The sequence below is a fragment of the Herbiconiux aconitum genome (assembly GCF_024979235.1).
GTDB lineage: Bacteria > Actinomycetota > Actinomycetes > Actinomycetales > Microbacteriaceae > Herbiconiux > Herbiconiux aconitum.
In genome coordinates this window covers 1,201,264-1,257,487 of record NZ_JANLCM010000001.1, presented here as the reverse complement: position 1 = coordinate 1,257,487, position 56,224 = coordinate 1,201,264, and the positions used below count along the sequence as shown (strand labels likewise).

Annotated in this window: 52 protein-coding genes and 2 tRNA genes (2 of these 54 running past the window's edge); 30 read left to right on the top strand and 24 right to left on the bottom strand. The window is 67.6% G+C overall.

Going from position 1 to position 56,224, the window contains the following annotated elements; all coding sequences use genetic code 11:
• From N1027_RS05750 to N1027_RS05730, 5 genes are all read left to right on the top strand, one after another.
• On the top strand, positions 1 to 947 hold the 3' portion of the coding sequence (locus N1027_RS05750) for a LacI family DNA-binding transcriptional regulator (RefSeq protein ID WP_259506060.1). The gene continues 88 nt to the left of window position 1, outside the view; 947 of the gene's 1,035 nt are visible here — the last part of the coding sequence; the start codon falls outside the window, past its left edge; the stop codon is at positions 945 to 947.
• On the top strand, positions 944 to 1,666 hold the full coding sequence (locus N1027_RS05745) for an SDR family oxidoreductase (RefSeq protein ID WP_259506059.1): 723 nt from the start codon (positions 944 to 946) through the stop codon (positions 1,664 to 1,666). The genes N1027_RS05750 and N1027_RS05745 overlap by 4 nt, the downstream gene beginning before the upstream one ends.
• A gap of 41 nt (positions 1,667 to 1,707) precedes the next feature.
• Entirely contained in the window at positions 1,708 to 2,445 is a 738-nt protein-coding gene (locus N1027_RS05740; protein WP_259506056.1) for an SDR family NAD(P)-dependent oxidoreductase, read from the top strand.
• Between the two features lie 42 nt (positions 2,446 to 2,487).
• Positions 2,488 to 3,468: an NAD-dependent epimerase/dehydratase family protein gene (locus N1027_RS05735; RefSeq protein WP_259506055.1), complete on the top strand. Its 981-nt coding sequence runs from the start codon at positions 2,488 to 2,490 to the stop codon at positions 3,466 to 3,468.
• A gap of 141 nt (positions 3,469 to 3,609) precedes the next feature.
• The gene (locus N1027_RS05730; protein WP_259506054.1) at positions 3,610 to 4,605 is read left to right on the top strand and encodes a LacI family DNA-binding transcriptional regulator; all 996 of its coding nucleotides are present in this window, start codon (positions 3,610 to 3,612) and stop codon (positions 4,603 to 4,605) included.
• A 16-nt stretch (positions 4,606 to 4,621) separates the two neighbouring features.
• On the opposite strand, the gene N1027_RS05725 is transcribed toward N1027_RS05730, so the two are convergent.
• The 3 genes from N1027_RS05725 to N1027_RS05715 all read right to left on the bottom strand — a co-directional run bounded on the left by N1027_RS05725 (position 4,622) and on the right by N1027_RS05715 (position 10,745).
• Complete coding sequence (locus tag N1027_RS05725) at positions 4,622 to 6,736, bottom strand: beta-galactosidase (protein ID WP_259506053.1); 2,115 nt, start codon at positions 6,734 to 6,736, stop codon at positions 4,622 to 4,624.
• Positions 6,737 to 6,829: 93 nt separating this feature from the next.
• Positions 6,830 to 9,412: a right-handed parallel beta-helix repeat-containing protein gene (locus N1027_RS05720; protein WP_259506052.1), complete on the bottom strand. Its 2,583-nt coding sequence runs from the start codon at positions 9,410 to 9,412 to the stop codon at positions 6,830 to 6,832.
• 172 nt (positions 9,413 to 9,584) lie between these two features.
• Entirely contained in the window at positions 9,585 to 10,745 is a 1,161-nt protein-coding gene (locus tag N1027_RS05715; protein ID WP_259506051.1) for a mandelate racemase/muconate lactonizing enzyme family protein, read from the bottom strand.
• Between the two features lie 122 nt (positions 10,746 to 10,867).
• On the opposite strand from N1027_RS05715, the gene N1027_RS05710 reads away from it, so the two are divergent.
• Together N1027_RS05710 and N1027_RS05705 are read left to right on the top strand one after the other, a co-directional pair.
• Positions 10,868 to 11,836: an aldo/keto reductase gene (locus tag N1027_RS05710; protein WP_259506050.1), complete on the top strand. Its 969-nt coding sequence runs from the start codon at positions 10,868 to 10,870 to the stop codon at positions 11,834 to 11,836.
• Positions 11,833 to 12,702 carry an amidohydrolase family protein gene (locus N1027_RS05705; protein WP_259506049.1) on the top strand — a complete coding sequence of 290 codons (870 nt, stop codon included), beginning with the start codon at positions 11,833 to 11,835 and terminating at the stop codon, positions 12,700 to 12,702. The genes N1027_RS05710 and N1027_RS05705 overlap by 4 nt, the downstream gene beginning before the upstream one ends.
• Before the next feature lie 6 nt (positions 12,703 to 12,708).
• On the opposite strand, the gene N1027_RS05700 is transcribed toward N1027_RS05705, so the two are convergent.
• From N1027_RS05700 to N1027_RS05690, 3 genes are read right to left on the bottom strand one after another with little or no spacing between them, the layout of a single operon-like run.
• The gene (locus tag N1027_RS05700) at positions 12,709 to 13,623 is read right to left on the bottom strand and encodes a carbohydrate ABC transporter permease (RefSeq protein ID WP_259506047.1); all 915 of its coding nucleotides are present in this window, start codon (positions 13,621 to 13,623) and stop codon (positions 12,709 to 12,711) included.
• Complete coding sequence (locus N1027_RS05695) at positions 13,610 to 14,539, bottom strand: carbohydrate ABC transporter permease (RefSeq protein WP_259506045.1); 930 nt, start codon at positions 14,537 to 14,539, stop codon at positions 13,610 to 13,612. Before N1027_RS05695 ends, N1027_RS05700 begins: the two co-directional genes overlap by 14 nt.
• Positions 14,540 to 14,583: 44 nt before the next feature.
• The gene (locus N1027_RS05690; RefSeq protein WP_259506044.1) at positions 14,584 to 15,957 is read right to left on the bottom strand and encodes an ABC transporter substrate-binding protein; all 1,374 of its coding nucleotides are present in this window, start codon (positions 15,955 to 15,957) and stop codon (positions 14,584 to 14,586) included.
• A gap of 158 nt (positions 15,958 to 16,115) precedes the next feature.
• On the opposite strand from N1027_RS05690, the gene N1027_RS05685 reads away from it, so the two are divergent.
• Genes N1027_RS05685 through N1027_RS05670 form a run of 4 tightly spaced genes read left to right on the top strand, consistent with a single transcriptional unit; the run spans position 16,116 to position 19,514 of the window.
• Entirely contained in the window at positions 16,116 to 17,147 is a 1,032-nt protein-coding gene (locus tag N1027_RS05685; protein ID WP_259506042.1) for a zinc-dependent alcohol dehydrogenase, read from the top strand.
• The gene (locus N1027_RS05680) at positions 17,144 to 17,899 is read left to right on the top strand and encodes an SDR family oxidoreductase (RefSeq protein ID WP_259506041.1); all 756 of its coding nucleotides are present in this window, start codon (positions 17,144 to 17,146) and stop codon (positions 17,897 to 17,899) included. Before N1027_RS05685 ends, N1027_RS05680 begins: the two co-directional genes overlap by 4 nt.
• Positions 17,896 to 18,555 carry a bifunctional 4-hydroxy-2-oxoglutarate aldolase/2-dehydro-3-deoxy-phosphogluconate aldolase gene (locus N1027_RS05675; RefSeq protein WP_259506039.1) on the top strand — a complete coding sequence of 220 codons (660 nt, stop codon included), beginning with the start codon at positions 17,896 to 17,898 and terminating at the stop codon, positions 18,553 to 18,555. Before N1027_RS05680 ends, N1027_RS05675 begins: the two co-directional genes overlap by 4 nt.
• A 29-nt stretch (positions 18,556 to 18,584) precedes the next feature.
• A complete protein-coding gene (locus N1027_RS05670) occupies positions 18,585 to 19,514 on the top strand; it encodes a sugar kinase (RefSeq protein ID WP_259506037.1) in 930 nt (309 codons plus the stop codon).
• A gap of 57 nt (positions 19,515 to 19,571) precedes the next feature.
• Here N1027_RS05670 and N1027_RS05665 read toward each other — a convergent pair whose 3' ends face one another.
• Positions 19,572 to 20,288, bottom strand: coding sequence for an alpha/beta fold hydrolase (locus N1027_RS05665; RefSeq protein ID WP_259506035.1), 717 nt, complete (start codon positions 20,286 to 20,288; stop codon positions 19,572 to 19,574).
• Between the two features lie 136 nt (positions 20,289 to 20,424).
• Here N1027_RS05665 and N1027_RS05660 point away from each other — a divergent pair, with 136 nt between their 5' ends.
• A complete protein-coding gene (locus N1027_RS05660) occupies positions 20,425 to 22,380 on the top strand; it encodes a beta-galactosidase (protein WP_259506033.1) in 1,956 nt (651 codons plus the stop codon).
• A 45-nt stretch (positions 22,381 to 22,425) separates the two neighbouring features.
• On the opposite strand, the gene N1027_RS05655 is transcribed toward N1027_RS05660, so the two are convergent.
• On the bottom strand, positions 22,426 to 24,048 hold the full coding sequence (locus tag N1027_RS05655) for a family 43 glycosylhydrolase (RefSeq protein ID WP_259506031.1): 1,623 nt from the start codon (positions 24,046 to 24,048) through the stop codon (positions 22,426 to 22,428).
• A gap of 159 nt (positions 24,049 to 24,207) precedes the next feature.
• Here N1027_RS05655 and N1027_RS05650 point away from each other — a divergent pair, with 159 nt between their 5' ends.
• The 4 genes from N1027_RS05650 to N1027_RS05635 all read left to right on the top strand — a co-directional run bounded on the left by N1027_RS05650 (position 24,208) and on the right by N1027_RS05635 (position 28,416).
• Positions 24,208 to 25,122, top strand: a complete 915-nt coding sequence (locus N1027_RS05650; RefSeq protein WP_259506026.1) for a carbohydrate ABC transporter permease — start codon at positions 24,208 to 24,210, stop codon at positions 25,120 to 25,122.
• Between the two features lie 2 nt (positions 25,123 to 25,124).
• Entirely contained in the window at positions 25,125 to 26,078 is a 954-nt protein-coding gene (locus N1027_RS05645; RefSeq protein WP_372499714.1) for a carbohydrate ABC transporter permease, read from the top strand.
• Positions 26,079 to 26,111: 33 nt separating this feature from the next.
• Positions 26,112 to 27,479 (top strand): ABC transporter substrate-binding protein, encoded by a 1,368-nt coding sequence (locus N1027_RS05640; RefSeq protein WP_259506020.1) that lies wholly within the window; start codon positions 26,112 to 26,114, stop codon positions 27,477 to 27,479.
• 100 nt (positions 27,480 to 27,579) lie between these two features.
• Complete coding sequence (locus tag N1027_RS05635; RefSeq protein ID WP_259506019.1) at positions 27,580 to 28,416, top strand: MurR/RpiR family transcriptional regulator; 837 nt, start codon at positions 27,580 to 27,582, stop codon at positions 28,414 to 28,416.
• Between the two features lie 19 nt (positions 28,417 to 28,435).
• On the opposite strand, the gene N1027_RS05630 is transcribed toward N1027_RS05635, so the two are convergent.
• The 5 genes from N1027_RS05630 to N1027_RS05610 form a co-directional block, all read right to left on the bottom strand.
• Positions 28,436 to 30,673: an FAD-dependent oxidoreductase gene (locus N1027_RS05630; RefSeq protein WP_259506018.1), complete on the bottom strand. Its 2,238-nt coding sequence runs from the start codon at positions 30,671 to 30,673 to the stop codon at positions 28,436 to 28,438.
• A 392-nt stretch (positions 30,674 to 31,065) separates the two neighbouring features.
• Positions 31,066 to 31,156, bottom strand: a tRNA-Ser gene (locus N1027_RS05625).
• Positions 31,142 to 31,810, bottom strand: a complete 669-nt coding sequence (locus tag N1027_RS05620; RefSeq protein ID WP_259506017.1) for an alpha/beta family hydrolase — start codon at positions 31,808 to 31,810, stop codon at positions 31,142 to 31,144. Before N1027_RS05620 ends, N1027_RS05625 begins: the two co-directional genes overlap by 15 nt.
• 80 nt (positions 31,811 to 31,890) lie before the next feature.
• Positions 31,891 to 33,132 carry an LCP family protein gene (locus tag N1027_RS05615; RefSeq protein WP_259506016.1) on the bottom strand — a complete coding sequence of 414 codons (1,242 nt, stop codon included), beginning with the start codon at positions 33,130 to 33,132 and terminating at the stop codon, positions 31,891 to 31,893.
• A 61-nt stretch (positions 33,133 to 33,193) separates the two neighbouring features.
• The gene (locus N1027_RS05610; RefSeq protein ID WP_259506015.1) at positions 33,194 to 34,459 is read right to left on the bottom strand and encodes an LCP family glycopolymer transferase; all 1,266 of its coding nucleotides are present in this window, start codon (positions 34,457 to 34,459) and stop codon (positions 33,194 to 33,196) included.
• Between the two features lie 144 nt (positions 34,460 to 34,603).
• Between N1027_RS05610 and N1027_RS05605 the strand changes: the two genes are divergently transcribed.
• Together N1027_RS05605 and N1027_RS05600 are read left to right on the top strand one after the other, a co-directional pair.
• Positions 34,604 to 34,957 (top strand): ArsR/SmtB family transcription factor, encoded by a 354-nt coding sequence (locus N1027_RS05605; protein ID WP_259506014.1) that lies wholly within the window; start codon positions 34,604 to 34,606, stop codon positions 34,955 to 34,957.
• Positions 34,954 to 35,424 (top strand): SRPBCC family protein, encoded by a 471-nt coding sequence (locus N1027_RS05600; protein ID WP_259506013.1) that lies wholly within the window; start codon positions 34,954 to 34,956, stop codon positions 35,422 to 35,424. The genes N1027_RS05605 and N1027_RS05600 overlap by 4 nt, the downstream gene beginning before the upstream one ends.
• A gap of 85 nt (positions 35,425 to 35,509) precedes the next feature.
• Here N1027_RS05600 and N1027_RS05595 read toward each other — a convergent pair whose 3' ends face one another.
• Positions 35,510 to 36,523, bottom strand: coding sequence for an aldo/keto reductase (locus N1027_RS05595; protein ID WP_372499684.1), 1,014 nt, complete (start codon positions 36,521 to 36,523; stop codon positions 35,510 to 35,512).
• A 157-nt stretch (positions 36,524 to 36,680) separates the two neighbouring features.
• On the opposite strand from N1027_RS05595, the gene N1027_RS05590 reads away from it, so the two are divergent.
• Positions 36,681 to 37,568 carry an AraC family transcriptional regulator gene (locus tag N1027_RS05590; RefSeq protein WP_259506010.1) on the top strand — a complete coding sequence of 296 codons (888 nt, stop codon included), beginning with the start codon at positions 36,681 to 36,683 and terminating at the stop codon, positions 37,566 to 37,568.
• A 79-nt stretch (positions 37,569 to 37,647) separates the two neighbouring features.
• Here the strand turns inward: N1027_RS05590 and N1027_RS05585 are convergent, their stop codons facing one another.
• Together N1027_RS05585 and N1027_RS05580 are read right to left on the bottom strand one after the other, a co-directional pair.
• A complete protein-coding gene (locus tag N1027_RS05585; RefSeq protein ID WP_259506009.1) occupies positions 37,648 to 38,874 on the bottom strand; it encodes a ScyD/ScyE family protein in 1,227 nt (408 codons plus the stop codon).
• A 242-nt stretch (positions 38,875 to 39,116) separates the two neighbouring features.
• On the bottom strand, positions 39,117 to 40,364 hold the full coding sequence (locus tag N1027_RS05580) for an MFS transporter (RefSeq protein WP_259506007.1): 1,248 nt from the start codon (positions 40,362 to 40,364) through the stop codon (positions 39,117 to 39,119).
• Positions 40,365 to 40,446: 82 nt separating this feature from the next.
• On the opposite strand from N1027_RS05580, the gene N1027_RS05575 reads away from it, so the two are divergent.
• A complete protein-coding gene (locus N1027_RS05575) occupies positions 40,447 to 41,349 on the top strand; it encodes a LysR family transcriptional regulator (RefSeq protein WP_259506006.1) in 903 nt (300 codons plus the stop codon).
• A 38-nt stretch (positions 41,350 to 41,387) separates the two neighbouring features.
• Here the strand turns inward: N1027_RS05575 and N1027_RS05570 are convergent, their stop codons facing one another.
• The 5 genes from N1027_RS05570 to serS all read right to left on the bottom strand — a co-directional run bounded on the left by N1027_RS05570 (position 41,388) and on the right by serS (position 44,378).
• On the bottom strand, positions 41,388 to 41,648 hold the full coding sequence (locus tag N1027_RS05570; RefSeq protein WP_259506005.1) for a Txe/YoeB family addiction module toxin: 261 nt from the start codon (positions 41,646 to 41,648) through the stop codon (positions 41,388 to 41,390).
• Positions 41,645 to 41,887: a type II toxin-antitoxin system Phd/YefM family antitoxin gene (locus N1027_RS05565; protein WP_284438896.1), complete on the bottom strand. Its 243-nt coding sequence runs from the start codon at positions 41,885 to 41,887 to the stop codon at positions 41,645 to 41,647. Before N1027_RS05565 ends, N1027_RS05570 begins: the two co-directional genes overlap by 4 nt.
• A gap of 68 nt (positions 41,888 to 41,955) precedes the next feature.
• A tRNA-Ser gene (locus N1027_RS05560) sits at positions 41,956 to 42,042 on the bottom strand.
• 165 nt (positions 42,043 to 42,207) lie between these two features.
• A complete protein-coding gene (locus tag N1027_RS05555; protein ID WP_259506003.1) occupies positions 42,208 to 43,113 on the bottom strand; it encodes an HAD family hydrolase in 906 nt (301 codons plus the stop codon).
• Complete coding sequence (gene serS / locus N1027_RS05550) at positions 43,110 to 44,378, bottom strand: serine--tRNA ligase (RefSeq protein ID WP_259506002.1); 1,269 nt, start codon at positions 44,376 to 44,378, stop codon at positions 43,110 to 43,112. Before serS ends, N1027_RS05555 begins: the two co-directional genes overlap by 4 nt.
• Positions 44,379 to 44,453: 75 nt before the next feature.
• Between serS and N1027_RS05545 the strand changes: the two genes are divergently transcribed.
• Positions 44,454 to 45,656, top strand: a complete 1,203-nt coding sequence (locus N1027_RS05545) for a diacylglycerol/lipid kinase family protein (protein WP_259506001.1) — start codon at positions 44,454 to 44,456, stop codon at positions 45,654 to 45,656.
• A 34-nt stretch (positions 45,657 to 45,690) separates the two neighbouring features.
• Here the strand turns inward: N1027_RS05545 and N1027_RS05540 are convergent, their stop codons facing one another.
• Entirely contained in the window at positions 45,691 to 46,362 is a 672-nt protein-coding gene (locus N1027_RS05540; RefSeq protein ID WP_259505999.1) for an arsenate reductase/protein-tyrosine-phosphatase family protein, read from the bottom strand.
• Between the two features lie 93 nt (positions 46,363 to 46,455).
• Between N1027_RS05540 and N1027_RS05535 the strand changes: the two genes are divergently transcribed.
• The 4 genes from N1027_RS05535 to N1027_RS05520 all read left to right on the top strand — a co-directional run bounded on the left by N1027_RS05535 (position 46,456) and on the right by N1027_RS05520 (position 48,732).
• Positions 46,456 to 46,716: a DUF6458 family protein gene (locus N1027_RS05535; protein ID WP_259505996.1), complete on the top strand. Its 261-nt coding sequence runs from the start codon at positions 46,456 to 46,458 to the stop codon at positions 46,714 to 46,716.
• Between the two features lie 56 nt (positions 46,717 to 46,772).
• The gene (locus N1027_RS05530) at positions 46,773 to 48,041 is read left to right on the top strand and encodes a serine/threonine-protein kinase (protein WP_259505994.1); all 1,269 of its coding nucleotides are present in this window, start codon (positions 46,773 to 46,775) and stop codon (positions 48,039 to 48,041) included.
• A complete protein-coding gene (locus N1027_RS05525) occupies positions 48,038 to 48,502 on the top strand; it encodes an FIMAH domain-containing protein (RefSeq protein WP_259505992.1) in 465 nt (154 codons plus the stop codon). Before N1027_RS05530 ends, N1027_RS05525 begins: the two co-directional genes overlap by 4 nt.
• Positions 48,503 to 48,567: 65 nt before the next feature.
• Positions 48,568 to 48,732, top strand: coding sequence for a hypothetical protein (locus N1027_RS05520; RefSeq protein ID WP_259505991.1), 165 nt, complete (start codon positions 48,568 to 48,570; stop codon positions 48,730 to 48,732).
• A gap of 70 nt (positions 48,733 to 48,802) precedes the next feature.
• Here N1027_RS05520 and N1027_RS05515 read toward each other — a convergent pair whose 3' ends face one another.
• A complete protein-coding gene (locus tag N1027_RS05515) occupies positions 48,803 to 49,540 on the bottom strand; it encodes a LysR substrate-binding domain-containing protein (protein WP_259505990.1) in 738 nt (245 codons plus the stop codon).
• Positions 49,541 to 49,616: 76 nt separating this feature from the next.
• Between N1027_RS05515 and N1027_RS05510 the strand changes: the two genes are divergently transcribed.
• Both N1027_RS05510 and N1027_RS05505 read left to right on the top strand, forming a co-directional pair.
• The gene (locus tag N1027_RS05510) at positions 49,617 to 50,024 is read left to right on the top strand and encodes a DUF5997 family protein (protein ID WP_259505989.1); all 408 of its coding nucleotides are present in this window, start codon (positions 49,617 to 49,619) and stop codon (positions 50,022 to 50,024) included.
• A gap of 91 nt (positions 50,025 to 50,115) precedes the next feature.
• Positions 50,116 to 51,546 (top strand): maltokinase N-terminal cap-like domain-containing protein, encoded by a 1,431-nt coding sequence (locus tag N1027_RS05505; RefSeq protein ID WP_259505988.1) that lies wholly within the window; start codon positions 50,116 to 50,118, stop codon positions 51,544 to 51,546.
• Positions 51,547 to 51,589: 43 nt separating this feature from the next.
• On the opposite strand, the gene pheA is transcribed toward N1027_RS05505, so the two are convergent.
• A complete protein-coding gene (pheA, locus tag N1027_RS05500) occupies positions 51,590 to 52,522 on the bottom strand; it encodes a prephenate dehydratase (protein WP_259505984.1) in 933 nt (310 codons plus the stop codon).
• A gap of 167 nt (positions 52,523 to 52,689) precedes the next feature.
• On the opposite strand from pheA, the gene pgm reads away from it, so the two are divergent.
• The 3 genes in view from pgm to N1027_RS05485 are tightly spaced (at most 51 nt apart) and all read left to right on the top strand, a layout consistent with a single transcriptional unit that may run on beyond the window.
• A complete protein-coding gene (gene pgm / locus N1027_RS05495) occupies positions 52,690 to 54,318 on the top strand; it encodes a phosphoglucomutase (alpha-D-glucose-1,6-bisphosphate-dependent) (protein WP_259505983.1) in 1,629 nt (542 codons plus the stop codon).
• A 51-nt stretch (positions 54,319 to 54,369) separates the two neighbouring features.
• Entirely contained in the window at positions 54,370 to 54,966 is a 597-nt protein-coding gene (locus tag N1027_RS05490; protein ID WP_259505982.1) for a hypothetical protein, read from the top strand.
• A protein-coding gene (locus N1027_RS05485; RefSeq protein WP_259505981.1) for a LuxR C-terminal-related transcriptional regulator crosses the window boundary here: on the top strand, positions 54,963 to 56,224 show its 5' end (the start). Its footprint extends 1,321 nt past the window's final position; only the first 1,262 of its 2,583 coding nucleotides appear in the window; the start codon lies at positions 54,963 to 54,965; its stop codon lies off the right edge, out of view. Before N1027_RS05490 ends, N1027_RS05485 begins: the two co-directional genes overlap by 4 nt.

Genomic DNA, 56,224 nt, shown 5'->3' with positions numbered 1-56,224 from the left:
ACCTCATGCAGCCGGAGACGCGCCGGCGCGTGCTCGAGGCCATGGAGTCGCTTTCCTACCGGCCGAGCCGGGTGGCCCAGCAATTGCGCGGCGCCCCGAACCCCACGCTGGGGCTCATCGTTCCCTCCGTGGCCAACCCGTTCTGGGGAGCGTGGGCTGCGCACCTGGAGGCCGCGTTCCATGCGCACGGCCGGCAGATCTACCTCTGCAACACCGAGCGCGATCCCGTGCGCGAGCGTGCCTACGTCGAGCAGCTCTGGGCCGACGGCATCGAGCACATCGTCCTGTCCACTTCGCTCCCGTCGCTCGAGCACCTGCGCCCCGCGATGGACGCCGGCGTGCAGATCATCGCGTTCGACCGCGAGCAACAGGATGCCGACCCGACGGAATTGCTGAACGTCAGCATCGACAACGAAGCCGGCGCATGGATGGCCACGCAGCACCTCGTCGAGCGAGGTCACCGGCGCATCGCGTTCGTCTCCGGGGCGATGCGCACGATCAGCCGGCAGCGGCGCTTCGCCGGCTACTGCCGGGCGCTCGCCGAGAACGGCATCCCGCTCGACGACGCACTCGTCCCCCGCTCGTCCGACTTCGGCGATGCGGACAGCGACCCTCTTGCACGCCGGGCGGTGCACGCCCTGTTGGCGCTCGACGACCAGCCCACCGCCCTGGTCGCCGTCAACGACATGTTCGCCCTGAGTGCATCCGCCGCCATCCGGGATGCGGGCCGCGACATCGCCGAGATCGCGGTGGTCGGCTTCGACGACATCCCGGTCGGGAGCCTCATCTCGCCGGCCCTCACCACGGTCCGGCAGCCGTTGCGCGAGATGGCCGAGGCGGTCGTCCTGCTCACGGAGAACGGGCCCGGCGTCGGCGAGTCGAGGCGCTCGCTCGTGTTCCCGCCGACCCTCGTGGTGCGGGCTTCGACCGAACGGAGAATCGTATGACCGCATCCGGAGCCCGAGTGCTCATCGCGGGCGCCGCCGGCGGGGTCGGCCGCGCCGTCGCCCTGGCTGCGGCGTCAGACGGTGCGACCGTCCTGCTGCTCGGACGCGATCGGGACAGCCTCGATGCCGTGCGAGCCGAGGTGGCCGAGATCGGAGGGATCGCGCACGTCGCCGTCGCCGATGCGACCTCGGCGGCGCAGATCGACGACGCCGTCGCAGCGCTGCGGCGCGACGCGGGCGGCATCGACGTGGTCGTGAACGCCGTCGGCGTCAATCTCAAAGCGCGTCGCCTGGAGGAGCTCGACGAAGCCGGCTGGCGATCGGTGCTGGACAGCAACCTCACCGCGGCCTTCTTCCTCACACGGGCGGCGCTTGCCGGCTTCCGCGACGGCGGCGGCGGACTGCTCATCCACATCTCCTCCGTCGCCGCTCTCGTCCCCGATCTGTCGGGGGCCGCCTACCAGGCCAGCAAAGCGGGTCTGGCCGCGCTCGCGCGCGCGACCGCGCTCGAGGCCGGCGGTGACGGCGTGCGGGTCACGACGATCTCGCCGGGCCTCATCGACACCGGCTTCGTGCGCCACCGCCCGACGGCGCCCACGCCCGAAGAGTTGGCGGGAGCGCTACGGCCCGAGGACGTCGCCGACATGTGTCTCGCCGTCATCCGGATGCCCGCTCGCGCGACCGTGAGCGAGGTCGTCATGCGGCCGACCGGGCGCTGAACGACAACACCTCCCCAGTTCCGACCGAGACGGAGATCTCCATGACCGCACCCTCCCCTGCACGAACCGTCCTGATCACCGGAGGCGCGACCGGCATAGGGCTCGGCATCGCCGAGGCGTTCATCCGCACGGGCGACCGCGTGGCGATCACGACGAATGCCTCGCCGGTGCCCGGGCACGTGGCCGACCAGGTCATCGCCGAGCGGATGGATGTCACCGACAGCGCTGCCGTGACGGCGACCGTGGCCCGGATCGGCGAGGCCCTCGGGGGCAGGATCGACGTGCTGGTCAACAACGCCGGTGGCCTCGTCGCCCGCCGTGCGACGGACGCCGCGGACGACGCGCATTGGCAGCACGTCATCGAACTCAACCTCTCGAGCGTCTTCTACGTCGTGCGCGCGGCCCTGCCCCTGATGGCCGAAGGCGGCCGCATCGTGAACATCTCCTCGCTGGCGGCGCACAACGGCGGCGGCCAGGGAGCGGGCGCGTACGCTGCGGCCAAGGCCGGCGTCGAGGGCCTCACCCGCGCTCTGGCAAAAGAGCTCGGACCACGCGGGATCGCCGTTTCCGCCGTAGCCCCGGGGCTCATCCTCGAGACACCGTTCCACGAGTGCTTCACCCCCGAGGCCGACCAGCGCGCGACCATCGCGGCCACCCCGCTCCGTCGTGCCGGCACACCCGCCGACGTCGCCGCCGCCGCCGTGTACCTCGCCTCGGAGGCCGGCGGGTTCGCATCGGGAACAGTGGTCGCGGTCAACGGTGCTGCCGCGTTCCATTGAGGGAGATCACGTACCGCCGACAACCAAGTGGAGAGAACAGACATGCGCATCGTCATCATCGGAGCAACCGGGCACGTCGGTGGCTATCTCGTGCCGCGCCTCGTGGCGGACGGGCACGACGTGGTCGCGATCACACGCGGAACGTCGGCCCCTTATCGTGACGACCCGGCCTGGCAGAGCGTCGCACGGGTGATCGCCGACCGCGAGGCGGAGGATGCCGCGGGCACATTCGGCTCCCGCGTCGCCGGGCTCGGAGCAGACGCCGTGGTCGACCTGATCTGTTTCACCCCGGAGTCCGCCCGGCAGCTCGCCGACGCCCTCCGCGGACGGGCGCATCAGCTGGTGCACGTCGGCACGATCTGGACACACGGCACCCTCACGGAAGTGCCGGCTCCCGAGGACGCCGTCAAACGGCCCTGGGGCGATTACGGCATTCAGAAGGAGGCGATCGAACGTCTGCTCCTGGCCGAGTCGCGGCGCGAGGACGGCCTCCCGGTGGCGATCGTGCACCCGGGTCACATCTCCGGACCCGGCTGGCCCATCGTCACCCCGCAGGGCACCACCGACCTCGACGTCTGGCGGACGCTGGCGGGTGGGCGCGAGCTCCTGCTGCCGGGATTCGGGCTCGAGACGGTGCATCACGTGCACGCTGACGACGTCGCGCAGCTCATCCGACTCTGCCTCGAACGGCCGCTCGAGGCGAACGGGGAGGCGTTCCACGCCGTCTCCGAGCGCGCGCTCACGCTGCGCGGATTCGCGGAGGCGGCGGCGCGGTGGTTCGGGCGGGAAGCGAGGCTGCGCTTCGTGCCGTTCGCGGAATTCGGCGCCTCTCTTCCCGAGGAGCACCGCGACGCCGCCTATCAGCATGTCGCCCGCAGCCATTCGATGAGCATCGAGAAGGGTCGCCGGCTGCTGGGCTACGCGCCGGCACACTCGTCGCTCGCGGCCGTGGCGGAGTCGGTGGAGTGGCTCCGACAGGCCGGCCGTCTGGGCGACGACATTCCGCCCGTCCAATTCGGTTGAGATGCAGCGGGATCGATATCGGGACTGTCTCGGCCGAAACGATTCGCACCGCGCTGACGCTGGATTATGCTGAGCGCACGCGACACGCAGATATCGACAACCGTGGGGGCTTTGGGCGGTAACACCAGGAAAGACGGGGCTGTGACAACATACAAGGACATCCAGCGGGCCACAGGACTCTCGCTCGCCACGATCTCCAAGTACTTCAACGGGCGAAACGTTCTGGAGGCCAACCGCGAAGCCATCGAGTCCGCGGCGCGCGAGCTCGACTTCCGGCCCAATCAGCACGCTCGGATGTTGCGTACGCGACGGTCACGGACGGTGGGGGTGCTGCTGCCGGCACTCGACAACGACTTCCACCTCACGATCGTCGCCGGTGTCGAGGAAGCCCTCCGCCCGCGCGGGATCAGCGTCATCGTGGCAGCCAGCCCCGATCCGAGCGACGATCCCGTCAACCTGCTGATGGACCGCATGGTCGACGGAATCATCGCGATCACCTCACCGCACGACGTGCGCGCACTTCGTGCGGCGGCTGCGCGCGTGCCGGTTGTGATGGTCGACTGGCACATCGACGACCTCCACGCCGACGGTGTCTTTCTCGACAATGTGGCCGCAGGAGCACTCGGCGCCCGACACCTCCTCGATCATGGTCACCGTCGTATCGGATTCGTCGGTGGTGAACCGACGATCTCCTCGATGCGCCTGCGCACCGAGGGGTTCGAGCGCGCGCTGGCTTCTGACGGAGTGCAGGTAGACCCGGCGCTGGAGCGATTCGAGCCGCTGACGATCGGTGCAGGCTATCGTGCCGCTCAGGAACTCCTCGCCCTGTGGCCACGGCCCACGGGGCTGTTCACCGCGAACTACGAACTCACCCTCGGCGCCGTGACCGCCGTGAACGATTCCGGGCTGCGCATCGGCCGGGACATCTCCGTGGTCGGGTTCGACAGCCGGGAGCTCGCCCAGGCGCTCGTGCCGAAACTGACCGTCATCGTGCAGCCGACCCGCAAGATCGCCAAGCACGCGGCCCGCCTGATCGCCCACCACATCGAGTCGCCGGGCGAGCGCCCCGCACCGAAAATCGAATACCTCGACGCGCACCTCATCCCGGGCGCCTCCGTGACGCGCCTCGAGGAGTGAGCGCTTGCTGCGCCCTCTACTCCAGGAAGACGCGCACGTCCCACGGTCCCAACTCGACCAGCGCATCGGCCGCCAGCGGCTCGGAGGAGAGGAGATCCGTGACATCGGTCGGCAACCGCACCGAGCCGGCATCCCACGACCAGTTGTGCAGCACTCGCAGCCGACGACCTGCGGCCGTCGTCGCTGAGGTCGCCGTGACCGAACCGGTCGTCAGAGAGCTCCAGGCGTCCCGGTGAGCCGGCACCGCCCAGGTCACCAACGCCGCCGACAGTTCGGCGTTGGGCACGGTGCCGACGACGGTCACGCGCCCCAGCCCCGCCCCAGCGGTGGTGATCGCCGGGTACTGGCCCAACGCGGGGTGCTGATATCGGGCGAGGATCTGAACCGAGCTGTCCGAGACCTGCAAGTAGTCGGCCCATGCTGCGCCGGCGGCGCCGTCGGGCAGCTCCAGTGCGCCGTCGGAGCCCGTCACGGGAACCGGTGTCGCCAGGTTGCTGAACTCCTGGTAGCTGACACCGGCGGTGGCGGCAAGCCGCGCCGGCTTGACCTCCACACGCGCTCGGGCCTCGGTGTCCGCATATCCGGTGCGCGGTCCGAGCACCAGGTGTCCGCCCGCCTCAGCGTAGTCGCGCAACCAGTCGAGCAGTGCGTCGCTGGCCACGTAGAGCGCCGGCACCAGAAGCACGGGCAGCTCGGCGGCGACCTCGGCCGGCTCGCGGAGCCGCGTGCCGTCACCCTGTTCGACCAGCTGGACGTCGTGGACGATTCGCACCGGCGCGCCGGCCTCGAACGCTCCCCGGTAGAAGGCGTGCACGATCCGCTCGTAGCTGCCGGGGTCCGCGGAGCCGTCGTCGCGGGCGAGCGTCGGCTGACCTCGGAGGCCCCACATCGACTCGTTGGACCACAGCAGCCCCACGGTGGCGTCCGGCACGAGTCCACTCAGGTGGTCCTCGGCAGACTTGATCTCTGCGCCCAGCGCGGCCAGCTGCTCGTAGACCCGCCCGGGCCGCTGGTCGTGAGGGAGAATTCCGATCCAGAACGTCTCGGCACCGAAGTGCAATGTGTGCCAGTGCCAGTACTCGATCATTCGTGCGCCCCGGGCGATCATCGCCCAGGCCGCCTGTCGCCACTGTCCGTCGAACGCGGGCGCGTTCATGGCCGAACCACCGATGGCCCCGGCATTCGTCTCGGTGACCAGGAACCGCGCCTGCTTCGAGGAGTACATCCGGTCTGCGCTGTGGAAGATCGCCCAGGTGCCGCTCGTCGTCCAGCCCGGCGTCGGATCTTCTGTCGAAGGAAGGGCTAGACCGTCCTGCATCGCGTAATAGGGATTGCCTGCGGTGACATCCAGCGCTGCCGTCAGTTCCGGGTCCTGCACCCCTGGCCGGTCGTAAGCGATGCAGGTGGTCACGAACTTCTCGGCGCCGGCGATCTCCCGCACGATTCCGGCCTGCCAACCGATGAACTCGGTGACCATCCGGGCCTGGAACTTCCGCCAGGCGAGGTCGTACTGGGGTTGGGCGTTGTTGTCGGGTCGCCAGAGATCCGCCCAGGTCGTGAGCCGATGCGACCAGTAGACGAGTCCCCACTCCCGGTTCAGGGTCTCCACGTCGCCGTAGGTGCGACGCAGGTCGTCGACGAAAGCCTGGAACACGCCCTCGTTGTACAGCAACTCGAGGCCGGGCTCGTTGTCCACCTGGAACCCGACCACTGCGGGATGGTCGTGGTAACGCCCGACAACGGCACGGATCACACGCTCGGCATGGAAGCGGTAGGCGGCGTGTGTGAGGTCCATCTCTTGACGGGCCCCCCATCCGATGCGCTCTCCCGTGCGTCGCTCTCCGGCGATCTCGGGATACTTGCGCGTCAACCACGGGGGTACGGCGTAAGTCGGCGTACCCAGCACGACGGCGATCCCTCGTGCGCGCGCGCCGTCCAGCACCGGCTGCAGCCAGTCGAGGTCGAACACCCCGTCCTCGGGCTCCCAGGTGGCCCACGTGGATTCGCCCACCCGGATCACGGTGAACCCGGCTTCCTGCATGAGGTCGAGGTCCTGGTCGAGCCGAGGAGAGGGCTGGTACTCGTGGTAGTACGCGGCGCCGAAGAGCACGCGGTCGTCAATCTCTGTCAAAGCAGCGAGGTCCTAATCTGGTGGGGTAGGTGAGGCGGGCGGCAAGGTGCCCCCGCGCCAGGGACGCGGGGGCACCTCGGTCGTGCTGAAACGTCAGTTCACGGTGAACGTGAGCGTCGTGGTGTTGCCGGCCACATCGTAGACGACGAGGGTGTTCAGCCCCGCGACGGCGCCGAACGCACCCGGCTTGACGTAGTTGAGATCAGACCACGCGTTGTTCGTGAGGTCCTTCTCCACGCCGTTGAGGGTGAGCTTGTCGATCTTGCCCGCGTCGTTGAGCTTGAAGCTCACGAGCGAGTAGGTGCCGTCGGAGCCCACGGTCTCGTTCGCGCCGTTCTTGACCGTGACGGTCGGCGCCGTGGTGTCGATCGTGAACGCGAAGGTGCTCGTCTGCGAGATGAGCCCACTCGTGTCCTGCGCGTTGTACTTGATCGTGTAGTCGCCCTCGGGCAGCGTGACCGTCGCCGAGTGCGTCCCCGTCTTGGCCCCGCCGACCGCGGTCTGCGTGGACTTGACGAGAGTCGATCCCTGGTAGATGTTCGCCACGATCTTATCCAGCCCGAAGTCGTCGGTCGCGTCGACCTGCACCGTGAGCTCCTTGAACGGACCGGCCGCAGTCGGTGCCACGAGGGTCACCTGCGGCTTGGTCACATCCGTCGGGCACCGCGGGTCGATACCGCCGAGGTTGACGTTGAGCTCCGTGCGGTACTTCGGGGCGACGCCTGCAGCACAGATGACGTCCCACGCACCGCTCGGCCAGTTGTCGCCGCTGACCTTCACATTGTCGATCAGGCGGTTGTTGCGTGCCGCGGCGTTCGGCATCTGCTCTCCGCCGGTGTGCCAGTTCTCCTGGAGCGTGTTGTCGTTCGTACCGTTGCCGGCACTGTATGCATTGGTGAACACCCACGGGTTCGCGTCGCCCAGAACGTTGTGCCGAGAGAGCGTGTAGCGGCTGCCCTCGTCCAGATAGATGCCGACGCCCGAGACGTTGTACATGTAGTTGTTCTCGATGATCGTGCCCGGGCTCGCCGAGAGGTTGTAGATGTTTCCGGAGTCGGCGAAGTCGGCCTTGATGTCGTGCACGAGGTTGCCCGCGATCAGGTTCTCCTTGAGCGTCGTCGGCGTCTGGTAGAGCGGGTTGTACTGGTAGTACCCACGGTTCTTGTACTCCTGAGAACCCCCGGGGTCGTTGATACCCCAGCCGTAGCCGGTGTCGATCGCGTAGGCGAGATCCCTCACCTCGTTGTGCACGATCTGCGCCCGGGTCACGTAGGTGCTCAGGATGCCCGAGGTGTCCTGGTACTCCACGGCGACGTGGCTGATGGTGTTGTTCTCGATGAGGATGTCCTGGTTCGTCATGCGGGGATCGCTGGGATGATGTGCGTCGGCCCGGATCCCGCCTACGAAGAGGGCGTGGCCACCGACCTGGGTGAACACGTTGCCGGTCACGTCGATGTTGCTGGCGCCGAGTCCGACCCCGGTGAGCATCGCGTTGTCGTCATTGCCGATGCCGAGGGCCGACGACCCGAGGTTGCGGAAGGTGTTCCCGGAGAACGTGATGTGGTCGGCGGCCGACACCTGCACGGCGGAAGGGATCTGGAACCAGGTGTTGCGAGTGCGCTCATACGGATTGCAGCCGCGGCTGCAGTTGGCGAAGGCGTCGGCGGGGCGGTAGTCGTACACGCCCTTGATGTAGCCGCCGTTCTGCTGGCTGACGTACCCTTCGGCCGAGGACGGGCCGAGCCAGGAGGTGCCGTCGAAGGTGAGACCGCTGAACTCCAGGTTGGAGACGGGAGCGTCATAGGTGCCGCCCACGCTGATGAGGGTCTCCACCCGCGGGAGCTCGATGTCGAGGTCCTCGGGGTTCACGCCGTCCGCAGGCTTGTAGTAGAGCTTCCCCGCTTCGGGGTCGACGTACCACTCCTCAGCCTCGTCGAGGAAGCCGAGCGAGTTGGCCATGAACCACTTCGAGTCGGCGAGCAGCGAGTTCTGCACCGTGTCCCAGCCCCACGTGTTGTTGTCCCAGGCGGGCTGAGTCATCGTGATCGTGTCGCCCGCGATGCTCTGCACCGGGGAGTAGCGGTCGGTGAAGTCGCCGAGCGACTCGAACTCGATCCGGTCCTGATCTGGCAGATCCGCCAAGTAGGCGAGCTCGGGATTGTTGATCGTCATCCCCGTCGGGGTGAGCGTCAGGTCGGTCAGCGCCAGGCTGGTGGCGGCGCGCGGCGCGGCGATGCCATCGACGTAGAGCTGCCGGGTCTCGAAACCGGCCGGTGTGTCCGCGACGTAGATGTTCGCGTCCTCGTCATACTGCTGCCAGCCCGAGAGCTGGGTCGAGCCCGTGATCTCGGGGTGCGCGCCCTTTGCGGCCGTCCAGCGCACGGTGTGCCCGTCCCGGCCGCCGTCCTCCGCACGGAACTCGAGCGGGCGGTCGATGCGGTAGGTGCCGTCGGCGAGCACGACGGTGACATCGCCCTTCGCCTTGGCGGCCTCATCCTGCACGACGCCCTGCACGTACTCCAGCGAGCACGGGTGCTGCTCCTGGCACTCCCCTTGGTCACGACCGTCTGGTGACGCGTAGACGACGCTGTCCTTCTCCGGTGGAGCCGCCTGGGCGACCGATGCCCCCAGACCACTCAGGATCAGGGTTGCCGCGCCGGCAATTCCGGCAGCCACCGGCAACCAGCCCTTTCTTCGGACAGAGACTTCTCGCGTATGTGACATCAATGTCATGGCTATTCGCTTCCGTGATGTTAAGCAGGGCAGCTTTGCCCCCCGCGTCTACGAAATCATACGTGTGACGTATGCGCAATAGTCCTGGGCAGAAATTAGCGCCGGCACATCCGGCTCACGCGCGTTCCGCGCGGTCGTCTTCCGCGATGAGTCGCAGCCCCGCCCGATGCGGACGCACGTGAGGCCCCGCGGGCACGAGCCAGCTCGCATCCCGCTGGCTCGCCAGAATCGCCTCTTCGTCGACACTCACCCCGTGACCCGGCGCATCGCCCAGCACGATGCCCCCGTCCACGATCTCCTGGTCGATCGTGACGCCGAACGGCGCTCCCAGATCTTGCACCTCGGTCACCATGTGGTTCGGCACTGCGGTTGCGGCATGTGCGACGGCCTGATTGGAGGTCAGCCCGACGGGACTGATCGGAAGGTCATGAGCATGAGCGAGGTGCGAAACCCGAAGGAAGTGCGTGACCCCCCAGACGCAGCCGACCTGCACGATGTCGACGCCGCCGGCATCGAGCAACGGGCGGAACTGCTCGAGTCCGGTCAAGTTCTCGCCTGTGGCGACCGCGGCCCGCACCGAATTGGACAATCGTGCGTGACCCGGAGCATCCCACCTTCGCAGCGGCTCCTCGACCCAGGTCAGATCGGTGTCTTTCTCGAGCGCGGTCACATATCGCACCGCCTGCTTGAGGTTCCAGGACTCGTTCGCGTCGAGCATGAGAGCGGGGTGACGCGTGTTCGAGCGGAGTTCATCTCCGATGATCTGCAGCCGGCGCCGGTCTGCTTCGAGATCGCGGCCACCTTTGAGTTTGGCGCTCGTGAACCCCAAATCGGCCATGCGCTTGTAGAAGGCGGCGAGCTTTTCGTCGTCGAGGGCGATGTCGAGCCCCGAGGCGTACCCGCTGACGAATCTGTCTCGGCCGCCCAGAACCCGCCAGAGCGGCTCGCCGGCGATCTTCGCCTTCAGGTCCCACAGCGCCATGTCCAGCGCGCCGATCCCCCCGAAGGTCGCGCCCGCGTGCCCGGCCTTGAAGACGCGTGCCAGCATCCGGTCGTACAAAGCTGTGACCGCACGCGGATCTTCGCCTTCGAGTGCCGGGAACAGCCGGTCGATGTCCTGGTCCGAGCCGGTACCGATGCCGGTGATGCCCTCGTCCGTCTCCAGAATCACGATCGGCACTTCGGTCAGCCCGTTGTCGATGTACCCGTTCACGTCACCGATCGGGCGCCCCCAGTCTCGGTAGGTGCGGATGCATCGGTAACCAGTGATCTTCATTTCGCCCTTGACTTTCCCTTGCCCTAATCTAGAAAGAGCATACATCACATGTTCAATCTGCCCAGATGACTGGGGCGCTCGGTTGAACAAAAGCAACGGGCGACGCCGCCGGAGGAGCATTCATGAAGTCCCGACAGATCGACCGCGGCCTTTCCCTGACAGAGATCGGGTTCGGTGCCGCGCAACTCGGCAACGCGAATCGCGCTATCTCGGACGAAGATGCTCGCATCGCCGTCGACGCCGCGTGGGATGCCGGCATCCGGTACTTCGACACCGCGCCGCACTACGGCCTCGGCCTGTCCGAAAGGCGCCTCGGTGCCGCGCTTAGCTCGCGTGACCGCGAGGCCTACGTGCTCTCCACCAAGGTCGGACGCCTGCTCGAACCCCATCCGGCGGGAGCGGGCAGCCTGGACGACGACGGCTTCGTCGTCGAAGCGTCGACAAAGCGCTTGTGGGACTTCTCGCGCGACGGCGTGCTCCGCTCCATCGAGGAGAGCCTCGACCGCCTGGGGCTCGACCGCATCGACATCGGGTACCTGCACGACCCGGACGATCACTGGCAGGCCGCCTCGACGACGGGGATTTCAGCGCTCATCGAACTTCGCGATCAGGGCGTCATCCGTGCGGTCGGAGCGGGCATGAACCAAGCGGCGATGCTGGCGGAATTCATCCGCCGCTGCGACGTCGACGTCATGATGGTCGCCGGCAGATACACACTTCTCGACCAGTCGGCGGCCGACGAGCTGCTACCACTGGCGGAGGAACGCAACGTCGCGCTCGTCGCAGCGGCCGTCTACAACTCCGGTCTGCTCAGCACGGACCGACCTGTCCACGGTGGGCGCTTCGATTACCGCGAGGTCGACGAACAGACGCTCGCCCGCGCCATGCAGATCGCCGATCTGTGCGATCTGCACGGCGTCACGCTGCCCGCCGCCGCGATCGCCTTCCCCCTGCTCCGACCGCAGATCGCGTCGGTCGTCGTCGGCATGCGCAGCGCTGCCCAGGTCTCCTCCACGCTCGATCGCTACCAGGCGCACATTCCGCCGGCGCTGTGGGAGCAGCTGCGTGACCAGGGGGTTCTGCACGCATGAACCGCATCGTCGACGCCCATCACCACATCTGGGATCTCGCGGCAGCCGACTATCCGTGGCTCGGCCCGGAAGCAGGCCCGCTCTTTCGCTCATTCCACCTCGACGAGACCGCTCCGGCGAGGCAGAGCCGGGGAATCGACGCCGTCATTCTCGTCCAGGCGGCCGACAACGACGAGGACACGGCGCATCTGCTTTCGGTGGCCCGCGCGCAGCCCGATGTCGCGGGGGTGGTCGCGTGGACGCCTCTGGACGATCCCGAAGGCACGCGCAGACGCCTGAGCACGTGGGCAGACCAGGATGCTCGAGTGGTCGGCATCCGGAGTCTGCTCCACGAGCGGCAGGACACCCGATGGATTCTGAGTCCGGTAGTCGAAGAGGGGCTCCGAGGGATCGCCGACGCGGGACTGCCGCTGGATTACGTGACCTCCGACCACGACGCGCTCGCCCACCTGCCGGAACTGACGGCGCGGCATCCCGATCTCGTCGTCGTCGTCGATCACCTGGGCAAGCCGCCCATCGGCGGTAGCCAGGACTCGTTCGACGATTGGCGACGCTTGCTGCTCGCCGCGGCGCACTCCCCTCGTGTGCACGCCAAGCTCTCGGGCCTCTACCCCGCCGACGGTCCTCTGGATCGGTGGCGGACAGACGATATCCGCCCCTTCGTCGACACGGCGATCGAGATCTTCGGCCCGTCCCGTCTTCTGATGGGAAGCGACTGGCCGATTGCAGAACTCGCGGGAGGGTATGAGCGCACCTGGGATGCGCTGACTTCGACAGTCGCGTCTCTGAGCGAGGCCGAGAGGCGCGACGTGATGGGTGGCACTGCCGACCGCGTCTATGCACTCCAGGGGGTCAGCCCCGCCTGACGCCCCTCAGCCCTTGGTTCCGCCGGCGGTCATTCCGGAGACCAGGAATCGCTGCGAGAACAGGAAGATGATCAGCACCGGTGCGACGGAGATGATCGTCGCCAGCGCGAGCGTCGGCACCTCGATGTTCACCGTACTGGCCGACGTGGGATTGAACAGCGGAACGTTCGAGAGCAGCTCGGCGAGCCCCACCTGAATCGGCGACTTCCTGCCGGGAACCATCACGAAGGGCAAGAAGTAGTTGTTCCAGTTGCCGACGAAGTTGAAGAAGCCGACCAAGGCGATGACGGGGGTCGCCAGGGGCATCGCGACCCGCCAGAAGACCCGGAACTCACCGGCTCCGTCGATGCGGGCGGCATCCAGAAGGTCTCGGGAGACGCTGGTGGAGAAGTAGATATAGGTGAGGTAGACCCCGAACGGGAAGAACGAGAACGGCAGGATTACCGACAGCGGGTTGCCGATCAGGCGCACGGCGCTCAGCTCGAGGAAGATCGGCAGCACCAGGGCAGTGTTGGGGATGAGCATCACGACCAGCGTCGTGACCAGAAGCACACGACGAAGGCGGAAGTCGGTCAGTGCCAGGGCGTAGCCCACCGGGATGCTGACGACGAGCGTGAGCACGAGCGCCGCTCCGGAGTAGAAGGCGGCGTTTCCCAGCCATGTCCAGACGATGCCGTTCTGGAACGCCGACAGGCTCTGCCAGTTGTCGACGAGCGCGCCGAGACCACCGAAACTGAACGGGTTGTCGGTCAGCAGCTGCAACGGTGTCTTCGTCGGCGCCAGCAGAAGCCAGATCAGTGGCAGCACGAAGAACACCACGAAGGCCAGCGCGACGACGATCGCGAGCGCGCGGCCGAGCCAGCCGCGCGGCGATCTCGCCGTTCGGCGATCGCGGGTCAGTACTGCGTTATTCGCGCTCAAAGAGGCCTCCACGGAAGACGAAGAATGCGGCCAGTCCGAGAGCGACCACAAGAAGGATGAGTGAGATCGCCGCGGAGCCGTTGAAGTCGTTCTGTTTGAACGCGTACAGGTAGGCGAGTTGGTTCAGGGAATAGTCGCCGGGCACGACGCCCTTGCTGGCTTGAGAGAGGATGCGCGGCTCGACGAAGAGCTGGGTTCCCGCCGCAAGCGTCATGATTCCCATGTACGAGATCCATTTGCGCATCAGTGGCAGTTGGATGTGCCAGGCCGTCTTGACCGTTCCGGCGCCATCGACGCGCGCCGCCTCCATGACTTCCTGACTGATGTTGTTGAGCGCTCCGTACATGATGACGATCCACCCACCGGCGCCTGTCCAGAAGGCGATGATCGTGAAGATGACCGGGAGGTTCTCGATCGACACGGTCTCGACGAAGCTGTCCAGGCCGAGCGCGCGCAGGATCCCGGAGACCGGGCTGACGGATGGGTCGAGGATGAACAGCCAGAGCATCACGCTCGACGCGCCGGCCAGTGCGCCCGGGATGTAGTACACGAACCGCGTCGAAACCGACAGCCACCGAGCGCCGAACGCGTGAACGATCAGGGCGAGCAGCACGACGAAGATCGTCTGGAACGTCAACCAGATGACCAGGTACACCGCGACGTGCTGCACGGCGGGCCAGAACCGGTAGTCGTTGAACACCCTCACGAAGTTGTCGAGGCCCGCGAAGGCTCCTTCGTGGGTGAACGCCAGGAAGATGGCGTACAGGGTGGGGAGCAGACCGAACAGGATCAGCAGGATGCCGTATCCGGCGCTGAAGGTATAACCCATTCGCGCCTGGGCGCGGTTCGGGTTCTTGCGTCTGGTGCGCGGCTCCTGCCGCCGGCCATTCAGCTGGCCGACGGCGGGAGCCTCCACGGTAGAGAGTGCGATGAGCTTCTTCTTTCAGTGATGAACGATCGTTACTTGGCGATGGTGTAGCCCTGGACCTGCGCCTCGTTCTCCATCTCCTGCTGCCACTCGGGCGCGACCGACTCGATCGTTTTACCGGAAGCGAGCGCGGGCAGCACGATCTTCGAATACGCGGTCTCGGCGCTGAAGTCCGGGTAGCCCCAGCCGCTCCACACCTGGCTCGCGGCATCCACGATCGTCTTCTCGAAGTCTCCGACGAAGTATCCGCCAGTGGCCTGTTTCGCGGTCCACTTCTCAGCGGCAGAGGCGTAGGCGGGGTAGCCGCCTGCCAGATCCACCTGGTATTCGTCCGCACTCGTGACGAACTCCATCAGGGTCTTGACCGCGTCGAGGTTCTTCGTGTGGCTCGATGCGAACCAGGTGCCGCCACCCACGTTTCCGGTTCCGATGTCCTCACCGTCCCAGTGCAGAGGCGTGCTGGCGCCGATCTGGCCTGCGGGAACGTTGAGGCTGTCGGGGTTCTGGAAGAGGGCGCCGATGAACCACACCGGTCCCGGCATGCCCAGCGCCTTGCCCTGGTACTTCTGCACGAAGTCGGAGCTGAACACGCTGTCCTTGGTCAGTGTGCCGTTCGCAACCATGTGGTCGAGCAGTTCAGTCATCTTCTGCGAGTTCGGAGCCGTGACGTCGCTGCTGAACGTGTTGCCGTCGAGTTGGAAGACGGGAGCCTGTGCCCCCCAGTAGTTGACGAGCATGCCGAGGAAGGAATCGCCCACCGAGCCGAGGATGTAGCCCGGGTGCTCGGCAGCGAGCTTGTCGCTCAGCTGCTCATATTCTTCCCAGGTCGTCGGGACCTGGTAGCCGAACTGGTCGAACAGCGACTGGTCATACCAGAACACTGACTGGGCCAGGTCGTTGCGCAGACCGTACACGGTTCCGTCGACGGTGAGCGGGTCGAGCGATCCGGGCGTGAAGCCGTCGAGGAAGTCTTGATCGAACCACCCCTTGTTGACGGGGGCCGCGAAGGCCTGCTGGCCGTTGGTCTCCTTGGAAGCCCACGACGCGTCGTTGTTCTGGGTGGAGAAGACCACATCGGGCCAACCCTCACCTGCCTGATCGAAGAGCGAGATCTTGGTCTGGAAGCTCCCCGAGCCGCTGGCGTTCCCGTCGTACGTCTCGACATTGACGTCGATGTCCGGATACTTCGCCTGGAAGGCCTGAATCGCCGGTTCGCGGGATGCATCCACCCACACGGTTATGGGGCTGTCCTTGACCTGCTCGGCGGGGGTGAATCCGAGTTCGGAGTCATCTCCTCCTCCGCTGCCGCCGCCGCTGCACGCGGAAAGAGCGATGAGCGCAGCGGCTGACACCGCAACGGCGATGGTTCGGGCGAATCGGGTGAAGCGGCGTTGCTGTGTAGCCATTTCGAGTCCTTGTCTGGTCGACGACGTTGACGACGAGCCGCGGTGCGCGGCCCCTGCGTTATTAGATCATACATGTGACCTATGTACAATGACCTCTGTTGTAGGCCGTCGGAAAGAGCGGCGCTAACACCATACGACGTCATACCAACGGAGGATTTATGCGTGCTCTGCAGTACCTCTCCGCACAGCAGCTCGCTGTCGCGGACGTACCCGAACGTCCGCCCGGCTCGGGCGAAGTACAGATCTCAGTGGCCTTCGCCGGTCTGTGCGGCACTGATCTGCACATCTATCACGGCCACATGGATGCGCGAGTGGCGACCCCTCTGACTTTCGGCCACGAGATGAGCGGCGTGATCACTGCCGTGGGCGAGGGCGTCGAGAACTGGATCGAGGGAGACCGTGTCACGGTCATGCCGCTCTCCTGGGACGGCACGTGCCCGGCCTGTCTCGCGGGCAACGAGCACATCTGCCAGAACCTCGACTTCATCGGGATCGACTCCCCGGGAGCGCTCCAGGAACGCTGGAATGTTCCTCAGGAGACTCTGGTGCGCCTGCCGGCCTCGCTCGCCCTCGATGAGGCAGCGCTCGTCGAACCGGTGGCCGTCGCCGTGCACGACGTCCGGCGGTCTGAGCTCGCCCCGGGCGACCGGGTGGTGGTGCTCGGCGGCGGGCCGATCGGCGTGCTCATCGCCACGGTGGCCCGCCACGAGGGTGCCGAGGTCGTCGTCGTCGAACTCGACGAGCGCCGCCGCGCGCAGATCGCCGACCTCGGCTTTCGCACGCTCGATCCCGCAGCGCAGGACCTCACTCAGGCGGTGAACGAGTGGACCGCAGATGCCGGCGCCGATGTGGTGTTCGAGGTCTCCGGCGCCGCCGCCGCGGTGGCCAGCGCCACGTCGCTGCCGAAGGTGCGCGGCACGCTGGTAGTCGTCGCCATCCACCCGCAGCCGCGCGCCGTCGACCTACAGCGGGTGTTCTGGCGGGAACTGCGCATCCTGGGGGCGCGCGTCTACACGCGCGCCGACTTCGAGAGGGCAGTCGAATTGGTCGCCGACGGAGTCATTCCCACCAGCGCGCTGATCAGCCGCATCGTCGACCTGGCACAGACCGACGAAGCCTTCGCTGCGCTCGAGTCGGGGAAAGCGATGAAGGTGCTGGTGGATGTCGCCGGCACGGGTGCCGTCCGATGACGGCGCTGTTCGACCTGACGGGAACGACCGCCGTCGTCACCGGCGCCAGCCGGGGCATCGGGCGCGCGATGGCGGAGGCGCTCGCGTCAGCGGGCGCGCATATCGTCGGGGTGAGCGCTACCCTTGCCCCGGGCAGTGAGGTCGAACGCGCGATCACCGCGGCGGGCGGCTCGTTCGAGTCGGTCTCGTGCGACTTCGCTGACCCGGATGCCGTTCGCTCGCTCGCGGACGACCTCTCCCCCCGGCGCGTGGACATCCTCGTCAACAACGCGGGAACCATCGAGCGCGCGCCCGCTGCGGACCACCCGATCGCGTCCTGGGACCGCGTGCTGCAGGTGAACCTCACGAGCCAGTTCCTGCTCACCCAGCAGGTCGGCCGAGGAATGCTCGAACGCGGGCGCGGCAAGATCATCTTCACCGCTTCGCTGCTGAGCTTCCAGGGGGGCATCAACGTGCCCGGCTACACGGCGGCGAAGTCGGGCATCGCGGGTCTGACCAAGGCGCTCGCGAACGAGTGGGCGTCCGGCGGCGTGAACGTCAACGCGATCGCGCCCGGCTACATCGCGACCGACAACACCGCGGCCTTGCGCTCCGACCCGGACCGCTCGCGGAGCATCCTGGAGCGAATTCCCGCAGGTCGCTGGGGCGAACCAGGGGATCTTGCCGGAGCGACGGTGTTCCTGGCATCCCGCGCATCGGACTACGTCTCGGGCATCGTGCTCCCGGTCGACGGAGGGTGGCTCGGCAGATGAGCGTCGGATTCGCGCGGCATCCGGTGATTCCCGTCGTCGTGATCGAAGACGCGACGGCGGCAGTCGAGCTCGCGCACGCGCTCATGAGCGGAGGAATCCTCTGCGCGGAGATCACCCTGCGCACTCCCGCCGGCGTGGCCTCCATCGCCGCGATCGCCTCCACGCTGGGCGACGTGTTCACGGTCGGTGCCGGCACCGTCGTGCACCCGGGCCAGGTGAACGAAGTCGCCGCGGCGGGGGCGCGCTTCGCGGTCAGTCCCGGCTTCGACGACGAGCTCGTCGAGCTGATGCTCAGCAGCGGGCTGGAGCCACTGCCCGGCACCGCTACCGCGACCGAGGTGCAGCGCGCCGTGCGGGCGGGGATCGACACCGTCAAGTTCTTTCCGGCCGACCGGTTGGGCGGTATCGAGACGATCCGCGCGCTGGCGGCACCGTTCCCGGGCATGCACTTCATTCCGAGCGGCGGTGTGTCCCCCCAGAATCTCGCGGAGTATCTTCGCCATCCTCGCGTTCCCGCGGTGTGCGGGAGCTGGATGGTACCCGGCGACCTGATTCGCGCCGGGCGATTCGATCTGATCGCGCAAAGGGCGCGCGAAGCGACGGAGTTGGCGGCGGCCGCCATGGGCCCCGGTCTCGACCAGCAGGCGGTCCTGTGATGGCGGATTCGGGCGCGACGCCGACGCTGGTGACCCTCGGCGAGACCATGGGACTGTTCCGCGCCTCGCACAGCGGCCTCGGCGAACTCGTCGACCAGTACCACTTCGCGATGGGCGGCGCAGAGAGCAACGTCGCGATCGGCGTCGCGCGGCTCGGCGTCGGGGCAGCCTGGATCGGACGCGTCGGCGACGACGCAGCCGGCCGCAAGATCCTGAGGGAGTTGCGCGCCGAAGGTGTGCATACCCACGGGATCGTCGATCCGCTTGCCCACACCGGCCTGATGGTCAAAGAGGCACGCATTCCTGGGCACAGTGCGGTGACGTATGCGCGAGCAGGCAGTGCGGGGAGCCGCCTCGATGCCGACGACATCGACGCGAGCCTGCTTTCCGGCGCAGGTGTGCTGCACGTCACCGGCATCACTCCCGCGTTGTCCGACTCGGCAGAGAGAGCGGTGTTCCACGCGATCGGTCTAGCTGCCGATGCGGGCGTCCCGGTGTCGTTCGATGTCAACCACCGCAGTGCGCTGTGGCGGGGGCGGGACCCGAGGATCGTCTACCGGCGATTAGCTGAGCGATCCCAGATCGTCTTCGCTGGCGAGAGCGAAGCCGAACTCCTGGTCGGCCCCGGCAGCCCTGACGCTCTCGCCGAACGGATCTGCGAACTCGGACCCTCGACCGCGGTGATAAAGCTCGGCGCTGCCGGAAGCGTCACGCTCTCGGAGGGGCAGCGCGTGGCGTTTCCCGCCACACGGATCGACCCTGTCGACACCGTCGGGGCGGGCGATGCGTTCGTCGCCGGCTATCTGGCCGAGCTACTTCTCGGGGGCGACCTACTGGCCCGCCTCGGAACCGCCACCCGCGCAGGCGCGTTCGCATGCTTGGGGTTTGGCGACTGGGAGAGCTTCGTGCGGGCCGGCGAGCTGGACCTCCTGGACCAGGTCGACCCGGTCTCGCGCTGAGGGCGGCCGGACTCCGGAGCACGAGGTCCCGCACGGAAAGACCGAAATTCGGTCGGTCTAGGAGGAATCCGTCATCGTGCCGCGATCGCGGGCGGCTACGAGCATCCGTGCCAGAAGTCCGGGGTGGGCGAAGGGCGACATGTGCGACCAGTCGTCTCGAGTTATGCTGACGCCGTCGATCAAGCGATCGCGAAACGCCCTCATCGATCCTGGTGTCGCCACCCCGTCGAGGCCGCCTCCGATCAGCGTCACCGGCATGTGGAGCGACGAGACGCGCGATGCTGCGTCGTACACGGCAATCGCATCGAGTGCGCGCGACCAGTCCGGGTAGGACGCAGCGCTCACTTCCTCCAGCACGAGGCCGATCAACGCTTCCCCTCTTTCGCGGTCGCTGCGAGTGAACCACCGATCGACCGTGGCCTGTGCGCTCGGGGGTTGACCTACCCGGATGGCCTCGGCGACTGCCTTGAAGGCTGGAAACGGTGTGTCCCGGCTGCAGACGATGGTAAGAGAACGAACTCGTTCGGATGCGAGGAGGGCGAGCTCCACCGCGATTTGGCCGCCGAAGGAGTGCCCGACGACATCAATGTTGCCCCCTACCCGCTGAGCGATCGCTTCCGCGAGTTGCGCCTGAGGATCGGCACCGACAGGAATCGCCGTGCAGTCCGGCGCAATCGCCGGTTGAGGCCCGAGCGCGGGCACGATGGGCTCCCACACGGCATCGGTCAGCGGGACACCGTGAATCAGCACCCATGTGCGGTCCGTGCGGCTCATGCCTGGGCCGCGACACGCAGGAGTTTCGCCATCATCGTCGCATCGTAATACGCTACTTCTGCAAATTCATTTCCGTTCGACAGTCCGCACTTGTTTGAACAGCAAATCATTTACAAATGGCGAAGGACGAGATCACGTGACGTTTTGGTTCGGAGCCGACTACAACCCGGAGCAATGGCCGGAGGAGGTCTGGGCAGACGACATCCGACTCATGCGCGAGGCCGGAGTCACAGTGATGACGGTGGGGGTCTTCTCATGGGGCCTGCTGGAGAGATCGAACGGCAGTTTCGACTTCACGTGGCTCGACCGCATTCTGGATCTTCTCCATGACGGCGGTATCGGCGTCGACCTGGCGACGAGCACGGCGAGCCCGCCACAATGGCTAACCACCGAGCATCCGGAAGTCCTGCTGGTGGATGAATGGGGACACACCCTCTCCCCCGGCAGCCGGCAGCACTACAACCCGTCGTCGGCGACGTATCGTCGGTACGCTTGTCGACTCGTGGCGAAGCTCGCCGAGAGGTACGGATCGCATCCGGCCCTCGTGGCCTGGCACGTCGGTAACGAATACGGCAACGACAACCCACGCGACTACTCCGACGAGACCGCAGCTGCGTTCCGTGACTGGCTCGCCCGCAAATACGGGTCGATCGATGCGGTAAATAAGCGCTGGGGAACGGCGTTCTGGTCGCAGAACTACACGGGCTTCGACGAGATCCTGCCGCCGCGGGCAGCCCCGACCTTCCGCAACCCCTCTCAGTCGCTGGACTTCGACCGCTTCAGTTCCGACACCCTCCTGGACTGCTACCGGGCCGAAGCAGCGATCGTTCGCGCGGCCTCCCCCCATCTCCCGGTCACGACGAATTTCATGGGCCTGTTCAAGCCCGCCGACTACTGGGCCTGGGCGAAGGAGGTCGACTTCGTCAGCGACGACGCCTACCCCGACCCTGCGGTGATGGACTCGTGGAAGGATGCCGCGCTCCAACGCGACCTCATGCGGTCCCTCGGTGGAGGAAAACCGTGGATGCTGATGGAGCAGGCCACCAGCGCCGTCAACTGGCGTGCCCTCAACGCTCCTAAGCTCCCCGGGCAGATGCGCGCGCTGAGCTACCAGGCGGTCGCGCGCGGAGCCGACGGGATCCTGTATTTCCAGTGGCGTCAGGCCCGCCGCGGCGGAGAGAAGTTCCACTCCGGAATGGTTCCGCACGGAGGCACAGACTCCCGCATCTGGCGCGACGTCGTGCAGCTGGGCCGAGAGCTCCATCGGCTGCGCGACTTGGCGGGCACGCACACTGCTCCCGCCGGCGTCGCGATCATGGTCGACTGGGACTCGTGGTGGTCGATCGAACAGGATGCGACACCGGCGCGGATCGATTACAAGGCTGTTGTCTCGAGCTGGCACAGTGCGCTCCTCGACCTCGGGATCACCGTCGATTTCGCGGGGCGACACAGCGACCTGTCCGAATACGGCCTCGTCGTCGTGCCCGCCCTCTTCGTCACGGGCGGTGCGATGGAGGAAGCACTGACGGCGTATGCGGAGGCCGGCGGAACGCTGCTCGTCACCGCTCTCACCGGCACGACCGATGAGGATGCCGCCCTCACTCCTGGTGGGTATCTGGGCACCCTCGCCGCCACTCTCGGAGTTCGGATCGAGGAGTTCGCGCCGCATCCCTCCGAGGAGGCCGTGCGCCTGGTGGGCGAGATCGAAGCGGAGACGGTGCAGTGGGCGGAGGTGGTGCACGCCCACGACGCCCTCGTCGTCTCGCGGTTCGCCGGCGGTCTCGCTGACGGCGGTGCGGCCCTCACCCGCCGCAACGCTCGCGCCGGCATCGCGTGGTATCTGGCTGCCGACCTCACGCCCGACGGTACCCGAGCGCTCCTTCGGAGAGTGCTGGGCGAGACGGGCATCACCCCTGAGGTGGCGGGCCTGCCGGCCGACATCGAAGCAGTTCGCCGGGGCCGCTGGACGATCGTGGTCAGCCACCGACGCGAGCCCGTGACCGTGCCCGTCGCCGGCTTCGACGTGCTCTCGGGTGTCACCGTGCGAACGCCGGTCTTGGTGCCTTTCGGGGTGCTGGTGCTCGAACGCTGAGGGATGGCGCCCGACGCCGAATGCGGACGCCGGGCACCGCGACGCTCAGTTGCGCCAGAGCGTGACGTTGTCGAGCTGCAGCTGCGACCAGGTGACGCTGTCGACGGCCGCGCTGAGGGTCACAGTCCCTCCGCTGACCGTGAACGTCAGCGTCCTCTGGGCGAACGTCGGCTGCGGCGCCGTGAGGTCGATCGGAGCCGCCGTGGCGCCCGCACCGGTCACCGTAACCGAGGCGTGGTTCGCGGCGCCCTGGGTCTTGTAGTCGAACCCGAGGGTGTAGCTGCCTGCAGGAAGCGACACCGCCTGCGTGGCCGACCCGCTCGTGTTCGTGCCGCCGAGCACGAGTTGCTGCCTGGTGATCGGGTTCGAGGTGGCCTGAACGCCGGCGGTGCCCGACAGCGTCCAATACGGGTTCGCGCCCGACGCGTCATCGTAGCGACGCTGGTCGAAGCGGCCGTTGGCGATGTAGTTCCAGGCGAGGATTCCGGATGCCGCGTCGACGTCGACATCCGTCGCGCCATGCAACGTGGGCACGCCCGCCGAGTCGAACGTCACGGGATACCAGGCGTTGCGCCCGGTCCCGCTCGGCGCCTCATCGGTTCCGGTGTACCACTGCGAATAGCGGTCGCCGTTGTAGAGATACGACCTCACGACACCCTGCGCGTCGGTCACTGGGATGATCTGCTCGAACTGCGTGCCAAAGGAATCCGTGGGCGCGCTCGGATTGGCGGGCACGGGATAGTACGGCTCCTTGTTCACAGAGCTCCACGACGTGCCGAGGGTGGCGATGCTGGTTCCGCTGAGGTAGCTGGTCGGGGTGCCCGCCCACCAGTGCTGACCCGAGGCGAAGAGGTAATAGGTGGAGCCGACCTTCACCATGCCCGGCGCTTCGTGTCCGCCGATGGTCCGCGTGACGATCGGCTTGCCGACGTTCTGCCAGGTCGCATCGAGGGGCGCGACATTGATGTCGACGTTCCTCGTGGTGAGGCTGTCTCCGACGTAGACGAGGTAGGCGTTGCCGCCATCGACGAACACCGACCTGTCTCCGCTGGTGTAGGTGTTGGCGGTGGTCGTCCCGTCGGCGTTCCGGTGACTGACGAACTGCTTGCCCTGGTAGGTGTAGCTGCCGTCGATCGTGTCGCTCGTGAAGACGCCTTGGCCGTTGCCGAGGCTCACGACCGTCCCATCCGGCTTCCTGTACGTCTTGCCACCACCGACCTCGACCCAGATGACGTACTCGCCACCGGGCTTGTGGATGAGCTGCGGCCGACCGAGCCATTTCGAGCCGGTCACGGCGAGATCCGTCATGTCCGCCCCCGTGACGTGGGGAATGCTCGTCGGGTCATCGGACTGCGTGACGAGCGCTTTGACGAACGACCAGTTCTCCAGATCGGGCGAGCTGTAGAGGTTGATCGACTTGGGTGTGGGAACCGTGCCCACCTTGGGGTCCATCGAGGTGCCGACCCAGTACCAGACGCCGTTCTCCGTGAAGACGTTGCCGCCCTGCGCCTTGATCTCGTTTCCGGCCGCGTCCTTCCACACGGTGTCGTTGGCGATGTGGTCGGAGGGCGCTGCGGCGAGCGCGGGTGCTGCCGTCACAGCGAGGCCCAGAGCGACGACGACCGACGCCAGCACCGCGACCCCTCGTCGAATGGCACGTGAATGCATTACTGAACTCCTTCGTTCGTAAAAGCTGACTGTAAAAAGATTATCAAGTTAAGTCACAGTTTCGCCACGCACCTGCAAATAACTTGACACATTCAGCCATGCATGGAATTGTCTTCTCAGCAGCCGAGCTGCAGACCCGAGGATTCGACGAGGAAACGGATGACGACGATGTCGAGCACAGCAATCCGCACACGGACTCTCCGTGTGCGACGCCCGCGACGGAGGTGGATCGGGTGGGCCTTCTTCGCCCCGTTCCTGCTCGCGTTCGTATTCGTGACGGTCGCACCGCTGGCCTACACGCTCTACCTGAGCCTGTTCCAGGAGCGGATGCTGGGCGGCACCGCGTTCGTGGGCCTCGGCAACTACATCGAGCAGCTCACCAACCCCGTCTTCTGGGATGCGCTCGGTCGCGTGAGCATCTACCTCGTCATCTTCGTTCCGGTCATGCTCCTCCTGTCTCTCGCCGCGGCCCTGGCGATCGACAGCGCCCGACTCCACTTCCCGCGGCTGTTCCGGTTGGCGATCTTCCTCCCGTACGCCGTTCCCGGCGTCGTGGCAGCCCTTCTCTGGGGCTACATGTACGGCACCCAGTTCGGCCTCGTCGGCAACATCGGCGACCTGCTGGGCGTGACACTGCCCGACCCGCTCTCCAGCAACCTCGTGCTGCTGTCGATCGGCAACATCATGGTGTGGCTCACCATGGGCTACACCATGCTCGTCTTCTACTCCGCGCTGCGCGTGGTGCCGGCCGAGCTCTACGAGGCCGCCGAGCTCGACGGCGCCGGGGCCTTCCGCGTCATCCGCGCGATCAAGCTGCCCGCAATCCGCCCGGCCCTCGCCGTGACCCTCGTGTTCTCGGTCATCGGCGCCTTCCAGCTCTTCAACGAGCCCAACATCCTCCGCACGCTCGCACCGAACGTGATCACGAGCCACTTCACTCCGAACATGTATGCGTACAACCTGTCGTTCGCGGGCCAGCAGTACAACGCGTCGGCAGCGGTCGCCATCGCAATGGGGGTCATCACGATGGTGGTCGCCTACGTGATCCAGCGCGTCGCCAGCAGGAAGGCATGACCATGGCCACCGCCACGACAGAGAAGACCACCAGCGCCCGAGCGGTCGCCATGAAGAAGCAGGACGCCGCGAGCGCTCCGTTGCCGAAGAGTTCACGGCGACGCAACCCCATGGAGCGGCGGCCGTCGCGACTGCTCACAGCAGGGATGGTGCTGCTGCTGCTCTACAGCGTGCTTCCCCTGTTCTGGCTCGTGGTCAACTCCACCAAGACCCAGGGCGCCTTGTTCTCGAGCTTCGGGCTGTGGTTCTCCGGACCGTTCGCGCTCTTCGACAACATCCAGCAAGTGTTCACCTACGGCGACGGTGTCTTCGCCCGCTGGCTCGCCAACACCTTCCTCTACGTCGTCGTGGGAGCGGGCGGCGCGACGTTCCTCGCGACCCTCGCCGGCTACGGCCTCGCGAAATTCGACTTCCCCGGCAAGAAAGGCGCGTTCGCCGTCGTCATCGCGGCAATCGCTGTGCCCGGCTCGGCGCTGGCCGTTCCCACCTTCCTGCTGTTCAGCCAGCTGGGACTGACCAACACACCCTGGTCGGTCATGATCCCCTCCCTCGTGACACCGTTCGGACTGTTCCTCATGTGGAGTTACGCGCGGGAGTCGATCCCCGATGAACTCGTCGAGGCAGCCCGCATGGACGGCGCGGGAGAATTCCGCACCTTCTTCACGATCTCCTTGCGCCTGCTCGCCCCGGGCATCGTCTCGGTGCTGCTGCTCGAGATCGTGGGCACCTGGAACAACTACTTCCTGCCCCTGATCATGCTGAGCGACCCGCAGTGGTATCCGCTGACGGTCGGTCTGAACCAGTGGAGCGAGCAGGCCAACACCGCCGGTGGCGAAGCCGTGTTCAACCTCGTCATCACCGGCTCGCTCATCACCATCGTGCCGATCATCGTCGCGTTCCTCTTCCTCCAGCGGTTCTGGCAATCGGGCCTGGCCGCCGGAAGCGTCAAGCAGTAATCCCTCCTCCACCACCAGAAAGGGACCACCCGAATGAAGAAACACAGCCGCTGGCGGCTCGGCGCGAAGAGAGTGGCCGTCACCGCCGTGACGGGCCTCGCCGTCAGCGCCCTCCTTGCCGGATGCGCCACCTCGTCGCCGGCCTCGCCGACCTCAGCTCCGGCATTCAGCCAGTCCGATATCGACAAGGCGCTCGACCAGGAAACGACGATCACGATCTGGACCTGGGCGACGACGCTCACCGGCATCGTCGAGGCGTTCGAGAAGGAGCATCCGAAGATCACGGTGAACGTCGTGAACGTCGGCACCGGCGCCGCGCACTACACGAAGCTCGAGAACGCCCTGAAGGCTGGATCGGGTGCTCCTGATCTCGCGACCGTCGAGTACAGCGTGCTCCCGCAGTTCGCTCTCGGCGGCGATCTCGTCGACCTGAACACATTCGGCTACGGGGATCTCGAAGACGAGTTCACCCCGTCGGTCTGGAATTCGACCAACGTCAACGGCGGGCTCTACGAGCTGCCGCACAACGCCGGCCCGATGGCCTTGTTCTACAACAAGACCGTCTTCGACCAGTTCGGTATCGACGTGCCCACCACGTGGGCGGAGTACGCCGACGCGGCGAAGAAGATCCATGCCGCCGACCCGACGGTCTACCTCGCGGCCGACAACGGCGACGCCGGATTCACCACCAGCATGCTCTGGGCGGCGGGCTCCAAGCCCTTCCAGACCACCGGCACCGAAGACGTGACCATCGACATGTCCGACGAGGGCGCCCAGAAGTTCACCGACTTCTACAGCCCCCTCATCGAGGACGGCCTACTCGCACCGCTCGCGGGCTTCAGCAACGAGTGGTACCAGGGACTCGCCAACGGCAAGATCGCCACCCTCGCCACGGGCGCCTGGATGGCCGGCAGCCTCAAGTCCGGCGTGCCCACGGGCGCCGGCCAGTGGCGGGTCGCCCCGCTCCCTGTGTACGAGAAGGGCGACACGGCGAGCGCCATGAACGGCGGTGGCGGCTACGCCATGCTCAACCAGGGCTCCGAGCAGAACCAGCTCGTCTCGGCTGCCTTCCTGAAGTACATGGAAGCCGGCCCGGGCGTGCAGCTCTCGATCGATGCCGGCCAGTTCCCGGCCACGACCGCCGACCTCCAGTCCGACGCCTTCCTGAACAAGACCAACGACTACTTCGGTGGCCAGGAGATCAACAAGGTCTTCGCCCAATCGGCGGCGGATGTGGTTCCCGGCTGGCAGTACCTGCCCTACCAGTCCTACGCCAACTCGGTGTTCGGCGACACCGCCGGGCAGGCGTACATCGGCAAGACCACACTCGCCGACGGTCTGACGGCCTGGGGAGACCAGCTCGTCACCTTCGGGAACCAGCAGGGGTTCACGGTCAAGTAATCCGACGGGAAGGTGTGGTCGGCGGTCGCGTGAGCGGGCGTCGGCCACCCTTCCCGTTAAGGTCGAAGATGCGGGAGTTCGCGGACGAAGGGCCCACCTCATGAACACAGCAGCAGACCCCAGCCCCCTCCAGCTGGTGCGCGACGCACTGCCCAACCTGACGGGCGGGCGGCGTCGGGTCGCCGAACTGATCCTCGCCGATCCACTCGAAGCGGGCCGCAACTCCATCACCTGGCTCGCCGAGCAGTCCGGCACCCAGGCCGCGACGGTCACGCGCCTCTCGACGGCGCTCGGCTACAGCGGCTTCCCGGCACTCCGCGCCGCCGTCGCCAACGAGAGCGGCCGCGAATCGCAGGCCGGCTGGGAAAGTGACATCGGCCCCGACCTCACCCCCCACGACTCACCGGAACAGGTGATGAACGTGCTCGCCGGTCACGAATTCCGCGCCCTCCGGAACGCGATGGCCAACGTCGACCTGAGCCTGCTCGCCAAGGCCGCCGACACCATCGCGACCGCGAAACGCGTCGAGATCTTCGGCGAGTGGGGTGACCGGCCGCCGGCCGAAGAGCTGGCGATGCGCCTCCTGCGCATCGGCGTGCCGGTCTGGAGCCGGGAGGGCTCCTACAGCACCCGGCTCGCGGCCTCCCTGCTCCACAAAGGAGATGTCGCGCTCGCTGTGGTGCGCTCCGGGGAGAGCGAGGTCGCGGCGGCCTTCCTCACGGAGGCTGCAGCTCACCACGCGACCACCGTCATCATCACGGGCGTGCCCAACGGCCCGCTCTCCGCGGTGGCGGACATCGTGCTGTTCACCGGCACCGGTGGCGGGCGCACCTGGACGGAGTACTTCGCCGGTCGCGCCAGCGACGACTTCCTCGCGGGCGTGCTCTGGATGCTGGTCGCTCAGCGACTGAACGCATCCTTCGAGATGCCCATCTGATTCGTCCGGAGGGCCGGAGTCACTCGAAGACGCGGACGGCGACGATCGTGGCGTAGTCGGAACCGTTGGTCGCCTCGACGACCACCCGGAGCGCATCCGTCTCGACCGTCCGGCCCAGGTGGTGCACGCGCAGGCGACGGCGGTTGCCCGACTCCTGAACCACTGGTTCCCAGCGCCCATCGGCGCACACCTCGATCCGGTAGTCACGCACCAGCTCGGGGATCACGGCGAACGGCGTGCGGTGGTGGTGCAGGTTGATCAGGTCTTCGTCGACGTCGTCGTTGAACACCAGCTCGACCCGGCCGATCCCGACGCGGGCGGACCAGTCGAGCTCGACGTGCTCCGACGCGCCGGCGACCATTGCGCGGGACGACCAGAGCTGGGGGCCGCCGTACGGGCGAGCCAGACCCCCGCGAACGTTGGCGGCGGAGTAAGCGCCCGTCGTTCCCTCCACCTCGATCACGGGGGTGTGGCGTCGCAGTTCGGCAGCCGACCAGGCGTTCGACTGCGGACGGTGCAGGTCTTGCGCCGGTGTGCGGCTGAGCAAAGCCAGCACGCCGTAGGGGCCGGGCCGAGGCTCGATGACGACAGCCAGCCCCTCGGCTCGGCGCACGAGAACGACGGCATCCTCGGGCATGGCGGGGCGGTACCCGAATTCGGCCTCGATCCACGACCGCCCGGCCGGCACCGTTCGCTCCACGCGCTCGACGAGCTCGACCGGGATGTGGTTCTCCCCACCGCCGGTGCGCCACAGCTCCATCGTCGCCACCACGGGCTGATCGGCTTCGACCAGCACGCGCACCCGGCCGAGCTCCGGGTCGACCGGCAGCTGAATGCCCAGGTCGTGACCGGAGAGCGGATACGCGAACGCGCGATCGGACGCCGCGACGGCGATCCGGTCGAGGGTGCCCGAGGCGGAGACCTCGGCTCGGAGGGCTAAGTCGTCGGCGGAGGTCCAGGGCACGCCGAGAAGACTCGCATCACCCCGGAGCAGGGTCTGCTGCAGCTCGTCGATGCGGCTCTCGCCGACCGCGCGCGGAGTGATGCCGTGGCGGGCGGCCAGAGCGGCGCCCGCTCCGGCGGCTTCGCCGGTGACGGCGCAGGTCGCCATCACTCGCGTGGTTCCGAACGCGACATGACTCGCGGAGATGTCGCGCCCGGCCATCAACATGTTGGTCACGTTCTTCGAATAGAGCGACCGGAACGGGATGTGGTAGACCCCGGCGGTGAAGAGATGTTTCGATCCGTCGTCGGAGGAGTACATGCCCCCGGGCGGGTGCAGGTCGATCGACCAACCGCCGAAGCCGATCGAGTCGGCGAAACGGGTCTGCTGCATGATGTCGTTCTGGGTGAGCACGTAGTCCCCGACGAAGCGGCGGTACTCGCGCTTTCCCGGGATCGACCCGACCCACTCAAGAGTGAGGGTGTCGGCGTCGAATTCGCCGGAGTTCTTGATGTGGTCCCAGATGCCGTACACGACCGACCACAGCTCGTCGCGGATCGCTTCGTTGTCAGCGACCGCATCCAGTTCTCCGCCCCACTCGATCCACCAGTAGTCACAGCCGTTCGCGGCAGTGTCGATGCGCCGGTGCGCGGTGATGGATGTTGCGGAGACGTCTTTGGTCATCGAGGGGGCGATGAAAGGCACGGGCTCGCCGGTGTCCTTCGTGTAGAAGAGGATCGTGCTGCCGAGCATGTTGCCGTCGGGCACCTCAGGTGCCCACTCCTCGCCGTGCACCGATGCTGCTTCGCGCCCGGACGCGTACCAGGCGCCGGCGAGCTCACCGACCAAGCCGTCGCCGCTGGCATCGATGAACACCGGGCTGACGAAGGTGAGTCGGCGCTCTGATCCCTGTTGCCAACCGGCGACCGACTCGATCATCCGGGCCTCATCGGGTCCGTTCGCGTCGACCTCCGTGATGTCGGTGTTCAGGAACAGTGACACGTTGCTCTCGGCCCGAACCGCATCGAGCACCACTTGGTCCCAGTAGAACGGGTTGCCTTCGGGGTTACGAAACTGGTTCTCGACGAAGAGTTCACCCATCACCCCTGTTTCGCGGGCGTACTTCTGAGCGCCGTGCGCGGTCGCCCCGCACACCCACACCCGCACCTCGCTGCTGGAGTTGCCGCCGAGCACCGGCCGGTTGTTGACGAGCGCGACCGATGCGCCCGTTCGAGCAGCTCTGACCGCCGCGGCGACGCCCGCCAGACCTCCCCCGATCACCGTGACATCTGATCGGATGGTCTGCTCCTGCATCGCTGCGACTCCTTCGGCGCGGTCGTTCGCCGCTGCAAAAGAATAACATGCAGGGCTCGGTTATCGACGCGTATAGGCAAATAGTTTGCAAGACTGACCGCATTCGAGCCGCGAAGGAAATGGGCCTGAACGCCGCACGCCATTGTGCGGCCCGGGCCCCTTCACCTGCGCAGAATGGGACAACGGCGGACCTCCGGAAGGTTGACTCGAGAATGCGGGACGATCGAAGTCTGCGCGACGTGTCTTCCGACCCCTTCGACGACGACCTCGATGAAGTGGCGATCCGCCTTGATCACGTCCAGTCAGGAACGAATGTGGTCTGAGTATGTCCGGGAACGAAAAAGACCCCCGTCGATCCTTGGAATTCAGAGATCTTCGAGGGCCTCGCTGTGCGGAGACGGTGGGATTTGAACCCACGGAACCCAATAAAGGGTTCTCCACCTTAGCAGGGTGGTGCACTAGGCCGAACTATGCGACGTCTCCTTGGCTTTCGCCTCCGCCATCATAGCTGACGACGAACGCGGCCACCGCATCCACCGCCGTCGCCAGGTGCTGCTCGTGCGTGTGACCCGAGATCTTCACGCGGGGCTTGAATTCGTGTTCGCCGTCTTCGAGCCAGTGGATGCGGATGGCGGGCGACAGCGCATACGACGAGACCTCCGCGCGCGTGCCGAACGGATCGCGTGTTCCCTGGCAGATCAGGGTCGGCACGCGCAGCGCGGAGAGGTGCTCGGTGCGCAGTCGCTCGGGGCGGCCCGGCGGATGGAACGGGTAACCGAGGCACACCAGCGCCGACACCGACCCCGCCGCATGCAGCTCGTCGGCCACCATGCTCGCCACGCGTCCACCGAACGACTTGCCGCCGATGGCCACGGGCGCCCCGGCGAGCGACACCACCGCCTCGACCGCCGAACGGTACTCATCGAGCACGAGGTCGGCCCGCGGCGCCGGCTTGCGCGTTCCGGTTCGCCGCGCAGCCATATACGCGAACTCGAATCGGGCGGTGCGGATGCCGCGTTCAGCCAGTAGCTCGCAGAAGCGGTTCATCCACGCCGAGTCCATCGCCGCGCCCGCCCCGGGCGCGAGCACGAGCACCGGGCCGCCTTCGGGACCGGTCCACAGCAGTTCGGTGCTCACCCCTCCACGGTACCCAACCCACCGGCCTCGACCACAACGGCCCACCCGGGTTCAGGGAAGGGGAGGGCGGGCGGGCGACCTCAGTCGTTTCCGACGGAGCAGGTGTAGTCGGCCGCGGTCTGACCCTTCACGTTCGACGGGAGCACCGTCGATCCGTCGGCGTTCACCGAACCGGGCTCGGGCGTGGTCGGCTCGACCGGAGCATCCGGGTCTACCGGCGCATCCGGGTCCACCGGAACGGACGGGTCCACCGGAACCGCGGGATCGACCGGCGCCGTGGTGGCACCCGGCTGCACCGGCGCGTTCGGGTCGAGCACCGACGCGATGCCGCCCGGCGCCTCCACGGCCACCGGCTGATCGGCCTGGATGGCGGCGAAGAGAACCGCTGCCGAATCGGTGTCGGGCGCCACCTTGCCCACGGGCACCCAGTCGGCCGAGAAGCTCGGGTAGGCGACGAAGGTGACCTTCGAGAGATCCATGTCCTTCAGCGAAAGCGCGATCGACACCATGGTGTCGGGCGAGGCCAGCCGATCCGACAGCGTCATGTTGCTCGCCGCCGCCTTCGCGAGGCCGTAGAGCTTGCCGAAGTCGTTGAGGGTCGAATCGGACTTGATGGTGCGCACGAGCGACGACAAGAACACCTGCTGCGACGAGATGCGGCCGAGGTCGCTGCCGTCGCCGACGCCGTGCCGGGTGCGCAGGAAGCCGAGCGCATCCGCTCCGCTCAGGTTCGACGTGCCCGGCTCGAGGTAGACGCCGGTGAAGGGGTCGTCGATCAGCTCCGAGACACACACCGGAACACCGCCCACCGCGTTCGACATCTCGATCACGCCGTTGAACTGGATCTCCGCCGCGAACGGGATGCTCAGCCCCGACAGACTCTCGACCGTCAGCACCGTGCACGCGAGGCCGCCCTGCGAGAGCGACTCGTTGATCGGCGCGGTGTAGCCGCCACCCTCGGGACAATCGGGGATGTCGACCACGAGGTCACGCGGAAAGCTCACCACGGTCGCGTTCGTGTGATCCTGCGAGATGTGCAGCAGCATCGTGACGTCGTTGAGCTCGCCGCCCTCGTCTTCGCCGTAGGCGTCGCCCTGTCCGGTGCGGCTGTCGCTGCCGACCAGCAGCAGGTTCACTCCGCCGTCGATCGCCGAGATCTCGGGCGGGGGCGCAGCTCCGGGGGTGCTCGCGGTGTCATCGGAGACGAGCGACACGGTCGTGATCGAACTGGTCACATCCCAGGCGGCGTACGCCGCGAGCGAGACACCGCTGACGCCGAGAACGGCGACCGACGCCACCAGGAACGTGCCGACCGCCCACAACGGATGCGACGACTTCTGCCGGCCGTGTCGAGCGACCGGCGTCGTGGCACGCGTCTTTCGGCTAATAGTCGTTCCCCTTCGAGCAGGTGTATTCCGCTGCAGTTTGCCCTGTGATCGATTGTGGCAGGGCGGTGGGGGTCTTCGCGACATCCGGCGCCGGTGTCGCCGTGCCGTCGGCGGCCGCGCCGTCATCCGGTGCTGTCGTGGGGGCGCTGGAGGGCAGAGCCGTCGTGGGCGCATTCGGGTCGACGACCGCGCCCACCCCGGTGTTCGCCGGATCGGCGGTGGTGACCGGCTGATCCGCCGCGATCGCCGAGAACAGCACTGCCGCGTCATCGTAGAGAGGCTCCACCTTGCCGGCATAGACACCATCGCCGCCGGTGCTTCCGGGATACGCCACGAAGGTCACCCGGCTGAGATCGATGTCTTTCAGCGCCAACGCGATCGAGACCAGCGTGTCGGGCGAGGCCAGGCTCTGCGAGAGCACCATGTTGCTGGAGGCTGCGCGGGCGATGCCATAGAGCTTGCTGAAGTCGCCGAGCGTCTCGCTCGACTTCATCGTGCGCACGAGAGAGGAGAGGAACACCTGCTGCGACGAGATGCGGCCGAGGTCGCTGCCGTCGCCGACGCCGTGCCGGGTGCGCAGGAAGCCGAGCGCATCCGCTCCCTGCAGCATGTGGGTTCCGGAGTCGAGCACCACGCCGGTGTATTCGTCGTCGATGGGGTCGACCACGCACACGGGCACGCCGCCCACCGCATTCGACATCTCGATCACGCCGTTGAACTGGATCTCCGCGGCGAACGGGATGCTCAGCCCGGTCAAGGCCTCGACCGTCAGCACCGTGCAGGGCAGGCCGCCGTAAGAGAGGGTGACGTTGATGGGCTGCGCGCTCATCGCATCGAAGCTGCCCCCCGCGGGGTCTGGGCACGAGGGCACCGGAACCACCATGTCGCGGGGAAAGCTCACGACGGTGGCGCTCGAATGGTCTTGGGCGATGTGCATGAGCATCGTCACGTCGTTGAGGTTGCCCTCGGTCTCCCCGTAGGCGTCGCCTTGGCCTTCGCGGCTGTCGCTTCCGACGAGCAAGAGGTTGACCCCTCCGTCGATGGCCGAGATCTGCGGCGGCGGCCCGGCGGTGTCACCGGCGAGCGCCACGGTCTGCACCTCGCTCGAGACGCTCCAGGTGGCGTAACCGGCGAACACTCCGCCGCTCACGAGCACGACGGCGAGCGCCACGGCGAGATATTGCGCGACCAGTGCGACGGGATGCGGGGTCTTCAAACGTCCGTGCCGGGCGATCGGATGGCGCGCGTGCGGATGCTTCATGGTGATGAGGCTGTCGGGGTAAGCGGACTGGCGGACCTTTCATGTTCCCGCATGAAACTGAGAGTCTCATCGGCACAGGTGTTGACGCCGTCGGAAAGGCGATCTACTATTCAACTAGATTGTTGATAAACGAGTAGGTTGATAATGATAGAACAGGACGGCGCCGACGACGAGCTCGATCGTGCGTTCATGGCCCTGGCCGACCCGGTGCGGCGACGGATGATCGCCCGCCTGAGCCGCGGGCCGGCCACGGTCAACGAACTCGCCGAGCCCTTCGCCATCACGGTGCAGGCGGTGTCGAAGCACATCCAGGTGCTCGAAGCCGCCGGACTCGTGACGCGGAGCCGCGACGCCCAACGCCGACCGGTGCACCTCGCACCCGCCGCCCTCGAACAGCTGACCAGCTGGATCGACGGCTACCGACTCGCCCACGAACACCGGTTCCGCAGTCTCGACGCCGTGCTGCAGACAGAGAAAGAGAAGGAGAAGAAATCATGACGAACCCCGTCACCATCACCGCCCCCGAGGGCGTTCCGTTCATCGAGATCGTTCGCGAGTTCGATGCGCCGGTCGCCGCCGTCTACAACGCCTATGCCGATCCGGCTCTGGTGAAGCAGTGGCTCGGGCCGAACGGCTACGACATGCAGCTCGAGGAGTACGAGCTGCGCGACGGCGGCCGCTACCGCTACGTGCACGTCGACCCGCAAGGCAACGAGTACGCCTTCAACGGGGTGTTCCACAAGGCGCGCACCGACGAACTGATCATCCAGACCTTCGAGTGGGAAGGGATGCCCGACTTCGTCTCGCTCGAGACCGCCCGCTTCGAAGACCTCGGCGACGGGCGCAGCCGCGTCACCGGCTGGAGCGTCTTTCCGAGTGTCGAGGCCCGCGACGGCATGGTCGAGAACGGCATGGAGACCGGTGTGGTGGAGGGCTACGAGCGCCTCGACGCGCTGCTCGCCTGAGCCGCCCGGCGCGATTTCGGGAGGAGCTGCGTGCATCGGAGCCCGTATGCGAGCTTCGTGTGCCGCTGCTCCTCCCGAAAACATGTCAGCGACGCCGCAGGCTCGCGTCGATGAGGGCCGGCGGCGCAGCGTTGTAGTTGTCGTCGGGGCTGACGTCGGTGCCGGGCGGCACGATCGCGTCGATGCGGTCGAGCGTCGCGGCGTCCAATCGCACCCCCACGCCCGTGAGCAAGCCGTCGAGCTGCTCCTGGGTGCGCGGTCCGATGATCACCGAGGTGATCGCCGGATGCGCGAGCACGAATCCGAGCGCCAACTGCGGCATTGTGAGCCCCGCGTCGGCGGCGACCGAACGCAGCTCGGCGAGCGCCGCCGTCTTCGCGGCTCCCCCCGGGGTGGTCGGGTCGTACATCGCGGGGCGGCTGCCGGCGCGGTGCCGCGACGCGACATCCGCGTGGCCGGAGAGCCAGCCGCCGTTCAGAGGGCTGTAGGTGAGCACGCCCATGTCGTGACGCTGGGCCGCAGGCAACACGGCCGCCTCGAGAGAGCGGGTGAAGATGGAGTACATCGGCTGCTCGCTCAAGAAGCGGTGCGTGCCGCGGCGTGCGGCCGCCCACTGGGCCTCGACGATCCGGTCGGCCGGGAAGGTCGACGAGCCGAAGGCGCGGATCTTTCCCGCGGTCACCAGATCGGAGAGCGCCGAGAGGGTCTCCTCGAGCGCCGTGTCGTAGTCGGGCCGGTGTAGCTGGTAGAGGTCGATGTAGTCGGTGCCGAGGCGGCGCAGGCTGTTCTCGACCGATTGCACGATCCACCGACGCGACGCCCCGCCGTGTCCGGGCACGGCATCGATGGGCAGCCCGAACTTGGTGGCGAGCACCACGTCGTCGCGCCGACCGCGGAGGGCCTTGCCCACGATCTCCTCCGACTCGCCCAGCGAGTAGACGTCGGCTGTGTCGATGAAGTCGATGCCCGCATCCAGGGCGCGGTGGATGATGCGGATCGAGTCGTCGTGGTCGGGATTGCCCATTTTCCCGAACATCATGGTGCCCAAAGCGAACTCGCTGACCGGGAAGCCGGTGTCGCCGAGGATTCTGTGTTGCATGTCTGTCATTCCTTTACCCGGCGCGTCTGCACCGCTCATCCAGGAAAACACCGAGCACCCCGTAGAGCGTAGACCGATCCTGTCGACCTCTTGCACGATCCTGCCGTAAGCAACCGGATCGTGTGATACACCGCCATCCACGTGCTTGACTGTGACCATGGCCGGAACAGCTGAACTGCGCGAACAGATCCTGCGGCACTCGCACGGCGGGGTGCGGCACGACGTGCTGCCCGGCGTGAGCATCGGCGTCTCCACCGTTCCCACCGAGCCGGCGTCGGTGATGTCGTACGCCTCGATGTCACTCATCGCCCAGGGCGCGAAGCGCACCGTGCTGAACGGCACGGCCTACGACTACCGCGCCGGCCAGTTCCTGGTGGCTTCACTCGATCTGCCGGTCACCGGTCGCGTGCTCGAAGCGAGTGCGGAGCAGCCCTTCGCAGTGGTCACGATCGCCCTCGAGCCGGCCCTCCTCGCAGCACTGTTGCTCGAGACCCCCGCTCCGGCCGCTCCGATCGTCACAGCCATGGCAGTGAGTGATGCCGAGCCCGCGCTGATCGACGCGGTGGTGCGGATGCTCGGCCTGCTCGACCGGCCGGCCGACATCCCAGTGCTCGCGGAGGCCTACCGCCGCGAGATCCTCTGGCGACTGCTCACGAGCGACCAGGGTGGCCTGGTGCGCCAGATCGGCGTGGCCGACGGCAGTCTCGCCCGGGTGTCACGGTCGGTGGGGTGGATACGCGAGCACTACGCCGAACCCCTCCGGGTCGAGAAGCTGGCGGGGATCGCGCGGATGAGCACGTCAGCCTTCCACCGGCACTTCCGGTCGGCGACATCCATGACCCCGATCCAATTCCAGAAGCAGATCCGCCTGCAGGAGGCGCGCACCCTGCTGCTCACCGACGGCGACGACATCGCGGGGGTCGGCTTCCGGGTCGGCTACGACAGCCCTTCCCAGTTCAGCCGCGAATACCGCCGCGCCTTCGGTGAACCGCCCGCGCGCGACGCCGTGCGACTGCGGGCGATCGCCCGGCCGCCCGTGATCTGAACGGAGTCGACAGACAGTGGCGGCGCCCCACGACCGGGGGAGGTCGGAGGGCGCCGCGCTTCATTCGGGGAGGCGGAGGTTAGTTCTCCTCTTCGTGCTCCCCGTCGTCGCCCCAGCAGCCGCCGTGATCGGCGTCGGTCAGCTGGTACAGGCTCAGCTTGCCGATCGGCTGGGGGTTTCCGGATTCGTCGGGCACGAAGGCATCCGTCGTCGCGTAGACCATTCCGTCACGCAACTCGATCGCCGCCGGCGACGACACCGGGAAGGTGGCGAACACCTCGTCGGAACGCGACGACAGGGCCGAGATCTGGCCGGTGCCCTCCGGTCCGCCGAACAGCTCGGCCACCAGCACCACGCCGGAATCCTTGTCGACCGCGATGCCGGTGGCGCCGCCGAAGCCGGTGGCGACGAGTTCCACCTCACCGTCGTGCGGGTTCACCTTGTAGACGCTGCCGCGGAGGCCGAGGCTCGGGTCTTCCGGTCCGCCCGGCAAGGTCGAGACGTAGAGCCAGCCGTCATTGCCGCGCTCGACATCCGTCGGCACCGGCTCGAAGGAGTAGCCGTGGCCCACGACGCAGTCCGGGAACGCGAACTGGGCGGCGAGCTCGGGAGTCACCGCGACGGGCTCACCCGGAGGCAGCACGGCGGCGGTCGAGATCTCCCCGTCGTAGTCGACGCGCAGGATGTCGTTGCCGCCGGCATCCGCGACGTAGATCGCGTTACGCAGGGCGAGCGAGGCGTACGGATGCGCGTCGACGATTCCCGTATACGTGGGCGGGCCGGCGGGGCCGGTCGGATCGATCAGGGCCGCGCAGGCCGGATCGAGGTCGGTGAAGCCGTACGTGTTCACCTGGTCGGGGTTGAACTCGGCCTCGTAGGCGCCGAGGTCGGCGAGGAGTTCGGGGGTTCCGCCCTCTTCGAGCGACATCAGGTTGGCCACGCCGGTGGGCTGGTCGTTCTGGCTGAAGTAGACGGTGCCGTGCCGCGACGACACCGCGCCGATCTCCTGCCCAGGAACGGATGCGGTGGCGAGCGACGAAACGACGCCGTCTTCGCTCACCCCGGTCAGCTCCCCGATGAAGTTCTGCGAGAGGTAGGCGTCGCCGCGCCTGTCGACGTCAAGACTCAAGGGCGAGACCAACCCCTCCGCGAGCGTCGCGACGGGATCGAGGCTCAGAGTCGGCGCCTCAGGCACGTCATGGTGCCAGCCGCCGCCATGGTGCCCGCCGGCATAGGCGGGGGCGGCAACTGCGACAGCTGCGATGGTAGCGGCGCACGCAGCGCCCAGAATGGTCCGTTTCTTCATTGATTCGGCTCCTTGTCACCGGGTCGATCGGGAATGACAAGGCGGGCAGATGCTGACGGATGCACGCGAGAAGGCAGGGCGGAGTTGTGTCGGCGCCCTCGCGCCCGTGTCCAATTGCTCGCCCCGTGCCGACGATGCACGCCGACTCGCCGACCCTACAACGGGGGGTTAACCGCCGTCGAGGCCTCGATCTCCAAATGCGGGAAACCACAGGAAACGAGCACGTGGGGCGATTGTCTGCATCACGATTCTGCACGTGTCGACGTCGCCCGCACCATCAACGGCCCGGCCCACACGATCAGAGCGAGCATGGCCACCACCGCGCCGAGCAGCACCGGCACGAGCGGGAGGATGAGCAGCGCGACTCCGATGAGCAGAGGCACCGCAGTCATGCCCGCGAACGAGAGCAGGAAGATGCCGGCGGTGATCTCACTGCGATTGCCTTCGCCGGCCAGTGCGCCAGCAGTGGCGAGCGCGCCCCGGAAGACCAGGCCCACGCCCGCTCCGGCCACGATTCCGCCGCCCACGAAAAGCACGACCGAGCCCGCCAGATCGGCCACCCCGAGGGCGAGAAGTCCCACGATGATCGACGTCACACCCAACACGAGCTGCGAACGGGTCGTCATCGTCGAGAACACCACCTGTGACAGCGCCGCGGCACCGAACACCGAGAACGCCACGAGCCCGGCGACGAAGCGGTCGCTCTGATGAAGGATCTGCACGAGGAAGGTCGGGGCGACCGAGCCGAACAGCCCCGTGATGGCGAAGGCGACGAAACCGCCGATGCCCGCCGCCCAGTAGGCGCCGCGGCTCTCCCGCGGCACGCGCACCCGCTGCGGGCGGTAGGGCGCGTGCTCGCGAGCGGTGTCGACCGTCTCCGGCACGAAGGCGTAGGCGAAGCCGATCGCCACGAGTGCGGCCAGGAACGCCAGGTAGGGAGCTACCAGGGGCATCGGAACCCATTCGGCGAAGACACCGCCGATCAGCGGGCCGAGGGCGAGGCCGCCCATGTTCGCCACACCCGCGATAGTGGCGGCGAAGCCGATACCCGCATCGGGGCGGGCGAGGCGGCGCAGGTCGGCCAGGTGTGCGGTGGCGGTCGCGGTGAGCATCCCGATGCCGAGTCCGGCGACGAAGCGCGCGACCACCAGCCCGACCGGAGCCGACCACACGAGGAACATCACGGCCGCCAGCACCTCGATGACGACGGCGGCGAGGAAGACGCGACGGCGACCCACTCGATCGCTCAGGTGTCCGGCGAGATACAGCGCCAGCATCACACCGATCGAGTAGGCGGCGAAGATGACGGTCACGACCACGGTCGGGAAACCGTCGCGCTGCTGGTAGAGCGAATACAGCGGGGTGGGAACGGTGTTGAACGCCATCATCACGAAGAAGGCGACCGCTGTCACCCAGAACCCCGCACTGTGCGGAAGGCGGAGGCTGCGGAGCACGGGAGTCGTCAGTGGAACGGCGGCGGTGGAAGTCATGCTTCGATGATGCGCCGACGCATACATCGAGTCAAACGAATAGTTTTGATGACAATAATCGTTTTGTTCTATGATCGATGGCATGGAGACCCGCCTGCTCGACTACTTCGTGACCGTCGCCGACGAACAGAGCGTGACCCGGGCATCCGAACGCCTGTTCGTGGCTCAGTCGACGGTGTCGGCGGGGTTGCGCAGTCTGGAGCGCGAGCTGGGCGTGCGGCTGTTCGAGCGCACCACCAAGACGGTGCAGCTGCTGCCGCCCGGGGAGGCGCTGCTGCCGCTCGCGCGGGCGCTGCTCGACGACCTCGAGGGATTGCGTCAGGTCGCGACCGAGACGGCATCAGGGCTTCGCGGCCGGGTGCGTATCGGCACCTTCGCAGCGCTGCAGGTGCTCGATCTGCCGGTGATCCTCGCGGGGTTCCGGCGGGAGCATCCGCTCGTCGACATCCAGCTGGTGGCATCGCCGACCGGGTCGACGGGGCTGCTCGACGACCTCGCGCACGGGCGCCTCGACCTGGCCTTCACCGCTGTGCCCACACCGCCCGACCTCGACTCGTGGCCGCTCGTGAGCGTGGAGTTCGTGGCCCTGCTGCCCGAGGGGCACCGGCTCGCGGGCAACCCGTCGGTGTCGCTGGCCGAGCTGGCCGCCGACGAATGGGTCGACGTGCTGCCGGGCTTCGGTAACCGGGTGCAGCTCGACCAGGCACTCGCCGAGCGAGGCATCGTGCGGCACATCGCCGCCGAGCTGGCCGATCTGCCGAACGTGGCGCCCTGCGTCGCCGCCGGTTTCGGGGTGGCAGTGGTGCCCGACATGATCGACACGACCGGATGCGTGCGAGTGCCCCTGTCGGAGCCGATGGCCCCTTGGGTTCTGTCGCTCGCCGTGCGGCGCGGGGCCGAGCGTCGGCCGCAGATCCGTGCGCTGGTCGAGAACGTGCGTGCGTCGGCCGCGACCCCCACCGAGGGGCGCCGCTGGTTCGGCTGATTCACCCGGGCGCCCGCGCCGGCGGGAAGCTCCTCGGGTCAGCTGCCGTAGTGGTAGCGGCAGCCGGCGACGAGCACCTGATCGCTCTCGACTCGGTAGACCAGCCGATGTTCATCCGAGATGCGTCGCGACCAGAAACCGTGGAAGCCGTGCTTCAGTGCCTCGGGTTTGCCGATTCCCTCATTGCCATTGCGGGCGATGTCGCGAAGAAGTGTGTTGATGCGCTTCACGATGCGGCGATCCTGAGCCTGCCACCACTCGTAGTCTGCCCAGGCCTCTTCGTCCCAGACGAACTTCATTCGTCCAGATCGCGCTCGCGACCGTGCCCGGATTCCAGACGGCCGATCGCGCCGAGCAACCGCCGGGCGTTTTCGGGACTCCGCAACAGGTATGCCGTCTCCTTCAGCGACTCGTACTCGGCGAGCGACACCATCACGACGGGTTCGTGGCCGGCGCGCGTGATGACGACCTCTTCGCTGTCGTCGACGACCGACGACAACGTCTCGGCGTAGTGCGCTCGGGACTCCGAATACGACATGATTTTCACGTCACACCTCCTGTACGTGAAATTGTACGGGCGGGGTGTTCGTGAAGCAAGCGATCGGGCGGAGGGCTAGGGATTCGAACCCTAGAAGGCTTTAACACCTCACCAGTTTTCAAGACTGGCTCCATCGGCCGCTCGGACAGCCCTCCCGGAAGCGCCGGCACAGCCTGCGCAACCAGCCACGAGCATACCGCCCGACGCGCCACCGCCGCCGAACCACTGCCGCCGAAACGACGGAGTTTCGGGGCGAATAGCGGAAACGACGGAGGCACAATCCGCATCGGGCGCCGAACTCCGTCGGCACGTGCGCGCGGTCAGAGCGTGGCGAGCACCCCGGCCACCCCGTCGTCGTAGACGGATGCCGTGACCTCCGTCGCCACGTCGATCACGTCGCGCGGGGCCTGGCCCATCGCCACGGCCCGGCCCGATTCGCCGGCCCAGCGGAACATGTCGATGTCGTTGCGCCCATCGCCGATAGCCATCACGCGGTCGCGCGGGATGCCGAGCCGCTCACGAACCCGCTCGAGGCCGGTCGCCTTGTTCACGCCGTCGGGCGCGATGTCGAGCCATGCCGTCCAGCCGATCGAGTAGCTCACCCGGTGCAGGCCCATCCGCTCCACCACGGCGAGGAAGTCCTCCATGTCGTGATCGGGCGAGATCACCACCACACGGGTCGCCTCGGTGGAGATCAACTCCTCGAAGCTCACCTGCTCGCTGCCCGCACCGAGAACGGTCTCGGGGAACGCCTCCGTGTAGCGGAAGAAGCCGTCCTCGTCTTCCACCGCGAACACCGCCTCGCTGAGATGCGAACGGATCTTCGTGAGCACCGGCCCCGGATCGAAGATCTCCACGTGCTCGCGCCGATAGCCGAGCGGCGCCGAAGCGTCACGCTCGAGGGTGATGGCGCCGTTCGCGCACACCACGAACTCGGGAGCGATGCCGAGAAGCTGCAGCACCGGCAGCGTCGTGGCGACCGAGCGGCCTGTGGCGAGCATCACCTCGTTGCCTTCGGCGACCACGCGCCGCACCTCCGCGCCCACGATGTCGCTCAGGGTGCCGTCTTCGTGCAGCACGGTGCCGTCGATGTCGAGCGCCACGAGCCAGCGGTCAGCGGATGTGTCGGCCGCGACATCCGCTGCACCCGGCAGGGCAGCCGACCCGTCGGCCGCAGCATCCGCGCCGACCGGCCGCATCGGGGATGCGCCGCGTGCCTCGCTCACTTGGCCTCGATCAGCTCGAGTCCGCCGAGGTAGGGCCGCAGCACCTCCGGCACCACGACCGATCCGTCGGCCTGCTGGTGCGTCTCGAGCAGCGCCACGATCCAGCGGGTGGTGGCGAGGGTGCCGTTGAGGGTCGCGACCGGGGCGGTCTTGCCCGACTCGGTGCGGTAGCGCGTGTCGAGTCGGCGCGCCTGGTAGGTGGTGCAGTTCGACGTCGAGGTGAGTTCGCGGTAGGTCTCCTGCGACGGCACCCAGGCCTCGGTGTCGAACTTGCGGGCGGCGCTCGAGCCGAGGTCGCCGGCGGCCACGTCGATGACGCGGTAGGCGAGACCGAGGTCGGTGAGCATCCCCTCCTGGTAGCCCAGCAGTGCCTCGTGCTCGGCCTCGGCGTTCTCGGGCAGCACGTAGCTGAACATCTCGAGCTTGTTGAACTGGTGCACGCGCAGGATGCCGCGGGTGTCTTTTCCGTGCGAGCCGGCTTCGCGTCGGTAGCAGGTCGACCAGCCCGCGTAGCGGAGGCCCGCGCCGTCGGCCGGGAACTCGAGGATCTCACCCATGTGGAATCCGGCGAGCGCCACCTCGCTGGTTCCGGTGAGGAACAGTTCGTCGGCCGGCAGGTAGTAGACCTCGTCGGCGTGCTCGCCGAGGAAGCCCGTGCCGTCCATCGTCTCGGGCCGCACCAGGGTGGGCGTGATGAGGGGGGTGAACCCGGCGGCGAGCGAGCGGTCGAGCGCGAGGTTCATCAGTGCGAGCTCGAGGCGGGCGCCGATGCCGGTGAGGAAGTAGAAGCGAGCGCCCGAGACCTTCGCCCCGCGGGCGAGGTCGAAGACCCCGAGGGTTTCACCGAGTTCGACGTGGTCGCGCGGCGGGAAGTCGAAGACTGGTTTGGTGCCCACTTCGCGCAGCGTCACGAAGTTCTCTTCGCCGCCTTCGGGCACGCCGTCGATGACGATGTTCTGAATCTGCCGGGCCGTCTCGACGAACGCGTTCTCGGCATCCGTCGCCCGCTGGTTGGCGAGCTTCACCGATGCGGCGAGGGACTGCGCCTGCTCGACGAGCGCCTTCTTCTCCTCTTTCGGAGCCACTGCGACCTTCTTGCCGAAGGCGTTCTGCTCGGCGCGCAGGTTCTCGAACTCGAGGATGGCGGCTCGACGCTCGGTGTCGGCCGCAATGGCCTCGTCGACGAGCAGCACCGAGGAGCCTCGCGCTCGCTGCGATTTCCTGACGGCATCGGGCATTTCACGCAAGAGCACTGGATCGATCACGATTCTCATCCTACTTTGCGCTCCCGCCCCGGCCCGCGGCCCGGTTTTGCGCCTCGAAACCGGTACGGTGAGCACGTGGCAGCACGTGAAGGCGAAGCCGAACGCAACGGGCCTCCCCCGCCGACCCATGGTGACGGCGAGGCCGCGAAGCGAAGCGAGTCCGAACGCAACAGGCCTCTATCGACGACCCAGGGTGACGGCGAGGCCGCGAAGCGACCTCACCGGAACATGTCGCGCGGCGCCGGGCAGGGACCGGCGACGCCCGAGGAGGCCGCGCGAAGCACGGCCCCCGAGGCAGCCAGAACAGCCGCCGTAGTGGTCAACCCCATCAAGGTAGACGCCTCCCGCCTCCGCCCCGTCGTGGCCGCAGCGGAGAAGGCGGCCGGCTGGGCCGAGACCCTCTGGTTCGAGACCACGAAAGACGACCCGGGCGACGTCGTGACGCGGGCGGCCGTGGCGGCGGGCGCATCCGTGGTCATGGCGGCTGGTGGCGACGGAACCGTACGTTCGGTGGCCGAGGCCCTGCGCGACACCGATGTCTCGCTCGGACTGCTGCCGGTGGGCACCGGCAACCTGCTCGCCCGCAACCTCGACCTCAATCTCACGAATGTGGAGCAGGCCGTGACGGCCGTCTTCACCGGACAGGACCGGCGCATCGACCTCGGCGTGATCAGTGTCACCCGCGAAGACGATTCGGTGGAGGAGAAGGTCTTCTTGGTGATGGCCGGCCTCGGCATCGACGCGAAGATGATCGCCAAGACCAACAAGAAGCTGAAGAAGGCTGTCGGATGGCTGGCGTACGTCGACGGCATCGGCCGCGCCATCCCGGAGTTGAAGCCGGTGAAGCTGCGTTTCCGTCTCGACGGCTCGTCGTGGCGCTCCACGAGTGTTCACACGGTGATCGTGGGCAATTGCGGCATGCTGCCGGGCGGGCTCCTGCTCATTCCCGATGCCAAACCCGACGACGGCGTGCTCGACATCGTCGCCCTGCGTCCGGAGGGCCCCTTGGGCTGGCTGCGGGTGTGGAACAAGATCGCTTTCGAGAACGGCGTGCTGCGCAAGTCGGCGGCGGGGCGGAAGATCATCGATCTGAACAACGACGTGCGTTCGGTCTCCTACTCCACCGGCCGCGACTTCGAGTTGACTCTCGACGGGGTGGAGGAGATCCAGCTCGACGGCGACGAGTGGGGCGTGGCGCGGGCGGTGCACACCTGGGTCGACGCGGGCGCGCTGCTCGTGCGGGTGCCCGCCGACACGAAGGCCGTCACCACCGCCTGACTCACGCCGCGCACGGGTGAGCCGCATGGGAGGGTCACGCGGGAGCGACGAGGCGGCTGGAGAGGGCCTTGATCCGTTGGGCGATGAGGCCGAACGCGCGTTCGAACGCCTCGGGAGTACCGAGCGGTGCGGGGTCGGGGATCGACCAGTGCAGGTCGTCGCGGCCGCCCATCCGTTCGTGGGCATTGTCACAGACGGTGATGACGAGGTCGGTCTCCGCCAGCACGTCGGAGAGCAGGCGAGGGGACTTCGCGGGGTCGATCGCGATGCCGTGCCGTTCGGCCACGTCCACCGCGCCGGCGTTGATCGCCGCCGCCGGCTGCATCCCGGCCGATGCGACCGGGATCTCGCTCTCGGCCCGCCACATGGCCTCGGCCAGTTGCGACCGCGCCGAGTTCGCCGTGCACACGAACACCACGCGATCGGGCACGGCGAGGGCGCGGGGCGTGAGGGCGTCGAACGCTTCGGGTTGCAGTCGCACGTAGCTGCGGCGACGGTCGAACTCCGACCGGGAACGACTCAGCACGCCGGCCTTTTCAAGAACCCGGATGTGGTGGGCGACGAGGTTGGATTTCACCCCGAGGGTGAGCTGGATGTCGGTGGACGAGAGATCTCCGAGGGTGAGCAGATCGACGATGCCGAGTCGGGTCGGGTCGGACAGCGCGGCGAAGATCGAGGCACGGCGTTTCAGATCGGCCATCTTCATCCCGACTCGTTAGGTCAATGACTATTGACTCAATCATGGTAGGCAGGACTGCGCCGGGGTGAATCTCTCGCCCGGCTATCAGGAAGGATGCTCATGGGTATCGGAACCGGAATCGCCTTGTTCGTCATCGGCGCCATCTTGGCGTTCGCGGTGAACGTCGACCTCGGCGGCGTCGTCAACCTCAGCATGATCGGCTACATCCTCATGGGCGCGGGATTCGTGGTGTTCCTCATCAGCCTGATCTTCCTGCTGCGTCGCCGCCAGTCGGTGTCGACGACTCGAGCCGCGGTCGATCCGGTGAGCGGAGAGCAGGTCACCCGCCGCACCCGCGACAGCAACGACCCGCTCGTCTGAGCGAGCCAGTGATGCCGGAACTGCGATCGGACAGTTCTCCCCGCACGGGAGAGCTCTTGGACGGCCGATACCTCCTCGACGCCCGCATCGGCGCCGGGGGGATGGCGGTCGTCTACCGTGCGCGAGACGAGATCCTCGGGCGCACGGTCGCGGTCAAGCTGTTCCGGGACTCCGCCGCAGACCCGGCCGATGCGGGGCGCAAGACGTCGGAGACGACGTTGCTGGCCGCACTGAACCACCATTCGCTGGTGACCTTGTTCGACGCCCGAGTCGACTCGGATGACGCGACGTACCTGGTGATGGAGTACGTCGACGGCCCCACTCTGCGGGAACGGATCGCCGAAGGGCCGATCGCGCCACGCGACGTCGCAGCGATGACCCACGACCTCGCCGAAGCCCTGCACGTCGTGCACCAGGCCGGCATCGTGCACCGCGACATCAAGCCCTCGAACGTGCTCTTGCGCCCGTCCGACGTGCCCGGCGTGCCGGGCCGGGAGTTCCGCGCGAAGCTGGCCGACTTCGGCATCGCCTATCTGGTCGACTCGACCCGGCTCACGACCCCCGGAACCCTCATCGGCACCGCCGCCTACCTCAGCCCGGAGCAGGTGCGGGGCGCCGAACCTGCGCCGGCATCCGACATCTACGCGTTCGGTCTCGTGCTGATCGAGGCCCTCACGGGCGAGCGCGCCTTTCCGCAGACCGGCACCCACGAAGCGGCGCTCGCTCGCCTGACCCGCGATCCGGTCATCCCCGGCACCATCGGCTACCCGTGGCGCTCGCTGCTGACGGCGATGACCAGCCGCGACCCCGACCAGCGTCCCACCGCTCTCGACGTCGTGCTCGCGGCTCCCGGACTCGACCGGGTCGAGGCGATCCCGGATGCGACGGGTCGGCTCCCCGACACCGCGGTCATCACTGCAGCCGACACCGAGACCACTGCCGATACCTCTGCCGAGACTGCCGACACCGAGGCCACTGCCGATACCTCTGTCGACACCACCGCCGAGACCGAGGCGATCACGGCGGCCGACGCCGGCCTGGGCTCCCCAGCCGACACCGGCCCGACGAAGGTGATGCCCCACCCGACCGATGCAGCAGGTGCGCCCGAGTCGGAGAGCCCGGCCGCGCCGGTCGCCCGCCCATCCCGCCGACGCCGGTGGCCGATCATCGTCGCGGTCATCGCCGTGATCGTGGTCGCTGTGATCGTGGGTGTGCTGATCTGGGCCCTCGGCCAATCCGGCGCGGGGGCGGCGCCGGCTCTCCCGCCCCTGGACTCCCCGCTGGATTCCCACATGCGACAGCTCCTCGAGTCGGTGACACCATGAGGCGGCCTCTTCGACGCCTGCTCGCCCCGGCTCTGCTCGCCGCTGTGCTGGTGCTGACCGGATGCTCCGGCGCCACGAACGGGCTCACCGCGGAGGTCGGCAAGCAGTTGCAGTCGACGGTGGTCACCGCTGCCGACCAGGCGGCGGCCGGCGACACGGCAGGAGCGCTGACGACGCTGGACACCCTCCAGACCCAATTGCAGCAGGCCACCGACTCGGGCGACATCTCGGCTGAGCGGGCCGCCACGGTGCAAGCCTCGATCGACCTCGTGCGCGCCGACCTGCAACCCGCTGCGCCCGTCGAGTACCCCGCGACGCCCGTCACGCAGGACCCTGCGACGACGGAACCCGAACCCGAACCCACCGAGCCCGAACCCGAGAAGGAGAAGAAAGAAACCCCTCCGGGCAAGGACAAGGACGAAGACAAAGACAAAGGGATCGGGAACGAGAAGAACAAATAGCGTCCGCCCCCCAGGGGGCGGCGAAAGCGGCCATCAGGCCGGTACCCCTCACAAAGGAGAACAACGTGAACATCCTGCTCATCGTCATCGCCGTCATCGCGGTCATCCTGCTGTTCACCGGCGGATTCGTGTCGTCGCTGAACTTCTTGCTCTGGGTGGGGTTGATCCTCCTCGTGCTCGCGATCATCGTGTTCATCGTGCGGGCAGTCACCGGCAACCGACGCGTCTGACCATCCGGCCGGCGCCGACTCGTTCGGCGCCGGCCGCCTCCTTCGTCGACAGCAGAGCCTCGACGGATGCTCAGCGCGGGCGGCGCGGACGGATCGGCTTGCGCGCCGGTTTGGCCTTCGACTTGGGCTGCGCCTTCGCCGCCGCGGCACGCGCTTCCGCGGCGCGGGCCTTCGCCTTGTCGGTGGCCTTCGGCTTACGACCCGACGCCGCGATGGCAGCACGCTCCGCGTCGTCGGCCGCGCGCGAGCTGTTGGCCGTGCGGCCGCGCACCACGCCGATGAACTCGTCCACCTGCGGCGAGCGCCGCTCCTCGATCCAGACCAGCGCGATCTCGGTCTCGGGCAGCCCGGTCACCGGCCTGGCCTCGACGTCTTTACGGCCGTAGAGACGCGCCACCGACTTCGGCAACACGAGAACGCCCACGCCCGCCGCGACCAGCTCGACCGCGTCGGGGCCTCCCGTGGGGCCGATGGCGACCTCGAGCATCCGTTCTTCGGCCAGTTCGGCGACGTCGATCTCGTCAACCGCCGTCACCACATGGTCTTTGGGCACCACGACCACCGGAACCTCGGAGTAGAGGGTGATGGCGCCGATGCCGTCGCGGTCGACGGGCAGACGCAGCAACGCGACATCCGCTTCGTCGTCTCGCAATACGGCGAGCGGATCTGTTCCGGTCACCAGTGACTCGATCGGCACGGCCTCGATCGGCACACGGTCGCCCGGGCGCAGGGTTTCCTGCCGTTCCTGCCAGACCCGGAACCATTTCGTGGGCGTGACGCCGGGCACGAAGGCGACGCGGAAAGTCATCCGATCCCCTTCTGCTTCGCCGATGCCCTCGCCGCAGCGGGAGACTGCTCCATCCCGCCCAGGATACGCTGTGCTGATGAGCCCCGAGAAGACACCGCAGACCATGAAGCCGGCGACGGCCGCGAAGAAGCTCGGAATTCTGCTGACCGCCGCGCCCGCCGACTTCCAGGAAGGGTCGGTCACGCGAGCCGAGCTCAACGAACTTCTCGAGTCGCCGCCGGAGTGGCTGGTGCAGCTGCGACTGAACGGTCCGCATCCGCGCGAGGTGATGGCCCGCAAGCTGGGCGTGTCGATCTCAGGACTCGCCCGGGCCGAGGTGACGGATGCGCTCACCACAGCCGAGATCACCGCCCTGCTGCAGAGCCCGCCGGAGTGGCTGGTGACCGAGCGGCGCATCCAGGCCGATGTGCGTGCGGAGAATCGTCGCGTGAAAGACGTCAAGCTCGGAAAAGCGGCTGCTGCCGCCGAACCGCACGCGGAATAGCAGCGATCCGGGCGCCCATTCCGGCGACTCGGAGCCGATGCCCAGCCTGATCGCTCTGGCGAGTCCTCCCGGCGCGGCGTAGTGTCCGAACATGAGCGTCTCTGCGGTGAGAATTCCCCCTTCCCGGGAAGTGCGACCGGCGCTTGCGGACTGGATCAAGCGGCAACGCTGGTTCGCATCCTCGTCGAAGCACCCCGTTCTGTCTCGCGTCGGCATGTGGTCGCTGGTCGACCACCGTCACCAGGTCGGCCTCGAAACGCACCTGATCCTCGATGAATCGGCGGCCACGCCGGTGCTCTACCAGGTGCCTCTCTCCTTCCGCTCCTCCACTCTGCTCGGCGGCGACCGGGCCTTGATCGAACGGGCGAGCATCGACGGCAAGCCGGTGTTCGTCTACGACGGTCCGCACGATCCCGCCTACACGCGGGCCCTCCTCGGGCTCATGCTCGACGACGAGGCCGAACGCAGCGATGCCTACCAGGATGCCTCGGCCGAAGGCCATCACGCGCTGACGAGTTCCGACATCCGCGTCACCGACTCGCACGTGCTGCGCGGCGAGCAGTCGAACACCTCGATCATCTACGACCTGGTGCATCCGAACGGCAAGCCGGCACAGCCGGTGATCTGCAAGGTGTTCCGGGCGCTCAGCAACGGAGCCAACCCGGATGTGGTGGTGCAGTCGGCGCTCTCCGACGCCGGATCGCGGCTCATCCCGCGCGCCGTCGGCAACGTCACCGGAACCTGGCGCGACCCTCGCGAGCCGAGCGGCCGGGCGAGCGGGCACCTGGCCTTCGCCCAGGAGTTCATCCCCGAGGTCGAGGACGCCTGGCGGGTGGCGCTCCGATCCGCCGATGCCGGCGAGACATTCGTGGCGCCCGCGCGAGCGCTCGGCGAGGCGACCGCGCAGGTGCACTCCGAACTGGCTCGACTGTTTCCGGTGCGGTCGACGACCGACGGCGAGAAGGCCACCATCATGGCGAGCATGCGCGAGCGTGCTGCCCAGGCCGTGGCCGAGGTGCCGGCGCTCGCCGCGGAGAGCGGCGCCGTGGAGCAGGTGTTCCGGCTCGCCGAAGAGGCGCAATGGCCCGACTGCCAGCGCATCCACGGCGATTACCATCTCGGTCAGGTGCTCGCGGTTCCGGGGCGCGGCTGGTTGCTGCTCGACTTCGAGGGCGAACCGATGCGGCCACTGCTCGAACGGAGCGAACCGGATGTGACGCTCCGCGACGTGGCCGGCATGCTGCGCTCTTTCGACTACGTGGCGGGCACCTACGCGCAGTCGCCGCACGCGGCGGCGGTGAGCGAGTGGGCGCACGTCTCCCGCGATGCCTTCCTCGACGGCTACATCGCTCGCTCGGGCAACGACTTGCGCGGGCAGCGCGCTCTGCTCGACGCCTTCGAGCTCGACAAGGCGCTCTACGAGGTCAGTTACGAGGCGCGCAACCGCCCCGACTGGGTGTCCATCCCGGCGAACGCGATCCGTTACCTGGCGAACCGCGACCGCTCCCGCATCGACGCCTGACCAGGCCTCGGGTGTGGGGCGCAGGGGCCTCCGACGGCGGGTCTCAGGCCTCGGGCTCGCCCGAGACGAGGGCTCGGAGCCAGTCGCGCGCCTCGATGAAGACGTCGTTGTCGTAGCGCGGCACGTATTCCACGGGGGAGCGGTCGGCCCGCGGATACGAGCCGAGGAAGATGATCTTCGGGCTGAACCGGCGCACGCCGAGCAGCGCATCCGCCACCCGCTCGTCGGTGATGTGCCCGTCGGCGTCGATGACGAAGCGGTAGCGGCCGAGGGCGTCGCCGATGGGCCGTGACTGCAGCAGCGAGAGGTTCACGCCGCGGGTCGAGAACTGCTCGAGCAGCTCCAGCAGTGCACCCGAACGGTCGTCGGGCAGCTCGGCGATGATGCTCGTCTTGTCGGCCCCGGTCGCGGGCGGCACCGCTGCACCCCGCGACACCAGAACGAAGCGCGTGACCGCGTTCGCGTTGTCGGAGATGTTCTCGGCCAGCACCTCGAGTGCGTGGTGCTGCACGATCTGCGGGGGCGCCACCGCGGCATCCGCCAGGTCGTTCTCGAACAACGACAGCGCGGCGGCCACGTTCGAGGTCGACGGGATGTGCCCGTGCGCCGGCACATGCGAGTCGAGCCACTTGCGGGTCTGCGCGTAGGCCACCGGATGCGCGTTCACGACCCGAACCTCGTCGAGCGTCGTGCCCGGCCGGGCCACCAGCACGAACTGCACTCTCACCAGGTATTCGCCGACGATCCGGAGCCCCGGGATGTTCGCGAGCGCATCCTGGGTCGCTGATACGCCACCCTCGATCGAGTTCTCGATGGCGATCATCGCCGCCACACTGCGCCCCGACACGACGTCGTCGAGCGCCTCGCCCACGTTGTTGACGGAGTGCCACTCCTTGCCCTGGGCCTCGGGCACCTGGGCGAGCGCCGCCTCGGTGAACGTTCCCGATGGGCCGAGGTAGCTGTAGGTCTCCGACATGCTCCGAGCCTACCGAGGCCGATGAGCCCGGACTTCTCCAAGCGAGAGGCAAACCGCGCGCGCATGGGCCCGCGGTCGCGCACTCGTTTGGAGAAGTCCGAGCGAATGGCATGCGCGCGCCCGATCCCGTTCACCCGCACGCGGCCCCGCGGTGCCAGACTTGGGGCATGCATGAGCGTGCGGGCACAGTTGCCCTCCCTGAAGACCTGATCGACGTCGATGCCCTGGTGCGGGCCTATTACGACCTGCACCCGGATGTGACCGACCCCGAACAGAAGGTGATCTTCGGCACGTCGGGCCACCGCGGCTCGTCGTTCAACACCGCGTTCAACGAGGATCACATCGCCGCCATCACGCAGGCGATCGTCGAATACCGCGCCGGGCAGGGCATCACCGGGCCGCTGTTCATCGGCCGCGACACGCACGGCCTGTCGAAGCCGGCCGAAGACACCGCTCTCGAAGTGCTGAACGCCAACGGCGTGACGGTCTGGACCGACTCCCGCGACAGCTGGACGCCGACGCCCGCCGTCTCGCACGCCATCCTGCGCTACAACCGTGAAGGTCACGACGACCAGGCCGACGGCATCGTCGTGACGCCGAGCCACAACCCGCCGGCCGACGGCGGCTTCAAGTACAACCCGCCGCACGGTGGCCCGGCCGACTCGGATGCGACGGGCTGGATCGCGAACCGCGCCAACGAGCTGATCGCCGGCGGGCTCGCCGAGGTGAAGCGCGTGGCCCGGGGCGCCGGCGCGGCATCCGGAACCTACGATTTCCGCGAGCACTACGTGGCCGACCTCGAGACCGTGATCGATCTCGACGCCATCGCCAAGTCGAAGATCCACATCGGCGCCGACCCGCTGGGCGGGGCCTCGGTGGAGTACTGGGACCTCATCCGCGACCGCTACGGCCTCAACCTCGACGTGGTGAACGAGACCGTCGACCCCCAGTGGGCGTTCATGACGCTGGACTGGGACGGCAAGATCCGCATGGACTGCTCCAGCCCCTACGCCATGGCCTCATTGGTCGCCCGCCGCCACGACTTCGACATTTCGACGGGCAATGACGCGGATGCCGACCGACACGGGGTGGTCACCCCCGACGCCGGCATCATGAACCCGAACCATTACCTCGCCGTGGCCATCCAGTACCTGTACTCGCGCCGCGAGGGCTGGTCTCCGGATGCCGCGATCGGTAAGACCCTGGTGTCGAGCTCGATGATCGATCGCGTCGCCTCGTCGCTCGGCCGCACCCTCTGGGAGGTTCCGGTGGGCTTCAAGTGGTTCGTGCCGGGCCTCATCGACGGGTCGGTCGCGTTCGGCGGCGAGGAGTCGGCCGGGGCATCTTTCCTCCGCTTCGACGGCACGGTCTGGACCACCGACAAAGACGGCATCCTGCTGGCCCTGTTGGCGGCCGAGATCCTCGCGGTGACGGGCAAGACGCCGTCGCAGCACTACGCGGAGCTCACCGAGGAGTACGGCGATCCGGTTTACCAGCGTGTCGACGCTCCGGCCTCGAAGGCGCAGAAGGCCGAGCTCGCGAAGCTCGACGGCGACGCGATCACGGCCACCGAGCTGGCGGGCGATCCGATCATCGCGAAGCTGTCGCACGCACCCGGCAACGGTGCTGCGGTGGGCGGCGTGAAGGTCGTGACCGATCGCGCCTGGTTCGCGGCCCGGCCGTCCGGCACCGAGGACGTCTACAAGATCTACGCCGAGAGCTTCGTCGACGAAGAGCACCTGCGCCGCGTGCAGGCCGAGGCGAAGTCGATCGTCGACGCGGCCCTCGGGGCCTGAGTCCGCGCCGTCGACCGGTCGCGCGGCCGGAGGATTTGATAACGTCACACCATGCGGGCGGGGCGAGGGCGACAGCGCGCGGCGCGTCTGTCGACCGCCGCGTTGCTGCAGTGCGCGGCGATCGGAGCCGGGTCGGCGATCCTGATCGTGGGGCTGGGACCGGTGCTGCTCGCCACCGCGCTCGCGTCACCCGTGCTCTACTCGCTCCTCGGGTCGTTTTCGGTCCTGGGCCCGATGATCGCTGGGCGCTGGCTGCGCCGGCCCGGAGTCGTCCTGGTGACGGCATTCGTCGCGTCGCTGCTCGCCGTGCCGTTCACCGCGCTCGGTCTTCTGGCCATACCGGCCCTGTGCATCCCGGCCGCGACGATTGAGATGGTGCTGGGCCTCAGCAGGTTCTGGCGAACCGGTGACCGGCTTGCCTGGTTCGGTGCGGCGGCGGCAGGCGGTGCCGCCATCTTCGCGATCTCGCTGGTGGTGATCGATCCGCGAGTTCTGAGCGCCGCGGTCATCGGGCTCACCCTCGCCGGGCGCGTGCTGGCCTACCTCGCGCTCGGGGCCGTGGCCATCCTCGCGGAGCGCGCTCTGGCGCGGGCGGGCGTTCCCCGCCTGCGACCGGGCAGGCGCGGCGAGACAGACGGAGCGGGATGAGCCGCACGATCGGCATCGCAGGAGCGCCGCGCATCCCCGCCGCTGCTGTGGTGCGACCTCGCCTGATCGAGCTGCTGGGCACGGAAGCCGCGCTGCACGTCGTGCGTGGGCCTGCGGGTTCCGGCAAGACCGTGCTGCTCGCGCAGTGGGCGCAGAGCACCATCGCACAGGGGGTCTGGGTCACGATCGACCGGCCACGAACCGCCGCTTCGGCCCTCGTGCGGGCGATCGTGCGGGCATCGTCTTCGGCGGGACTGTCCTCCGCCGCGGTGGCGTCCTCGGTGGAGGCGGCGCTCGACGGGAGCGGGGCGCCCTGGGAGCTGCTCACCGACCTCGTGAACCAGGTGGGCGAGATGCGGATCGTGATCGATGACGCCGACCTGCTCGACGACGAGACTCTGACCGAATTGCTGGATTTCGTCAGACGCACCCCGACCGTGCGGATCGTGGCAGCGGTCAGGCGGTCGTGCCCGCTCACGGAGCCGGGTGCCGCACTGGCCGTCGACACGACCACGGTGCCGCCCGGCGCGCTCGCATTCACGGCCGACGAGACCGCTTCGCTGGTGGCCAGGAGCGGTTCGGCGCACGACCCGGCTGTGCTGGCCGAGCTCACCGGCGGGCTCGCCATCGCGGTGCGGGCGATGGTGGTGAGCGGCGAACCGGTCACGGCCGAAAGCGCGAACGTGGAACCTGCACTTGCGGCGATCGAGTCGTACTACTCGCTGCGCGGCCGCTCGCTCGACGAGCACAGCTCGCACCTGCGCCGCTTTCTGCTCACCACCTCCGTGGCCGAGGTGCTCACCCCCGAACTCGCCTCGGAACTCTCCGGCGACCCGCGAGGCAGTGAACTCCTCGATCTGGTCGAAGCCGATGGCTTCGGCATGTGGACGGGTTACGACTCGTCACGCGTCTTCGCCTACACGACCCTCGTTCGCGACCTCCTGCAGCGCGATCTCCGTCGTTCGCTCCCTGGCGAGGTCGATGGTCTGCAGCGGCGCGTCGCCCGCTGGTCGCTCGACCACGACCGGCCGTTCTCGGCACTGTCGATCGCCGTCGGGGTCAACGATCTGAGCCTCGCGAGCGACATCGTGCGTCATGCCTGGCTGCAGCTGCTCGCCAGCCACGCCGCACAGGCGCGCGAGTTGTTCGCGGGCACGTCGTTGCTGACGCTGCGCAAATACCCCTTGATCACGATGATGCTGGCGCTGATCTTCAACGCGTCGGGCCTGCACCGTGCCCGAGCCGTTCAACTCTTCGG

What these genes read in the sequence shown, in the direction of transcription:
- N1027_RS05705 (WP_259506049.1), top strand. Translation starts at nt 11,833, where the DNA reads ATGAACCGCATCGTCGACGCCCATCACCACATCTGGGATCTCGCGGCA.
- N1027_RS05710 (WP_259506050.1), top strand. Translation starts at nt 10,868, where the DNA reads ATGAAGTCCCGACAGATCGACCGCGGCCTTTCCCTGACAGAGATCGGG.
- N1027_RS05580 (WP_259506007.1), bottom strand. Translation starts at nt 40,364, where the DNA reads ATGACTTCCACCGCCGCCGTTCCACTGACGACTCCCGTGCTCCGCAGC.
- N1027_RS05510 (WP_259505989.1), top strand. Translation starts at nt 49,617, where the DNA reads ATGAGCCCCGAGAAGACACCGCAGACCATGAAGCCGGCGACGGCCGCG.
- N1027_RS05735 (WP_259506055.1), top strand. Translation starts at nt 2,488, where the DNA reads ATGCGCATCGTCATCATCGGAGCAACCGGGCACGTCGGTGGCTATCTC.
- N1027_RS05570 (WP_259506005.1), bottom strand. Translation starts at nt 41,648, where the DNA reads ATGAAGTTCGTCTGGGACGAAGAGGCCTGGGCAGACTACGAGTGGTGG.
- N1027_RS05680 (WP_259506041.1), top strand. Translation starts at nt 17,144, where the DNA reads ATGACGGCGCTGTTCGACCTGACGGGAACGACCGCCGTCGTCACCGGC.
- N1027_RS05655 (WP_259506031.1), bottom strand. Translation starts at nt 24,048, where the DNA reads ATGCATTCACGTGCCATTCGACGAGGGGTCGCGGTGCTGGCGTCGGTC.
- N1027_RS05605 (WP_259506014.1), top strand. Translation starts at nt 34,604, where the DNA reads ATGATAGAACAGGACGGCGCCGACGACGAGCTCGATCGTGCGTTCATG.
- N1027_RS05675 (WP_259506039.1), top strand. Translation starts at nt 17,896, where the DNA reads ATGAGCGTCGGATTCGCGCGGCATCCGGTGATTCCCGTCGTCGTGATC.
- N1027_RS05565 (WP_284438896.1), bottom strand. Translation starts at nt 41,887, where the DNA reads ATGTCGTATTCGGAGTCCCGAGCGCACTACGCCGAGACGTTGTCGTCG.
- N1027_RS05575 (WP_259506006.1), top strand. Translation starts at nt 40,447, where the DNA reads ATGGAGACCCGCCTGCTCGACTACTTCGTGACCGTCGCCGACGAACAG.
- N1027_RS05490 (WP_259505982.1), top strand. Translation starts at nt 54,370, where the DNA reads ATGCGGGCGGGGCGAGGGCGACAGCGCGCGGCGCGTCTGTCGACCGCC.
- N1027_RS05745 (WP_259506059.1), top strand. Translation starts at nt 944, where the DNA reads ATGACCGCATCCGGAGCCCGAGTGCTCATCGCGGGCGCCGCCGGCGGG.
- N1027_RS05610 (WP_259506015.1), bottom strand. Translation starts at nt 34,459, where the DNA reads ATGAAGCATCCGCACGCGCGCCATCCGATCGCCCGGCACGGACGTTTG.
- pheA (WP_259505984.1), bottom strand. Translation starts at nt 52,522, where the DNA reads ATGTCGGAGACCTACAGCTACCTCGGCCCATCGGGAACGTTCACCGAG.
- N1027_RS05650 (WP_259506026.1), top strand. Translation starts at nt 24,208, where the DNA reads ATGACGACGATGTCGAGCACAGCAATCCGCACACGGACTCTCCGTGTG.
- N1027_RS05515 (WP_259505990.1), bottom strand. Translation starts at nt 49,540, where the DNA reads ATGACTTTCCGCGTCGCCTTCGTGCCCGGCGTCACGCCCACGAAATGG.
- N1027_RS05585 (WP_259506009.1), bottom strand. Translation starts at nt 38,874, where the DNA reads ATGAAGAAACGGACCATTCTGGGCGCTGCGTGCGCCGCTACCATCGCA.
- N1027_RS05630 (WP_259506018.1), bottom strand. Translation starts at nt 30,673, where the DNA reads ATGCAGGAGCAGACCATCCGATCAGATGTCACGGTGATCGGGGGAGGT.
- N1027_RS05740 (WP_259506056.1), top strand. Translation starts at nt 1,708, where the DNA reads ATGACCGCACCCTCCCCTGCACGAACCGTCCTGATCACCGGAGGCGCG.
- N1027_RS05595 (WP_372499684.1), bottom strand. Translation starts at nt 36,523, where the DNA reads ATGCAACACAGAATCCTCGGCGACACCGGCTTCCCGGTCAGCGAGTTC.
- N1027_RS05685 (WP_259506042.1), top strand. Translation starts at nt 16,116, where the DNA reads ATGCGTGCTCTGCAGTACCTCTCCGCACAGCAGCTCGCTGTCGCGGAC.
- N1027_RS05600 (WP_259506013.1), top strand. Translation starts at nt 34,954, where the DNA reads ATGACGAACCCCGTCACCATCACCGCCCCCGAGGGCGTTCCGTTCATC.
- N1027_RS05590 (WP_259506010.1), top strand. Translation starts at nt 36,681, where the DNA reads ATGGCCGGAACAGCTGAACTGCGCGAACAGATCCTGCGGCACTCGCAC.
- N1027_RS05715 (WP_259506051.1), bottom strand. Translation starts at nt 10,745, where the DNA reads ATGAAGATCACTGGTTACCGATGCATCCGCACCTACCGAGACTGGGGG.
- N1027_RS05645 (WP_372499714.1), top strand. Translation starts at nt 25,125, where the DNA reads ATGGCCACCGCCACGACAGAGAAGACCACCAGCGCCCGAGCGGTCGCC.
- N1027_RS05535 (WP_259505996.1), top strand. Translation starts at nt 46,456, where the DNA reads ATGGGTATCGGAACCGGAATCGCCTTGTTCGTCATCGGCGCCATCTTG.
- N1027_RS05690 (WP_259506044.1), bottom strand. Translation starts at nt 15,957, where the DNA reads ATGGCTACACAGCAACGCCGCTTCACCCGATTCGCCCGAACCATCGCC.
- pgm (WP_259505983.1), top strand. Translation starts at nt 52,690, where the DNA reads ATGCATGAGCGTGCGGGCACAGTTGCCCTCCCTGAAGACCTGATCGAC.
- N1027_RS05505 (WP_259505988.1), top strand. Translation starts at nt 50,116, where the DNA reads ATGAGCGTCTCTGCGGTGAGAATTCCCCCTTCCCGGGAAGTGCGACCG.
- N1027_RS05665 (WP_259506035.1), bottom strand. Translation starts at nt 20,288, where the DNA reads ATGAGCCGCACGGACCGCACATGGGTGCTGATTCACGGTGTCCCGCTG.
- N1027_RS05525 (WP_259505992.1), top strand. Translation starts at nt 48,038, where the DNA reads ATGAGGCGGCCTCTTCGACGCCTGCTCGCCCCGGCTCTGCTCGCCGCT.
- N1027_RS05540 (WP_259505999.1), bottom strand. Translation starts at nt 46,362, where the DNA reads ATGAAGATGGCCGATCTGAAACGCCGTGCCTCGATCTTCGCCGCGCTG.
- N1027_RS05640 (WP_259506020.1), top strand. Translation starts at nt 26,112, where the DNA reads ATGAAGAAACACAGCCGCTGGCGGCTCGGCGCGAAGAGAGTGGCCGTC.
- N1027_RS05635 (WP_259506019.1), top strand. Translation starts at nt 27,580, where the DNA reads ATGAACACAGCAGCAGACCCCAGCCCCCTCCAGCTGGTGCGCGACGCA.